General features: G+C 62.4%; 57 protein-coding genes (1 of these 57 only partly in view). 21 read left to right on the forward strand and 36 right to left on the reverse strand.

All coding sequences use genetic code 11. The features are described from left to right. Positions 1-125 precede the first annotated feature (125 nt). Positions 126-1,223, reverse strand: a complete 1,098-nt coding sequence (dusA, locus tag AC07UR_RS10110) for a tRNA dihydrouridine(20/20a) synthase DusA (protein ID WP_412728395.1) — start codon at positions 1,221-1,223, stop codon at positions 126-128. A 418-nt stretch (positions 1,224-1,641) separates the two neighbouring features. Here dusA and AC07UR_RS10115 point away from each other — a divergent pair, with 418 nt between their 5' ends. Together AC07UR_RS10115 and AC07UR_RS10120 are read left to right on the forward strand one after the other, a co-directional pair. Beyond that, the gene (locus AC07UR_RS10115; RefSeq protein WP_209791343.1) at positions 1,642-2,103 is read left to right on the forward strand and encodes a DUF3828 domain-containing protein; all 462 of its coding nucleotides are present in this window, start codon (positions 1,642-1,644) and stop codon (positions 2,101-2,103) included. Between the two features lie 146 nt (positions 2,104-2,249). Next, positions 2,250-2,633: a hypothetical protein gene (locus AC07UR_RS10120; protein ID WP_077503774.1), complete on the forward strand. Its 384-nt coding sequence runs from the start codon at positions 2,250-2,252 to the stop codon at positions 2,631-2,633. A 115-nt stretch (positions 2,634-2,748) separates the two neighbouring features. Here the strand turns inward: AC07UR_RS10120 and AC07UR_RS10125 are convergent, their stop codons facing one another. Then, on the reverse strand, positions 2,749-2,904 hold the full coding sequence (locus AC07UR_RS10125; RefSeq protein ID WP_234941943.1) for a hypothetical protein: 156 nt from the start codon (positions 2,902-2,904) through the stop codon (positions 2,749-2,751). Here AC07UR_RS10125 and AC07UR_RS10130 point away from each other — a divergent pair. The 6 genes from AC07UR_RS10130 (at position 2,851) to AC07UR_RS10155 (ending at position 6,349) form a co-directional block, all read left to right on the forward strand. Beyond that, on the forward strand, positions 2,851-3,150 hold the full coding sequence (locus AC07UR_RS10130) for a GNAT family N-acetyltransferase (protein WP_234941962.1): 300 nt from the start codon (positions 2,851-2,853) through the stop codon (positions 3,148-3,150). The two genes, AC07UR_RS10125 and AC07UR_RS10130, sit on opposite strands and share 54 nt — an antisense overlap. Before the next feature lie 513 nt (positions 3,151-3,663). Beyond that, complete coding sequence (locus tag AC07UR_RS10135) at positions 3,664-3,903, forward strand: hypothetical protein (protein ID WP_209791344.1); 240 nt, start codon at positions 3,664-3,666, stop codon at positions 3,901-3,903. A gap of 156 nt (positions 3,904-4,059) precedes the next feature. Beyond that, positions 4,060-4,299, forward strand: coding sequence for a DUF982 domain-containing protein (locus AC07UR_RS10140; RefSeq protein WP_173420219.1), 240 nt, complete (start codon positions 4,060-4,062; stop codon positions 4,297-4,299). A gap of 370 nt (positions 4,300-4,669) precedes the next feature. Then, a complete protein-coding gene (locus AC07UR_RS10145; protein WP_210264383.1) occupies positions 4,670-4,873 on the forward strand; it encodes a hypothetical protein in 204 nt (67 codons plus the stop codon). Positions 4,874-4,940: 67 nt separating this feature from the next. Beyond that, positions 4,941-5,627, forward strand: a complete 687-nt coding sequence (locus AC07UR_RS10150) for a fumarylacetoacetate hydrolase family protein (protein WP_209791345.1) — start codon at positions 4,941-4,943, stop codon at positions 5,625-5,627. Between the two features lie 191 nt (positions 5,628-5,818). Next, entirely contained in the window at positions 5,819-6,349 is a 531-nt protein-coding gene (locus tag AC07UR_RS10155; protein WP_494700037.1) for a gamma carbonic anhydrase family protein, read from the forward strand. Positions 6,350-6,385: 36 nt separating this feature from the next. On the opposite strand, the gene AC07UR_RS10160 is transcribed toward AC07UR_RS10155, so the two are convergent. The 3 genes from AC07UR_RS10160 to AC07UR_RS10170 are packed head-to-tail and all read right to left on the reverse strand — an operon-like array spanning position 6,386 to position 8,509. Next, on the reverse strand, positions 6,386-6,781 hold the full coding sequence (locus AC07UR_RS10160; protein WP_077503781.1) for a Fur family transcriptional regulator: 396 nt from the start codon (positions 6,779-6,781) through the stop codon (positions 6,386-6,388). Next, positions 6,781-7,611 carry a zinc ABC transporter permease subunit ZnuB gene (gene znuB / locus AC07UR_RS10165; RefSeq protein WP_025427319.1) on the reverse strand — a complete coding sequence of 277 codons (831 nt, stop codon included), beginning with the start codon at positions 7,609-7,611 and terminating at the stop codon, positions 6,781-6,783. Before znuB ends, AC07UR_RS10160 begins: the two co-directional genes overlap by 1 nt. Beyond that, a complete protein-coding gene (locus tag AC07UR_RS10170; RefSeq protein ID WP_173420222.1) occupies positions 7,604-8,509 on the reverse strand; it encodes an ATP-binding cassette domain-containing protein in 906 nt (301 codons plus the stop codon). Before AC07UR_RS10170 ends, znuB begins: the two co-directional genes overlap by 8 nt. Positions 8,510-8,711: 202 nt before the next feature. Between AC07UR_RS10170 and znuA the strand changes: the two genes are divergently transcribed. The 3 genes from znuA to AC07UR_RS10185 all read left to right on the forward strand — a co-directional run bounded on the left by znuA (position 8,712) and on the right by AC07UR_RS10185 (position 11,313). Continuing rightward, entirely contained in the window at positions 8,712-9,761 is a 1,050-nt protein-coding gene (gene znuA, locus AC07UR_RS10175) for a zinc ABC transporter substrate-binding protein ZnuA (protein ID WP_209791347.1), read from the forward strand. 131 nt (positions 9,762-9,892) lie between these two features. After that, positions 9,893-11,095 (forward strand): zinc metallochaperone GTPase ZigA, encoded by a 1,203-nt coding sequence (gene zigA / locus AC07UR_RS10180; RefSeq protein WP_494700036.1) that lies wholly within the window; start codon positions 9,893-9,895, stop codon positions 11,093-11,095. Next, positions 11,095-11,313: a hypothetical protein gene (locus AC07UR_RS10185; protein WP_173420224.1), complete on the forward strand. Its 219-nt coding sequence runs from the start codon at positions 11,095-11,097 to the stop codon at positions 11,311-11,313. The genes zigA and AC07UR_RS10185 overlap by 1 nt, the downstream gene beginning before the upstream one ends. A gap of 102 nt (positions 11,314-11,415) precedes the next feature. Here AC07UR_RS10185 and AC07UR_RS10190 read toward each other — a convergent pair whose 3' ends face one another. Both AC07UR_RS10190 and AC07UR_RS10195 read right to left on the reverse strand, forming a co-directional pair. Further along, positions 11,416-11,808: an RcnB family protein gene (locus AC07UR_RS10190; protein ID WP_209791348.1), complete on the reverse strand. Its 393-nt coding sequence runs from the start codon at positions 11,806-11,808 to the stop codon at positions 11,416-11,418. Between the two features lie 112 nt (positions 11,809-11,920). Continuing rightward, positions 11,921-13,552, reverse strand: a complete 1,632-nt coding sequence (locus tag AC07UR_RS10195; protein ID WP_459553710.1) for a glycoside hydrolase family 43 protein — start codon at positions 13,550-13,552, stop codon at positions 11,921-11,923. Between the two features lie 355 nt (positions 13,553-13,907). On the opposite strand from AC07UR_RS10195, the gene AC07UR_RS10200 reads away from it, so the two are divergent. Together AC07UR_RS10200 and AC07UR_RS10205 are read left to right on the forward strand one after the other, a co-directional pair. Further along, positions 13,908-14,483, forward strand: a complete 576-nt coding sequence (locus tag AC07UR_RS10200) for a TRAP transporter small permease subunit (RefSeq protein ID WP_173420227.1) — start codon at positions 13,908-13,910, stop codon at positions 14,481-14,483. Beyond that, positions 14,480-16,300, forward strand: coding sequence for a TRAP transporter large permease (locus AC07UR_RS10205; RefSeq protein WP_209791350.1), 1,821 nt, complete (start codon positions 14,480-14,482; stop codon positions 16,298-16,300). Before AC07UR_RS10200 ends, AC07UR_RS10205 begins: the two co-directional genes overlap by 4 nt. Positions 16,301-16,626: 326 nt before the next feature. On the opposite strand, the gene AC07UR_RS10210 is transcribed toward AC07UR_RS10205, so the two are convergent. From AC07UR_RS10210 to AC07UR_RS10260, 11 genes are all read right to left on the reverse strand, one after another. Beyond that, positions 16,627-17,040 carry a cupin domain-containing protein gene (locus AC07UR_RS10210; protein WP_173420229.1) on the reverse strand — a complete coding sequence of 138 codons (414 nt, stop codon included), beginning with the start codon at positions 17,038-17,040 and terminating at the stop codon, positions 16,627-16,629. A 137-nt stretch (positions 17,041-17,177) separates the two neighbouring features. Beyond that, positions 17,178-18,284 (reverse strand): TRAP transporter substrate-binding protein, encoded by a 1,107-nt coding sequence (locus AC07UR_RS10215; RefSeq protein ID WP_173420230.1) that lies wholly within the window; start codon positions 18,282-18,284, stop codon positions 17,178-17,180. 379 nt (positions 18,285-18,663) lie between these two features. After that, positions 18,664-19,692, reverse strand: coding sequence for an L-glyceraldehyde 3-phosphate reductase (gene mgrA, locus AC07UR_RS10220; protein ID WP_209791351.1), 1,029 nt, complete (start codon positions 19,690-19,692; stop codon positions 18,664-18,666). A 113-nt stretch (positions 19,693-19,805) separates the two neighbouring features. Then, complete coding sequence (locus tag AC07UR_RS10225; RefSeq protein WP_209791352.1) at positions 19,806-20,984, reverse strand: Gfo/Idh/MocA family protein; 1,179 nt, start codon at positions 20,982-20,984, stop codon at positions 19,806-19,808. A gap of 16 nt (positions 20,985-21,000) precedes the next feature. Continuing rightward, positions 21,001-21,762 carry a sugar phosphate isomerase/epimerase family protein gene (locus AC07UR_RS10230; protein ID WP_209791353.1) on the reverse strand — a complete coding sequence of 254 codons (762 nt, stop codon included), beginning with the start codon at positions 21,760-21,762 and terminating at the stop codon, positions 21,001-21,003. Positions 21,763-21,837: 75 nt separating this feature from the next. After that, positions 21,838-22,533, reverse strand: a complete 696-nt coding sequence (locus AC07UR_RS10235; RefSeq protein ID WP_173420234.1) for a D-lyxose/D-mannose family sugar isomerase — start codon at positions 22,531-22,533, stop codon at positions 21,838-21,840. A gap of 6 nt (positions 22,534-22,539) precedes the next feature. Next, on the reverse strand, positions 22,540-25,014 hold the full coding sequence (locus AC07UR_RS10240) for a beta-mannosidase (protein ID WP_209791354.1): 2,475 nt from the start codon (positions 25,012-25,014) through the stop codon (positions 22,540-22,542). 91 nt (positions 25,015-25,105) lie between these two features. Further along, on the reverse strand, positions 25,106-26,197 hold the full coding sequence (locus tag AC07UR_RS10245; RefSeq protein WP_209791355.1) for an ABC transporter ATP-binding protein: 1,092 nt from the start codon (positions 26,195-26,197) through the stop codon (positions 25,106-25,108). Between the two features lie 4 nt (positions 26,198-26,201). Beyond that, positions 26,202-27,029: a carbohydrate ABC transporter permease gene (locus AC07UR_RS10250; RefSeq protein ID WP_234941964.1), complete on the reverse strand. Its 828-nt coding sequence runs from the start codon at positions 27,027-27,029 to the stop codon at positions 26,202-26,204. Positions 27,030-27,153: 124 nt separating this feature from the next. Then, the gene (locus AC07UR_RS10255; protein WP_173420237.1) at positions 27,154-28,062 is read right to left on the reverse strand and encodes a carbohydrate ABC transporter permease; all 909 of its coding nucleotides are present in this window, start codon (positions 28,060-28,062) and stop codon (positions 27,154-27,156) included. 217 nt (positions 28,063-28,279) lie between these two features. After that, positions 28,280-29,515: an ABC transporter substrate-binding protein gene (locus AC07UR_RS10260; protein ID WP_173420238.1), complete on the reverse strand. Its 1,236-nt coding sequence runs from the start codon at positions 29,513-29,515 to the stop codon at positions 28,280-28,282. A gap of 517 nt (positions 29,516-30,032) precedes the next feature. On the opposite strand from AC07UR_RS10260, the gene AC07UR_RS10265 reads away from it, so the two are divergent. Both AC07UR_RS10265 and AC07UR_RS10270 read left to right on the forward strand, forming a co-directional pair. Then, entirely contained in the window at positions 30,033-31,088 is a 1,056-nt protein-coding gene (locus tag AC07UR_RS10265) for a LacI family transcriptional regulator (protein ID WP_209791356.1), read from the forward strand. Positions 31,089-31,224: 136 nt separating this feature from the next. Next, positions 31,225-31,674 (forward strand): GNAT family N-acetyltransferase, encoded by a 450-nt coding sequence (locus AC07UR_RS10270; RefSeq protein ID WP_209791357.1) that lies wholly within the window; start codon positions 31,225-31,227, stop codon positions 31,672-31,674. 10 nt (positions 31,675-31,684) lie between these two features. On the opposite strand, the gene AC07UR_RS10275 is transcribed toward AC07UR_RS10270, so the two are convergent. The 7 genes from AC07UR_RS10275 to ccoG all read right to left on the reverse strand — a co-directional run bounded on the left by AC07UR_RS10275 (position 31,685) and on the right by ccoG (position 40,905). Continuing rightward, a complete protein-coding gene (locus AC07UR_RS10275; protein ID WP_209791358.1) occupies positions 31,685-32,251 on the reverse strand; it encodes a dienelactone hydrolase family protein in 567 nt (188 codons plus the stop codon). A gap of 208 nt (positions 32,252-32,459) precedes the next feature. After that, on the reverse strand, positions 32,460-34,382 hold the full coding sequence (locus AC07UR_RS10280) for an autotransporter outer membrane beta-barrel domain-containing protein (protein ID WP_494700035.1): 1,923 nt from the start codon (positions 34,380-34,382) through the stop codon (positions 32,460-32,462). Positions 34,383-34,785: 403 nt separating this feature from the next. Further along, complete coding sequence (gnd, locus tag AC07UR_RS10285) at positions 34,786-36,216, reverse strand: NADP-dependent phosphogluconate dehydrogenase (RefSeq protein WP_209791360.1); 1,431 nt, start codon at positions 36,214-36,216, stop codon at positions 34,786-34,788. Between the two features lie 180 nt (positions 36,217-36,396). Further along, positions 36,397-36,555: a cbb3-type cytochrome oxidase assembly protein CcoS gene (gene ccoS, locus AC07UR_RS10290; RefSeq protein ID WP_077503804.1), complete on the reverse strand. Its 159-nt coding sequence runs from the start codon at positions 36,553-36,555 to the stop codon at positions 36,397-36,399. Further along, positions 36,552-38,840, reverse strand: coding sequence for a cation-translocating P-type ATPase (locus tag AC07UR_RS10295; protein WP_209791361.1), 2,289 nt, complete (start codon positions 38,838-38,840; stop codon positions 36,552-36,554). The genes ccoS and AC07UR_RS10295 overlap by 4 nt, the downstream gene beginning before the upstream one ends. Beyond that, positions 38,837-39,334, reverse strand: coding sequence for a FixH family protein (locus tag AC07UR_RS10300; protein ID WP_209791362.1), 498 nt, complete (start codon positions 39,332-39,334; stop codon positions 38,837-38,839). Before AC07UR_RS10300 ends, AC07UR_RS10295 begins: the two co-directional genes overlap by 4 nt. Next, positions 39,331-40,905: a cytochrome c oxidase accessory protein CcoG gene (ccoG, locus tag AC07UR_RS10305; protein WP_173420246.1), complete on the reverse strand. Its 1,575-nt coding sequence runs from the start codon at positions 40,903-40,905 to the stop codon at positions 39,331-39,333. Before ccoG ends, AC07UR_RS10300 begins: the two co-directional genes overlap by 4 nt. A 188-nt stretch (positions 40,906-41,093) precedes the next feature. Here ccoG and AC07UR_RS10310 point away from each other — a divergent pair, with 188 nt between their 5' ends. The 5 genes from AC07UR_RS10310 to AC07UR_RS10330 all read left to right on the forward strand — a co-directional run bounded on the left by AC07UR_RS10310 (position 41,094) and on the right by AC07UR_RS10330 (position 45,223). After that, positions 41,094-42,512: an alanine/glycine:cation symporter family protein gene (locus AC07UR_RS10310; protein WP_209791363.1), complete on the forward strand. Its 1,419-nt coding sequence runs from the start codon at positions 41,094-41,096 to the stop codon at positions 42,510-42,512. A gap of 49 nt (positions 42,513-42,561) precedes the next feature. Further along, positions 42,562-43,350, forward strand: a complete 789-nt coding sequence (locus AC07UR_RS10315; protein ID WP_209791364.1) for a helix-turn-helix domain-containing protein — start codon at positions 42,562-42,564, stop codon at positions 43,348-43,350. Between the two features lie 80 nt (positions 43,351-43,430). Then, positions 43,431-43,853 (forward strand): SRPBCC family protein, encoded by a 423-nt coding sequence (locus AC07UR_RS10320; RefSeq protein ID WP_209791365.1) that lies wholly within the window; start codon positions 43,431-43,433, stop codon positions 43,851-43,853. Next, positions 43,846-44,199: a VOC family protein gene (locus AC07UR_RS10325; protein ID WP_209791366.1), complete on the forward strand. Its 354-nt coding sequence runs from the start codon at positions 43,846-43,848 to the stop codon at positions 44,197-44,199. Before AC07UR_RS10320 ends, AC07UR_RS10325 begins: the two co-directional genes overlap by 8 nt. Positions 44,200-44,326: 127 nt before the next feature. Then, positions 44,327-45,223 carry a hypothetical protein gene (locus tag AC07UR_RS10330; RefSeq protein ID WP_209791367.1) on the forward strand — a complete coding sequence of 299 codons (897 nt, stop codon included), beginning with the start codon at positions 44,327-44,329 and terminating at the stop codon, positions 45,221-45,223. 244 nt (positions 45,224-45,467) lie between these two features. Here the strand turns inward: AC07UR_RS10330 and ccoP are convergent, their stop codons facing one another. Genes ccoP through ccoN form a run of 4 tightly spaced genes read right to left on the reverse strand, consistent with a single transcriptional unit; the run spans position 45,468 to position 48,868 of the window. Next, positions 45,468-46,331: a cytochrome-c oxidase, cbb3-type subunit III gene (gene ccoP / locus AC07UR_RS10335; RefSeq protein ID WP_209791368.1), complete on the reverse strand. Its 864-nt coding sequence runs from the start codon at positions 46,329-46,331 to the stop codon at positions 45,468-45,470. 3 nt (positions 46,332-46,334) lie between these two features. Next, positions 46,335-46,487 (reverse strand): cbb3-type cytochrome c oxidase subunit 3, encoded by a 153-nt coding sequence (locus AC07UR_RS10340; RefSeq protein WP_077503813.1) that lies wholly within the window; start codon positions 46,485-46,487, stop codon positions 46,335-46,337. 13 nt (positions 46,488-46,500) lie between these two features. After that, complete coding sequence (gene ccoO / locus AC07UR_RS10345; protein ID WP_209791369.1) at positions 46,501-47,232, reverse strand: cytochrome-c oxidase, cbb3-type subunit II; 732 nt, start codon at positions 47,230-47,232, stop codon at positions 46,501-46,503. Between the two features lie 13 nt (positions 47,233-47,245). Then, positions 47,246-48,868: a cytochrome-c oxidase, cbb3-type subunit I gene (gene ccoN / locus AC07UR_RS10350; protein ID WP_173420254.1), complete on the reverse strand. Its 1,623-nt coding sequence runs from the start codon at positions 48,866-48,868 to the stop codon at positions 47,246-47,248. Between the two features lie 189 nt (positions 48,869-49,057). Between ccoN and AC07UR_RS10355 the strand changes: the two genes are divergently transcribed. Next, on the forward strand, positions 49,058-49,582 hold the full coding sequence (locus AC07UR_RS10355) for a hemerythrin domain-containing protein (RefSeq protein ID WP_173420255.1): 525 nt from the start codon (positions 49,058-49,060) through the stop codon (positions 49,580-49,582). Between the two features lie 155 nt (positions 49,583-49,737). Here the strand turns inward: AC07UR_RS10355 and AC07UR_RS10360 are convergent, their stop codons facing one another. The 7 genes from AC07UR_RS10360 to AC07UR_RS10390 all read right to left on the reverse strand — a co-directional run. Beyond that, on the reverse strand, positions 49,738-50,445 hold the full coding sequence (locus AC07UR_RS10360) for a PAS domain-containing protein (RefSeq protein WP_173420256.1): 708 nt from the start codon (positions 50,443-50,445) through the stop codon (positions 49,738-49,740). A gap of 340 nt (positions 50,446-50,785) precedes the next feature. Continuing rightward, a complete protein-coding gene (locus AC07UR_RS10365) occupies positions 50,786-51,715 on the reverse strand; it encodes a lipid A biosynthesis lauroyl acyltransferase (RefSeq protein WP_173421031.1) in 930 nt (309 codons plus the stop codon). Positions 51,716-51,726: 11 nt separating this feature from the next. Further along, on the reverse strand, positions 51,727-52,755 hold the full coding sequence (locus AC07UR_RS10370; protein WP_173420257.1) for a zinc-binding dehydrogenase: 1,029 nt from the start codon (positions 52,753-52,755) through the stop codon (positions 51,727-51,729). Positions 52,756-52,913: 158 nt separating this feature from the next. After that, the gene (locus AC07UR_RS10375; RefSeq protein ID WP_173420258.1) at positions 52,914-54,197 is read right to left on the reverse strand and encodes a beta-ketoacyl-ACP synthase; all 1,284 of its coding nucleotides are present in this window, start codon (positions 54,195-54,197) and stop codon (positions 52,914-52,916) included. Between the two features lie 12 nt (positions 54,198-54,209). Beyond that, positions 54,210-55,412, reverse strand: a complete 1,203-nt coding sequence (locus AC07UR_RS10380) for a beta-ketoacyl-ACP synthase (RefSeq protein WP_209791370.1) — start codon at positions 55,410-55,412, stop codon at positions 54,210-54,212. Between the two features lie 2 nt (positions 55,413-55,414). Further along, positions 55,415-55,900: a 3-hydroxyacyl-ACP dehydratase FabZ family protein gene (locus tag AC07UR_RS10385; RefSeq protein WP_173420260.1), complete on the reverse strand. Its 486-nt coding sequence runs from the start codon at positions 55,898-55,900 to the stop codon at positions 55,415-55,417. A 116-nt stretch (positions 55,901-56,016) separates the two neighbouring features. Beyond that, positions 56,017-56,146 carry the final stretch of an acyl carrier protein gene (locus AC07UR_RS10390; RefSeq protein ID WP_115420040.1) on the reverse strand. 155 nt of this gene lie beyond the right edge of the window, so 130 of the gene's 285 nt are visible here — the last part of the coding sequence; its start codon lies beyond the right edge, outside the window — the gene reads right to left on this strand; the stop codon is at positions 56,017-56,019.

The raw sequence follows: 56,146 nt of genomic DNA on the forward strand, positions 1-56,146 counted from the left end.
TTTGGGCTGATCGTTTTCTGCTGCCGCTGCGCAGATATCACCGGCGACGCAAGCCTCGACGGCTCAACCGCTGCGACGCTCACGCCTGCAGTCGATCAAGCGGCGTGCAGCCTCGATCAAAAGGCCTACTCCGCCGCCTGCTTGGTTGCGGCCGCTTCGAACACCGCGTCGAAGGCCGCATGAATGACCTCAGGTCCAGCGCCTTGCCGCGTGGCGTCGGACGACAGGATCTGGCGATAGCGCCGCGCGCCCGGCCAGCCCTGGAACAGCCCGACCATATGCCGGGTGACATGCGCAAGCCGCCCGCCATTGGCAATGTGGCCGCTCGCATAGTCGGCCATGACATCGCGTATCTCTGCCCAGAACGACAGGTCCAGCCGATGGCCGCGCTCGGAGAAGTCCACGCCCTTGTGGTCGAGCGCCGCCGCGCCGGTGAGCGGATGCGGGAAGAAACCATCGACCGCCGTCAGCATGGCGCTGTCGTGATAGGCGGCGCGGCCAAGCATCACGCCATCAAGCCCTTTCATTTCCTCAAGCGACTGACTCAAAGTCTGAAGTCCGCCGTTGAGACCAATGAAAAGATTAGGATTTTCGAGTTTCAATTGATGAACGAGAGCGTAGTCGAGCGGTGGGATGTCGCGGTTCTCCTTGGGCGACAGTCCCTGCAGCCACGCCTTGCGCGCATGCACCCAGACAGCGTCGGTTCCCGCGTCCGCGACACGCGACACCAGATCGCGAAGGGCCACTTCCGGATCCTGCTCGTCGACGCCGATGCGGCACTTCACCGTCACCGGGACGCGAACCACCGCCTTCATCGCTGCCACGCATTCCGCCACCATGCCGGGCTCCTGCATCAGACAGGCGCCAAAGGTCCCGGATTGCACCCGGTCGGATGGGCAGCCGACATTCATGTTGATCTCGTCATAACCGAACTCTTCGGCAATGCGCGCAGCCTCGGCCATCTTGCGCGGATCGTTACCGCCAAGCTGCAGCACCAGCGGATGCTCCGAGGCATCGTAGCCGAGCAGCTTATCGCGATCCCCCCGCAGGATCGCATCCGCGACGATCATCTCGGTATAGAGCAGCGCATGCCGCGAAAGCCGGCGCGCGAAAAAGCGATAGTGCCGGTCGGTCCAATCCACCATGGGGGCCACGGCGAAAACCGGAGTGTTGAAATAGCGGCTGTTGCGCGACGTTTCGGCCATATCAGGCAAGTCTCTCATAAACGATCGGTGCGCGGCGGGCGCGCGACTTCGACCTTCGTGCGGCAGTCCCTGTCAAATAGGTGCAAGGCGGCCGGTTTTGTAGCAATCCAGGAGGACGACATTGAAACGAATGCGCCCAACTGGCGTCGGATCCGGCATCGCCCGGGAGCCCCATAGCACGAGATGGCCGCACTGGCCACCCGGAGCCGGCGGCCGACAGCATCCGGAACGCCGGCAACCGCAAACGTCCTTGTGCTGATTGGAGACCATCCTTCGATCGCCACCGAGAAGCGACGTCGGCGAACGGTAACCGCGCTGCAACCATCTGCCCCTGCCCCAACCTTTTCTTTCGATCACGGCAACACCAAAATTGGCGCAGTTGCGCAGCGCCATTCCTTGATAAGAAAGGCTCCTGGATTCGATGAAAGGCCTTTCCATGCCAAGATTCATAGTCGTTGCGGCACTCAGCCTTGCCGCCGTGAGCGCTTCAAATGCCGTCGCCCAGCCTTTTGAAACGCCGGCGGCGTTGATCGAGGCGCTCTATGCACCCTATCTCGGCAATGGCGACACATCCGAGCGCGACGCGTTTTTCTCCGACGGGCTGACCGGGCTTTATGCGGACGACGCACAGAAGAACCAGGGCGAGGTCGGTGCCATCGGCTTCGACCCCGTCATCAACGGTCAGGACTGGGACATTGCCGACCTGCATGTAGGCAAGGCAGAAATCAGCGGCCAGGCTGCTGTTGTCACCGTCCGTTTCGAAAACTTCTCCACCCCCATGACCCTGCGATACAGCCTGATCGATGAAGGCGGCAACTGGCAGGTCGACGACATCGAAAGCATCGAGGGCGACACCCGCTGGAGATTGAGCGAGATTTTCGCCAACGCGCAGGACTGAAACCACGCAGCGCGGAGGCGAATTCGCGCTCGGCCGGGTCGCGCAGAAAGATGGACGCAACTATCATCGGCTTGACAGGCAGTGTCACAGGCGATTAGGGCAGCGTCCCTGTATCGATACAGACGCCAGGAACAAGGGAAGACGGCATGAAACGTGCGATCGTGGCACTCCTCACTCTCCAGCTCGCAGCTTGCCAGTCGATGGCGCTTGAAGACCAGGAGATCGCAACGCCGAAGCCCCCATCCGTGCCGACGCTTTCCGGCGCCGATCTTCAGGCCCTCATCGTTGGCAAGTCGTTGCGCTACACGATCAACGGCGTTGTCTCTTCCTACTTTGCCGACGGCCGATATGGCTACCGCGACTACGAAGTACGCGACGGCGGAACCTACACGATCGCCGGCGACGAGGTCTGCATCACGTTCGAGGATGGCGGCCGACGCTGCGACCAGTTCGCCCGGATTGGTCCTGATTACGTCAGGATCGAAGAAGGCGGCCGCCAGACCAAGGTGGCAGGTGTCGGGCCGGCCTGAACCGGCAACAACCTCGTGGGCGCGAACAATCCGACAGCAATTGCCGGGGGCCAGCCTTGAGCGCGCATGAAATCCGCCCGGCCCGGCCGGACGAACGTCTGGCGCTGATCGAGATTCAGCGGCGGCCTCGCTCACGCATGAAGCCTATCGCGCGCTTCTTCTTCAAAATCCCGATGCCATCGATCTTCCGATCGAGCACATCTCCCAGGGCGGCACGCTGGTCGCGACCGTCGAAGCAGTCCTTGCAGGCTTTGCGGTCGTCATCACCCACCCGGATGGCACCGTCGAGCTCGACGGCCTGTTCGTCGAACCCCGATGGTCACGCATGGGGATCGGCCGCCACCTCGTTCGCGAAGCCTGCAGCAAGGCACGCCAATGGGGTGCTGAGACGCTGATCGTCGTCGCGTCGCCCGAAACCCAAGGCTTTTACGCCGGCTGCGGCTTTGTCGTCGTCGGCGAAGCGAATACACGCTTCGGCACGGCCGTCACCATGCGTCGGCACATCGCCGAAGAATAAGGGCGCCCGGCACGGGTGCCGCTCGCACCGTCAGCCATTGGGCGCGTCCGGCAACAGGCCGTTTCTGCCAGGCTCCACTTCCTAACAATTTGTTAAGAAGAATCGCCGATCGTCCCAAAATGGCATGATTGTCATCGGAGCGAAAACATGAGCTACGATTGGAGTGGCGCAAGACGGCGCCGAACATTAGCGGTCACGGTCAGTGCCGCTCTTATGCTTGCCGCACTGGCGGCAACCATAGCGGTATCCGTTGCGGGCACGATCTTCTAGCCGCGCAACGCGATCCTGACGGACGCGAAGGTCGCCTCTGGGCAACGTGATCTGAGTTGTCGGCGGTCCAACTGGCGCGAGCAACACGCTACCGTCGTCCTCTGCTGCCTCGCAGTACGTGAAGTACGGCGAACTCCGGCAGATCAACCTCGAGAACCCCTTATTCCCGAGGGGTTCAATTATCACGGGTTGTGGCATAGTTCGCCGGGCACTGCGGCTTTAGTGCCCCCGGGGGAGAATGCTGTGAACCCTTTGCGCTCGACACAATGTATCGCGCTGTCGCAGCCTGATATCGACACGCTGCAGCGGGTCTTCGATGACATCTGCGCCGAACATTGCTGGCCGCGCGACAGCGCCCGCGCCCGCCGGCATGCACGCATGCTGATCGACGAATATCTGGCGGGCACGACAAACGAGCAATTGCTGCTCGTCGTTGGCCGCTGGTTCGCCTCCCGCCTGGCGGAGACATCGACCTCGGCTTAGAGGTTGCATGGCGGCGAAACGCACCCGGAAAGGCTGCTTACAAAAGCGTTATCCTGCGCTACATTAGAGCGATTGACTGTTTGCCGCGTGGGAGGAGCCCTGCCGCAAGCCGTCCCGATGCCGACATTCATTGAGATGATCTCGAGGAGGAGACGCATGTATCAAATCATCTGGAACCAGCCGATCGAACTCGACCTCGTGACGGGCGATGTCCGCACCGTCAAGGGCCCATCAGACGCGCTTGCCTGCCTTGCCGACCATTGGCCGCGCCGCGGACCGAGCTACGTCGCCGCCCGCAGCGCCTGCCGCGCCGCCATCGACGGCCGTCGGACTGTCGAGGAAGCGCGATCGCTGTTTATTTCGGCCGCGCGAGAAGCTGAATTGAAAGCGCACTGAGAGGCGTTTTCCGCTTGCCTTGAGTGCCCTGCACTCACCCTTTGTCGTTGGCATGCGAAGAGCATGCGGAATAACGATTTGTTTGGCGCCTGACGCCGTTTCTGAGAAATGACACGTGGCGGCGCGACCGCGCCCCGGAACCGAGCCTGCGCATGGGATGAGGTGATTGCGGTTGCGTGCCGGTTTGGCGCACCATCTTCAAAACGCACACAAATATCCCGGAAATGGCCCGATTTCTGTCGTGAAGCGTTCATTTCTCTCCGGTATATCATGAGGTGCCTCATAAAAACCAATTTCGAAGCGCCTCAGTCCCATTCAAGGGAAAAGCATAATGTCCCGGCAAAGGGACAACGAAAACGGGAGAGATATCATGACTGAACAGAATCTCTATCGCATCGTTGAAGTCACGGTAACACGCGGCGGTGACCGTCGCGATGTTGGCATCATGACCGTGCGCCAGGCCCTGGAACTGCAAGTCCCGAGCCTTGAATACAGCCATCCGGAGCTGAACTCTCGCTCCGACGGCCGGTTTCTCACACGCGACCAGTTGCAGGCTTACGCCGGCTGCGCCTGAGATAAACCCTTGCAGCACCCGGAGAGGGTGCTAACGTCCGGCTGGGATTCTAAACAGCCGGACAATCATGCAAACAGTCATTCCACTTTCGCCACCCGTCCTGTTGCCGATCACCGGCAGCCTCGTGGGTTTTCCGGTGCGCCGGGTCTATTGCGTCGGTCGCAACTATGCGGCCCACGCGATCGAGATGGGGCACGACCCGGATCGCGAGCCGCCGTTCTTCTTCCAGAAAAACCCGGACAATCTGCTGGTGGCTGACAAAGCCTTCCCCTACCCGCAGCGCACGAGCGATGTGCACCATGAGGTCGAACTGGTTGTCGCCCTGAAAAGCGGTGGTGCCGACATCCCGGTCGAACAGGCGCTCGACTGTGTCTATGGCTATGGCGTCGGCATCGACTTTACCCGCCGCGACCTGCAGGCGGAGGCCAAGAAGGCCGGCAAGCCCTGGGCCGCGGCGAAGGCCTTCGAGCATTCTGCGCCGGTTTCCGAAATCGTACCGGTCGAGGCGATCGGCCACCCCGCCAACGGCAATATCTGGCTGAAGGTCAATGGCGAGCTGCGCCAGCAAGGCGATCTCGACCAGATGATCTGGAAAATTCCCGAGGTCATCTCGGAACTTTCGCGGCTCTTCACGCTGGCGCCTGGCGACATCATCATGACCGGGACACCTTCGGGCGTCGGTCCCGTGGTGCGCGGCGACACGGTAACCTGTGGCGTCGACGGCGTGGCCGCCCTCGCCGTCACCGTTCGCTAGGATCAGGGCGCTTCCGCAATCGCTCTGCTCGGAGCCACGGAAGCGCTCGATCGTCTTATCCTGAGGCATATCCCAACGGAAAACCGCGACAGACTTTTCGTAGAAATGCCGTAACCACCTTTGAGCCATTTCCCGACGGAAAACCGCTACGCACTTTTCCTGGAAATGCTCCTGACCGCAAGGATCACGCGATGCCGCTCTACGCCCTTGGACCGCTGCGCCCGCAAACGCCTGCGCAAGGCAGCTACTGGGTGGCGCCGGACGCCAACATCATCGGCCAGGTGGAAATTGGCGAGGATGTCGGGATCTGGTTCGGCGCGACGCTACGCGCCGACAACGAACCGATCCGTCTCGGCGCCGGCACCAACATCCAGGAAAACACCGTCATCCATGTCGACCCCGGCTTTCCCGTGACCATCGGCGAAGGCTGCACCATCGGCCACGGCGCGATCATCCACGGCTGCACCATCGGCGACAATTCGTTGATCGGCATGGGCGCGGCGGTGCTGAACGGCGCCAAGATCGGCCGCAACTGCCTGGTGGGCGCCAATGCGCTGGTCACCGAAGGCAAGGAGTTTCCGGACAATTCGCTGATCGTCGGATCACCGGCCAAGGCGATCCGCGTGCTGGACGATGAGGCAGTCGAGGGGCTGAAGCGCTCGGCGAGCCACTATGTCAAGAACTGGCAACGCTACGCAATACAGCTGACGAAGCTCGACTGAAAGCAGTGAGTTCCAGACATGCCTGGCCACGCTCCGTCAGGCGCAGCTCTGGCAATGGCCGCGGATTTCGATCGTGGTCTTTTCCGTCTTGAAGTTCTGCGCCCGCGTCAGCGCCGACAGCCGCTGCTCGATCGCGATGTCGTGGAACTCAGTTACCTGCCCGCATCCCTCGCAGATCGTGAACGCCGTTACGCCATGGTCGTGCTCATGCTCGTGCGGGCATGTGCAGGCAACAAAGGCATTGAGGCTTTCGAGCCGATGCACGAGGCCATATTCGAGCAGTTTGTCGAGCGCACGATAGACCTGCAGCGGCGCACGAAAACCCTGATCGCGCAGCTTGTCGAGAATGGTATAGGCGCTCAAGGGGCCTTCGGAATGGCTGAGCGCATCCATCACCATTGTCTGGTTCTTGGTCAGTTGCGGGGTCGCCATCAATGATGCCCTCCAGGCGTGGAATGAGACGCTGTCTCCAACCGGCGCCGCCCGATCGGCAGCAGACTCAGTACGAAAAGCGCAAGTGCGGCAACGACGATAGACGGTCCCGACGGTGTATCCCAGTGCAGCGAGCCGAAAAGCCCGCCGGTCACGGCAAGCGCGCCGATGACCGAGGCGAGAACAGCCATGATTTCAGGCGATGTCGCAAAGCGTCGTGCCGTCGCCGCCGGGATGATCAGCAGCGACGTGATCAGGAGGATGCCGACGATCTTCATGGCGATGGCGATCACCAACGCCATCAGCAGCATGAAGAACAGCCGCGCCCGTTCAGGCTTCATGCCTTCCGCTTCCGCGAGTTCGGGATTGACGGTGGAGGCCAGCAGCGGCCGCCAGAGATAGACGATGGCAAAGATCACCAGGATGCCGCCGCCCCAGATGATGTCGATGTCGGATTCCGACACCGCCAGGATGTCGCCGAAGAGAAAGCCGACGAGATCGATCCTGACCCAGGTCATGAAGGCGACGATGACAAGGCCGATCGACAGCGCCGAATGCGAGAGGATGCCGAGCAGCGCATCGGTCGACAGCGCCCCGCGCCGCTGCAGGAAGAGCAACAGTATGGAGACGGCCGCCGCGACGATGAACACCGCAACCATCAAGTTGAGATCGAGAAGCAGCGACAGCGCCACGCCCAGCAGCGCCGAATGCGCCATGGTGTCGCCGAAATAGGCCATGCGCCGCCAGATGACGAAGCAGCCGAGCGGGCCTGCCATGACGGCGATGCCGATGCCGGCGATCAGCGCCCGGACGAAGAAATCGTCAAGCATCGCGCTTCTCCTTCAATTCGAAGCCATGCAGGCGGCTATGATGGCCGCAGCCGCAATCGTCGCCATGGTCATGCACGTTGTCGTCCTCGTCATGGTGATGGCCATCGCCGGGGTAACAGTGCTCGGTGATCGAGCCGTCCGCATGCAGCACGCGCCCGTCGGGCAGATGGGTGTGGTCGTGGTTGTGGCTGTAAACCGCAAGCGTGCTGGCCGCACGGCGGCCGAAGAGCTTCTGGTATTCAGGACTCTGGCTGACGGCCTGCGGCGTGCCTGTGCAGCAGACATGGCCGTTGAGGCAGACGACCGTGTCGGTTTCGGCCATGACGATATGCAGGTCGTGCGAGATCAGGAGGATGCCGCAGCCGGTGCGGTTGCGGATCTGCTTGATCAGTTCATAGAGCGCAATCTCGCCGCTGAAATCGACCCCCTGCACCGGTTCGTCAAGCACCAGCAGGTCCGGTTTGCGGGCAATCGCGCGCGCGAGCAGCGCCCGCTGGAATTCGCCGCCTGACAAATGTTGCACCTCGGCCTTCGCCAGGTGAAGAACTCCGGTCGCCGACAGCGCCTCCTCGATTTCCCGGCCTTTCAGCGGCCCGGTCAAGGTCATCAGCCGCTCGACCGTCAAGGGCAGCGTCCAGTCGACGGAAAGCTTCTGCGGGACATAGCCCACCTTCAGACCCGGCTTGCGCTCGACGTAGCCTTCGTCGGCCTTCAGCACGCCGATCGCGGTCTTTGCCGTCGTCGACTTGCCGGAGCCATTGGGCCCGATCAAGGTGACGATCTCACCGGGGCTGATCGAAAACTCGACGCCGCGCACGAGCCAGCGGCCGTTGCGGCGAACACCGGCATTGTTCAACCGCACCAGCGGTGTCGTTTCTGGGGATCGGAAATTCAGCATCAAAAAATTCCGGATTGGCGGTTGCCACTGGCTATCGCACACGTTATAGCATAACGCAATTGATGTAATAACATTACATTGAAACATCGACACGTTCAACCTGATGTGTGCGTGGTGTTTCAAGTGTCCGAACTGCGCCTGCCTCTGACAGAAAACTGAACAAGTTCAGGGACTTGCGTGACATTCAAGCCCGGAGAAACCGATGAAATCGTCTTCCGCCCTGCTGTTTGCCTCCACCATCCTGTTGTCGTCGCCCGTTGCGGCTGCGGGACCTAATGTGGTGGCTTCGATCAAGCCTGTCCACTCGCTCGTCGCATCGATCATGCAGGGCGTTGGTGAACCCGCGCTGATCGTCGAGGGTGCCGCCTCTCCCCACACCTACAACATGAAGCCATCGAACGCTGCGGCACTTCAGGCGGCCAAGGTGGTGTTCTGGGTCGGACCCGGCCTTGAGGCCTTTCTCGACAAGCCGCTCGATGCCTTGAGCGGCGGCGCCAAGGTGGTGGAACTCAGCGAGGTGCCCGGGCTTGAGAAGCTGAAATTCCGCGAAGGCGGCGCCTTCGAGGCACATGATCATGGCCATGAGGGCCACGAAGGCGAAGCCGGTCACGGCGAAGAAGGCCATAAACACACCGAGGGTGAGGCGGAACACGACCACGCCGCAGCGCCCGAAGCTGCTGCAGCCCATGATCACGACCACGCGCATGAGGGTCATGATCACGATCACGATGGTTTCGACATGCACCTGTGGCTCGACCCGCAGAACGCCAAGGCGATGGCGGCGGCGATCGAAAAGACCCTCGCCGAAGCCGATCCGGACAATGCGGCCGCCTACAAGGCCAACCTCGAAAAGCTCAACCTTCGCCTCGACGCGCTCGACAAGAGCCTGGTTGAAACGGTAGCACCGGTAAAGGACAAGCCCTTCATCGTCTTCCATGATGCCTACCAGTATTTCGAGCACCGCTACCAGGTGCGGGTGGCCGGCTCGATCACCGTGAGCCCCGAGGTTCTGCCGGGCGCCGAGCGGCTGTCGCAGATCCATGCCAAGATCAAGGAACTGGGCGCGACCTGCGTTTTCGCCGAACCGCAGTTCGAGCCGAAGCTGATCAATGTGGTGATCGAGGGCACGCCGGCGAAATCCGGAACGCTAGACCCGGAAGCCGCCACGCTTGATGCCGGCCCGGATCTCTATTTCCAGCTGATGGAAGGTATCGGCACCTCGCTCAAGACCTGCCTCACGTCGGCAAGCTGAACCGTCCTCCCAAGGCGGCAAGCCCGTCTGTCAAGGCGGAGAAATCCGCCTTTGAGGCGGCAGGGGTGGGCGTCCGCGCCCGCCCTTTTCTTTCCTCAATTTACGTAATGGTATAACATATAGGAATTGATATGGAAAAGCTTCCTGTGACCGTGCTGTCCGGCTTTCTCGGCGCCGGCAAGACGACGTTGCTCAACCATGTGCTGACCAACCGCGACGGCTTGCGTGTTGCCGTGATCGTCAACGACATGAGCGAGATCAACATCGACGCCGCACTGATCCGCGAAGGCGGCGCCAACCTGTCGCGCACCGAGGAGCAACTGGTCGAAATGACCAATGGCTGCATCTGTTGCACGTTGCGCGACGATCTCCTGCGTGAGGTCCGCCAGCTCGCCGAACAGAACCGGTTCGACTACCTGCTGATCGAATCGAGCGGCATTTCGGAGCCCCTGCCCGTCGCCACAACCTTCGACTTTCGTGATGAGAACGGCGAGAGCCTTGCCGACGTCGCCCGCCTCGACACGATGGTGACCGTCGTCGACGCCGCCAATCTGCTGGCGGATTATTCCTCGCTCGATTTCCTCGCCGATCGCGGCGAGACCGCAGGCGAAGGCGATACCCGCACCCTGGTCGATCTGCTGGTGGAGCAGATCGAATTTGCCGATGTCGTCGTGCTCAACAAGATCGGCACAGCGACATCAGAGCAAAGGGACGCCGCCCGAAAGATCATCGTCGGTCTGACCCCGGACGCGCGGCTGGTCGAAGTGGATTTCGGCAAGGTGGAACTGCGCGACGTGCTCGGCACCGGCCGCTTCGACCTTGCCAAGGCCGAGCAGCACCCGCTCTGGTACAAGGAATTGCACGGCTTCAAGGATCATATCCCAGAAACCGAGGAATACGGTATCCGCTCCTTCGTCTACAAGGCGCGCCGTCCGTTCGATCCCACGCGCTTTCAGGCGTTTCTCGACCGCTCCTGGCCGGGCGTGGTGCGCGCCAAGGGCTTCTTCTGGCTGGCAACGCGGCCCTATCATGTCGGCGAGTTGAGCCAGGCTGGCGCGCTGGTCAGAACGTCGAAGATGGGCCTGTGGTGGGCAGCCGTGCCGAGGGAGCAATGGCCGCGCGACCCCGGCTTCCTCAGGGCTGTCGACCCCTATATCGACCCCGTCTGGGGAGACCGTCGCCAGGAGATCGTCTTTATCGGCGCCGACCCGATGGACCAGGCCGCGCTGAGCGCCGAACTCGATGCGTGCCTCGTCAAAGACAGCAGCTTTCAGCCGGACCGCTGGCGGGATCTGCCGGATCCCTTCGCAAGCTGGTCGCAGCGGGCGGCCTGATGCAGGCAACGGGACAGAGGCCGCGCCGGCTGCGCTTCACCTGCATGGGGCTCAATGCCGCCGGCAGGCCGGTGCCGATGTTCGATCCGTTCTTCGACGGGCGAGATGAGGTAGAGGAAGGTCCTGTGCCGGTGGGACCGCTGGAGCTTCTGCTGTTCGGAAAGCGGGAACGGACCGAGCCTGAAGATCTCCCGCCGATGCGTCGAACGACAACGTAGCCCCCGGGAGGAGGAGGAAGGGGTCGGCGTTTCGTCAGACAGGCAGTTGGGGATCTGCCAAAAGTCGAAGGGGCAGCCCGAAGGCTGCCCCGATCGCTTGGCTTAACGCGTCGATGCCAGGCCGACGATGACGCCGGTCGCCAGGCTGATCAGCAGGAAGTCGTTGTCGACGCGCACCCACTGCTGGCCACGCGGCGGCTGGCGCAGCTTGTAGCGGCGGTAGTCACGCACCTGCGCCATATGGCGGCGCTCGGCCGGGCTCAGGCGATGGCCGCGGGACCAGCGTTCCCTCTTTTCGATGGTGACCCGCTTTTCGATGGTCACGTGCCTGTCACCACGGCGCTCCACGTTGCGGTCCATGTGGCGATCAACCTGATGGCGCTGGTAGCGGTCATGGTTCTGGGCGACTTCGAAGGAACCTGCCGGCTGCGCAAAGGCGGCGACCGGCGTGATCAGGAAGGAGCTGGCGACCAGGGCAGTCAGGAAACGTTTCATCGGGGTATTCCTTTCGTTATTTGCACCCCGAAAATAGGCCCGACTTCCTGAACCGAATATGAAACACTACATTACAAATACGTAATGATATTGAGCACTTATAAGCATTTCCTTACAAGCGTGCACCCCCTTCTGACAGGCTGACGTAACGGAACCGACCGAAATCCGCCGGTAGTCCCCCGCCCGACGTGTCGAAGGCGAACATGCCGGCAAAGGCTCCGGTGAAGGATCCGTGTTCGCCGCGGCCGCCCTCGTCCGACACCACACCGGCATCGAGAACCGGGCCGATCGCCTGCCACTCCATCTCGCCGTCGGCGCGCCAGAAGAACTGCAGGTCGTTGTCACGCACCTCCATGGCAAGCTCGATCGGTCCCGTCGGAACGGCGATGCCGCTTCCGATGGGAAACTGCAGCCGGCCATGCGGGAAGTCGCCCGGACAGGACAGGATCGTCAACGCCCGCCCGAGTGTCTCATGCCAGGTCAGGCTGAGCGCATGGAACTTGTGGCGGTTGTAGTAGTGCGCGAGCCCGGCCACCTGCTGGTAGGTCCCGGGCGCGAATTCGACCGAGGTTTCGGCGCGGAAGGAGTGATGCTCCTGCCGGCGAGCGACGAGGGCCTGCTCGAACCAGCTGCCGATGCTCTCGCGGCCAAAGAGCCGCAAATGCCCTGCCCGTCTTTCCAGCGAAAAGATCCGCTCGGGCAGCGGCGTTCGCAGCCATTGGAATTCGGACGGCAGCGCCGTTTCATCGAAATCGGTCTCGACCACACGCGGCGACGACAGGGCCCGGGCGGCACCCGGGGCTGCGACTGTGATCTCGGGAACCGGCCCACCGTTTTCCAGATAGAGCCAGCCATCGTCGCGCCAGACGCATTTCTGCAGCGCCGTCTCGCGGCCAAGCGTGCAGCGGCGCTGGGGCGGCAGCGGCCGGCCGCAGAGATGCGTGTGATAGGCCTGCCCATCCGGCGTCTCGACATATTGCCCGTGCCCGGCGCGCTGCAGCGGCGCGTCGGGGTGGTCCTTCGAGGTGATCAGGTAAGTATCCGGGTGCATCTCGTAAGGACCGTCGATCGTGCGCGACCGCGCCATGGTCACGGCATGATCATATCCGGTGCCGCCCTCCGCCGTCGTCAGATAGTACCAGCCGTTCCGCTTGAAGAGATGCGGTCCCTCGACCAGACCGAGTGGCGACCCGGCAAAGATATTCTTCACCGGCCCGGTAAGCCTGCGCTTTCGCTCGTCCCATTGCTGCAGCAGAATGCCGTCGAAGGCCGGATGTTTGGGCGAGCCGCCAAAGCTCTCGCTGCGGTGGTTCCACTGCATGTTGAGAAACCACTTGCGGCCGTCATCGTCATGGAACAGCGACGGGTCGAAGCCGGAGGAATTCACGTAAACCGGATCGGACCAGACCGCCTCGATCGCCTCCGCCGTGACGATGTAATTGTGCGCGTCCTTGAAGTTGCCGTCGAAGCGCTTGACGTCGGTATAGACGAGAAAGAACAGCCCATCGTCATAGGAGAGGCACGGCGCCCAGACGCCGCAGCTATCGGGATTGCCGCGCATGTCGAGCTGGCTTGCCCGCTCCAGCGGCCGGCGCACCAGCCGCCAATTTACCAGATCGCGCGAATGATGGATCTGGACACCCGGATACCACTCGAACGTGGACGTGGCGATGTAGTAGTCCTCGCCGACGCGGCAGATCGACGGATCCGGGTTGAAGCCGGGCAGGATCGGGTTGCGAATCAGGGCAGTCATACCGGGCACTTCCTCCGTTTATCGACCACATCCAGCCCCAAACCATCACGATTTTCAAGACTGCAACGTTGCAGTTAGCTATGCGACATAGGGCGACGCCTACGGGAATCCGGCAGTATCGTCATTCCCCGCCTTCAGGTTTCCAAGTGGAACCCCCTGACGATACTGGGTCATGCCCTGTTGTGCCCAATGATTGGGCAATCGCCTGATAGCTCTATTCGACTTTAGTCTGGGGCGGCGGAACTAACAGGGAAAATCGAGCCTCGGACTTGAACGCGGGCTTGAAATCGGCACTCTGCCTGTGCTTGGCACAAAAACCAAAACAGCCACTGCGGGGAGGAAATCGATGAAAGCGTTACTCGGCTTCAGCCGACTCATAGACACGATTACCGAGTTCATCGGCAAATCGGTCTCCTGGCTCATTCTGGTTGCTGTGCTCGTCAGCGCCGGCAATGCCGTCATCCGGAAAATCTTCAACATGTCGTCGAACGCCTGGCTCGAGGCGCAGTGGTATCTGTTCGGTGCCGCCTTCATGTTTGCAGCCGCCTACACGCTGAGCCAGAACGAGCATATCCGCATCGACGTGGTCTACGGCCAGTTCTCGCGCCGCGTACAGCACTGGATCGACCTGTTCGGCCATGTCTTCTTCCTGATGCCTTTCGTGCTCCTGGTGCTCTATTACCTCTTTCCCTATGTGAAGATGTCCTTCGTCTCGGGCGAAGTGTCGTCCAGTGCGGGCGGCCTGATCATCTGGCCGGCAAAGGCTATCCTGCTCTTCGGCTTCCTTTTGCTCGCCTTCCAGGGCGTGTCGGAAATCATCAAGAAGGTCGCGATCATGACCGGCAACATGGACGACCCGACACCTTACGTGCCGACCCATGCGCCGCTTGACGACGTCGTCGCCCCGGAGGCCCGTCCATGATCGAATTCATTGCTGAAAACCTGGCACCGATCATGTTCGTTTCGCTGATCGTGTTCCTGCTGCTGGGCTATCCTGTCGCCTTCTCGCTTGCCGCCAACGGTCTTCTGTTCTTCATCATCGGCGTGGAGCTCGCTCCAATGTCGGATTCGATCAACCTCTCCTGGCCATTGCTCAACGCTTTGCCCGACCGGTTCTGGGGGGTGATGTCGAACGATACATTGCTCGCCATCCCCTTCTTTACCTTCATGGGGATCGTGCTCGAGAAATCGGGCATGGCGGAAGACCTGCTTGATACCATTGGCCAGCTCTTCGGCCCGATCCGCGGCGGTCTTGCCTATGCGGTCATCTTCGTCGGCGCGCTGCTTGCAGCCACCACCGGCGTGGTTGCCGCGTCCGTCATCGCGATGGGCCTGATCTCGCTGCCGATCATGCTGCGCTACGGCTATGACCGGAAGGTTGCCTCGGGCGTCATTGCCGCTTCAGGCACGCTCGCGCAGATCATTCCGCCGTCGTTGGTGCTGATCGTCCTTGCCGACCAGCTCGGCCGCTCGGTCGGTGACATGTATGCCGGCGCCCTCATTCCGGGCCTGGTTCTGACCGGCCTCTACATGGTCTACATCCTGATCATGACCTTCGTCCGGCGCGACTCGATGCCGGCACTGCCACTGGCAGCCCGCACCCTCGGCTCCGGCGTCACGTCGCTGATCATCGCCCTCCTCGTCGCCGGCGCCTTTGCCTATGCGGCCCATATCTATCTCTATCCGACCCATGGCGAAAACGCCGACATTCTCGGCGCAACCGTCGGCGTCGGCTTCATCTACGTCGTCGCACTGCTCGATCGCGGCCTCAAGATCAACGCGATGTCGCGGCTTGCCCAGCAGGTCATCATCGTGCTGATCCCGCCGCTGGCGCTGATCTTCCTGGTGCTCGGCACCATTTTCCTCGGCATCGCCACGCCGACCGAAGGTGGCGCCATGGGTGCCGTCGGTGCCCTGATCATGGCCGCGGCCAAGGGGCGCCTCACCATGGACGTGGTGCGCGGCGCGTTGACGGCAACGACAAGGCTTTCGGCCTTCGTGCTGTTCATCCTGATCGGTGCCCGCGTGTTCTCGCTGACCTTCTACGGGGTCAACGGGCACATCTGGGTCGAACATCTGCTGACGGCAATGCCGGGTGGCGAAACGGGCTTCCTGATCGCGGTCAACCTGCTCGTCTTCTTCCTGGCGTTCTTCCTCGACTTCTTCGAGCTTGCCTTCATCATCGTGCCGCTCCTGGCTCCGGCTGCCGACAAGCTCGGCATCGACCTGATCTGGTTCGGCGTGCTGCTCGGCATCAACATGCAGACCAGCTTCATGCATCCACCCTTCGGCTTCGCGCTCTTCTATCTGCGCTCGGTCGCGGCCAAGGTGCCCTATCTCGACAAGATCACCGGCAAGACGATCCAGCCGGTGACGACAGGCCAGATCTACTGGGGTGCAGTGCCCTTTGTCGGCATCCAGCTCTTGATGGTGGCGCTGACGATCATGTTCCCGCAGATGGTCATGCACTACAAGGGAGCAGGGACTGTCGTCGATCCGAACACGATCAAGATCGAGGTGCCTGGTTTCGGCGCCGGCGGTGGCGGCCTCGGTCTTCCCGGCGGCCTGCAGCTTCCAGGCGGCAGCCCGCTCGACCAGAAGCCGGCCGACCAGGGCGGCGCCCAGCCGCAGACAGCACCATCGAACGACCTCAGCCAGCCGCCGTCGTTCGGCAGCCCAGGTGCTCAGCCGCAGACGGCACCGTCAAACGACCTCAGCCAGCCGCCGTCGTTCAAGTAGAGCGGACTGGCAGATGGAAATACGAAGGGCGGCCCATCGGCCGCCCTTTTCATTTCGGCAAGGATTTATCCAGTCACTGGAAGCTTGCAGCAAGGCGTTTGCGCCGACCACCCCACCCTCATTCCTGTGCTCGTCACAGGAATCCAGTCAGCCCAAGTTATTGGGCTAAAACAGTCTTTTGACCCCACGGACGTGGGGTCGCTGGATCTCCGCCACAAGGGCGAAGATGAGGGGAAGAGGCATACGCCTCTCGCCAGGAGACCATCTTCCGGCCTTGACCTCAGCCAATGGGCAGGACGATTGCGGCATGCGGCGAGCGACCCCGCTCAGTCCAGTCGTTTTGCCGGATTGTCGCGGTACCAGTCGACGATCATGGGCATCATCTCCTCGAACGGCCCACCCACAAACACGTTGAGAAGCCCCATGCGCGCGGTGCTCTCGTTGCGGAAGTCGTGCAGGGTGCCGCGTGGGATGACGCAGATCGATCCCTTCTCCATCCGGTACCAGGTGTCGCCGACGAGGATGCTGGCCGTTCCCTCGATCACGTAGAAGATTTCGTCATTGTCGTCATGGCTGTGCGCGCCCGGCCCTTCGTGCCGCGCCTCCACCCACCATTCGGAAATTGAGAACCGGCCTTGCGTTTCCGGGCCGTCGGCTTTGAACACCGCCTGTATCGCGCCCATGTCGTAGCGCCGGCCGCCATCCGGTCCGTGCACGATCGATTGGCTTTCGCTCGGCATGACATCCTCCTCGTCAGGAATTGACGCCGCAACCCTACCACGAAATCAGGCGGCGATGCCGATCGTGAGAAGGAATGAAAAAGCCACCCGCAACCGAAGTTGCGGGTGGCCTCTGGCAATCGGGTGCAGGGGAAAGCTTAGAGCTTGCCGCCGCGCTGCTGGATCATCATGAAGGTGTCGTAGTTGTATTCGGCGATCTGGGCATTCAGGTAGTATTCGCCGCGGAATGCCTTGATCGAGTCCCAGATCTTCTTGAAGGTCGGGTTCGTGGCTTCCATTTCGGCATAGACTTCGTTTGCCTTGTCGAAGCAGGCCGACAGGATTTCCGCGCTGAACGGGCTGAGCTTGGCGCCGGCGGCAACCAGGCGCTTGATCGCCGAAGGGTTCAGGTAGTCGTACTTCTGCAGCATGTTCGCGTCGGTTGCCTGGCAAGCGGTGCGAAGCAGCGACTGGTAGTTCTTCGGCAGGCCGTCGAAGGCCGCCTTGTTGAACATGGCGTGAACCGTCGGGCCACCTTCCCACCAGCCGGGATAGTAGTAGTAAGGCGCGACCTTGTAGAAGCCGAGCTTCTCGTCGTCATAGGGGCCGACCCATTCGGCAGCGTCGATGGTGCCCTTTTCGAGCGCGGGATAGATGTCGCCGCCGGCGATCTGCTGCGGCACGACGCCGAGCTTTTCGACCACCTTGCCGGCAAAGCCGCCGATGCGCATCTTCAAGCCTTGCATGTCGGCAACGGTCTTGATTTCCTTGCGGAACCAGCCGCCCATCTGCACGCCGGTGTTGCCGCCGGGGTAACCGACGAGGCCTTGGGTCGCCAGGAATTCGTTGAAGAGGTCGATACCGCCGCCATGGTAGTGCCAGGCGTTCATGCCGCGCGCGTTGAGAGCGAAAGGAACGGCCGCGCCGAGCGCCCAGGTCGGGTCCTTGCCCCAGTAATAGTATGCGACCGTGTGGCAGGCTTCGACCGTACCGGCAGCAGCCGCGTCAGCCGCCTGCAGACCGGGCACGATTTCACCGGCTGCGAACACCTGGATCTGGAAATTGCCGTCAGTGGCTTCGGAAACGTATTTGGACAGGACTTCGCCGCCGCCGTAAATCGTGTCCAGCGACTTGGGGAACGACGAGGCAAGGCGCCAGTTGATCTTGGGGTTTGCCTGCGCGATGGCCGGCGATGCGAGCGCAGATGCGCCGGCCGCGGCCAAGCCACCGAGGCTTGCGTTTTTAATGAATGAACGGCGATCCATGGTTCCTCCCTATTTCCGCCAAGGCAGAATCCGGCGCAACCGTGGCCGCGCCTCCGCCCAATGGAACCTCACCGCCCTTGCGGCACGTGCGAGGCCCCGCTCCTCCTCCTCAAGCGCATCGCAATCTCTGACGATCGCTCCCTGCGCTTTCCCTTTTTTATTGCTGCGCATGCCGTCATCACAAAACCGCTTCGCACTCTCGTGCGACATGCCTCAGAGCCATCCGTATCGCAACGCGAACCGGCGGCATCGACGCACCTTACACGCTCACTTATGCATGTCCAGCGGACGCTTTCCGGCGCATATTCGACTTTTGTCTAATGCGCCGGAAGGCAGCGTTCATTGCCCAAAATCGAGGCAAATCAATATTTTCGGCTAACTAGAGCTCCGCCGAAGTCGCCCAGAGATTGACGTCCGCTTCGCGGGCGTAAAGATCGATCTCGGCCAGTTCTTCCGCCGTGAACGTGTCGTTTTCGAGCGCCTTGACGCAATCGACGATCTGCTCGGAACGGCTGGCGCCGATCAGCGCCGAGGTGATGCGTCCGCCGCGCAGCACCCAGGCAAGCGCCATCTGCGCCAGCGTCTGCCCGCGCTTTTCGGCAATGCCGTTGAGCTTGCGGATGTTGTCGATGATCTCGGGCCGGATGAAGTCCTTCTTGAGGAAGTGGTTCTGTGCGGCACGGCTGTCCTGCGGAATGCCGCCGAGATACTTCGTCGTCAGCATGCCCTGGGCGAGCGGCGAAAAGACGATCGAGCCGATGCCGAGATCTTCCAACGTCTGCACGAGACCGTCATCCTCGATCCAGCGGTTGAGCATGGAATAGCTCGGCTGGTGGATCAGGCAGGGCGTACCAAGCTCCTTCAGGATCGCGGCCGCCTCGCGGGTACGCTGCGAGTTGTAGGAGGAGATGCCGACGTAGAGCGCACGGCCCGAGCGCACAATGTGGTCGAGCGCGCCGCAGGTTTCTTCCAGCGGCGTGTCCGGATCGAAGCGGTGCGAATAGAAGATGTCGACATAGTCGAGACCCATGCGCTTCAGGCTCTGGTCGCAAGACGCGATCAGATACTTGCGGCTGCCCCACTCGCCATAGGGACCCGCCCACATGTCGTAGCCGGCCTTGGACGAGATGATCAGCTCGTCGCGCAGATGCGCGAAATCGGTGCGCATGATTTCGCCGAAGGCAGTTTCAGCCGAGCCCGGAGGCGGGCCATAATTGTTGGCGAGGTCGAAATGGGTGATGCCGAGGTCGAAGGCGGTGCGGCACATGTCGACCTTGCGATCGTGCGGGGTGTCGCCGCCGAAATTGTGCCAGAGCCCCAGCGAGATCGCCGGCAGCTTCAGGCCGGAGCGGCCGACGCGGTTGTACTTCATGGTGTCGTAGCGGTTTTCCGCCGGTAGCCAGGTCATCGCAATTCCTCCGCGATATCGATGGCGGCAAACACCCGCCATCCTGCAAACGAGAAGGGTTTCCGCGATTGCGGAAACCCCTGTTCAGCAACGTCTAGACTGGTCCGGTGCGGCTATGAAGCGGCAGCGGCACGATTTCCCGATATTTCTTCTTCCGGCTCGATCAGCAGCGCCTGCGCCTCCTCGATCCCAAGTGCGGCCGGCTGGGTGCAGGTGGTCGTCAGTTCGATGAACCGCCCTTCCTCGCCGGATTTCAGGATCGACACCATCACATCGACGCCGTGCAGCGCGCGCTCGAGCGAGCAGCGGGCATCACGACCCTCGAGAATGGCGATCGCCATGTCGGCGAGACCGGCGGTGCGGTAGTTCGCCATCGGCCCCTGCGGATGCTCCTGGTTTTCGACCGCAAAGGGATGATCCCACATTTCGAGCGGCTGGATGTTCTTGTCGCGGCCGCTTGCTTCCACCTTGCCGCCGAAGAAATTGGGATCGGGCACGAAGATGGAGCCTTCCGTGCCGTAGAGTTCCATATTGGCGTGGCGGTGCGACCAGACATCCCAGCTCGCCGACAGCGTGATCGTCGCGCCGTTCACAAATTCCAGCAGCGCATGGATGTTGGTCGGCGTCTTCACCGGGATTTCTTCGCCGTTGCGCGGTTCGCTGGTGATCGTGCGCGTCGGATTGGCCATCGACGACAGGGCCGCCACGCGCTTCACCGGACCGATCAGGTTGATCAGGTTGGCAATGTAGTAAGGCCCGAGATCGAGGATCGGCCCGCCGCCTGGCAGGAAGAAGAAATCCGGGTTCGGATGCCACATCTCCATGCCCGGGCTGAGCACGTGGCACGTGCCCGACGTGACGCGACCGATCTTGCCGGCGTCGATAAAGCTGCGGGCAAGTTGATGCGCACCGCCGAGGAAGGTATCGGGCGCGCAGCCGACCGTCAGGCCCTTCGCCTTGGCAAGAGCGCGCAGTTCCTCGCCCTGCTCCAGCGACAGCACCAGCGGCTTTTCCGAGTAGACGTGCTTGCCGGCTTCCAGAATGCTCTTCGACACCGGGAAATGCGCGTCAGGGATCGTCAGGTTGACGACGATGTCGACATCCGGGTTGGCAAGCAGCGCCTCGATGCTCTCAGCCTTGACGCCGTATTCGGCGGCGCGCGCTTCGGCTGCCGCCGGGTTGATATCCGCGCAGGCAACGACCTTGATGCCCCTGAAAAGCGGCGCAAGCTTGAAATAGGTGGTGGAGATGTTGCCGCATCCGATGATGCCGACGCCAAGTTCCTTGGTCATGGAATGAACCTGTTTCTCAATAGGATTGGATGGAGGCGAGCGAGCGCTTGGCAAAACGCTGGAAGTCGCTCGGATTGTCGTGCTCGGCGATGAAGTAGCGCGCCTTGGTGCCGGAAAGCGCCTGGAACAGACCCTTCCAGTCGACCGTACCTTCGCCGACGTCGGCCCAACCGTCCTCGTCCTTCTTCTCACCCGTCGGCGCGATGTCCTTCACGTGCACGGCCGTGATCCGGTCGGCGTATTTCTTGATCCAGGCGATCGGATCGGCACCGCCGCGGATGATCCAGGCGATGTCGGCTTCCCAGGAGAGATCCGGCCCGCCCGCAAAGATCAGGTCCTGCGGAATGCTGCCATCGGGCAAGGCGAAGAATTCGAAGTCATGGTTGTGCCAACCGAAGATCAGGCCGGCGTCGCGGTAAGGCTTGCCGGCCGCCTGCAGGCGCTCGCCGAATGCGCGCCAGCCGCCGGCATCCGTCGGGCGGTGTTCCGGCAGGAGATAGGGGCAGTAGATTGCGCAGATCCCGAGTGCCTTTGCGATTTCGAGCACCCGCGCCGGGTCGCTCTCCAGCATGTCCAGGCCGAAATGCGCGGTCGGCATTTCAAGGCCATTCTCGTCGAGACCGTCCTTGAAGCTGGCGATCTCGGCATCGCTGAGCGCCGCATAAAGCGCACCGTAGCCTTCGACCTGGCTGTAGCCTGCTTCGCCAATCGCCTTCAGCACATTGGCAAAGGGCGGAAAGTTGCGGGCGCTATAGAGCTGGAAACTGACATCTTTCATCAAAGATCCTCCTCGGGAAATCATCGTGATCGGTCTGATCGGTGGGAGCGGGACAGGGACTTCCCGCCCTTGTTGTCATCTCGCCCTGAGCCAGGCGTCATAGTCAGACACCAGCAGATGGACGGGGGATGCGTCTTCCTCGATCGCCGAGAAGCGACCGACGGGTTCGCGGAAGTAATTGTCCGTGAGGTCGTCGTTGACGGTCGAAACCTCGCCCATCAACACGTCTCCGTCCTCCGCCCAGAAGGCGTGCCAGTTGCCGGGCAGAAGCGTCACACTCTCGCCGGGAAGCAGCTTCAGGAGATCGCCGGCTTTCAGCCGCCGCAGCCGCGCATCGGTCGCGACCTCGACATCGCTTTCCTCGTCGACGGTGCCGTCAGGGCGCGAATTGTACATCTGCAGCACCAGCGTGCCGCCGCCGCGGTTGATGATGTCCTCGGTCTTGATGGCGTGGCGATGCAGCGGATTGACCTGGCCGTTCAGGGTGATCATCAGCTTTTCGGCATAGACCATGCCCTGCCCCGTTCTCAGGTTCGAGGCATCGCCATTGCGCAGTGTGAAGAGCACGAGGCCGAACTCGTCGAAACGGCCCTTGCCGTAATCGGTAATGTCCCACCCGAGACGGGCATCGTAGATGGCAGGGCAATCGGACGCGACGCGCGCCTTCAGCTCCTCCGGCTTCCAGTAGGCAAAGGGTGGAAGCGTGAAGCCGAAGCTGCGCATGAAGGCATCGCTGCGGGCGATAATGTCATTGACGTGGCTGCGTTTCATGGCGGCTCACCCCTTTCCCTGGCAGGATTCGAGATCGAAGACGGCAAAGCGCGGCAGAGTGCCGGCGCCAAGCGATGTCTTCGGCGTGAAGCGGATGACCTTCGTCTCGCCGGCGAGGAGATCGAAGGCATTGTCGGCATAGCGCCCGGCGACATCGGCCTCGATCATCACGTGCAGGGCCAAGCCGCTTGCCGTGACTGAAACGTCGAAGGCACCGCCATCCGCCGGCGCAACGGCAAGCGTCAGCCCGGAAGGCTGAAGATCGAGCGCCTTGTAGGTTCCGTTCACGTGATGCCCCTCGCCGCGCATACCGTTCGACGCCTCGAAGGACCAGAACAACAGTGCGTTTGCGGGAATGTCGCGCGCCGCAATGCTCACCAGGGTCGCCGCCCGGTCCGGTGGGCAGGTGCCGGCCGCCGCCATCAGCGGCTCGCGCTTGCCGTCAAGCGTGACGACGAAGGCCTGCAGTTCCACAGTCACCGGCTCGGCCGTATCGTTGACCATCGAGAAGGCGATTTCCTTGCCGTCCTTGGAAGGAATGGCGGCGACGGCTACCGGCTGGAAGAAGCGGCGCACCATATAGTGCATCGCCTTCCAGCTGCCGCCGTAGTCGAGGCTTGACCAGGAGGCGACCGGCCAGGTGTCGTTGAGCTGCCAGTAAAGCGTGCCCATGCAATGGGGCTTCAGCGAGCGCCAGTAATCGACGGCCGTGCGGATCGCCAGGCCCTGCTGGATCTGGCTCAAATAGACGAAAGCCGGGAAATCCTTGGGGAAGCGAAAATAGCGGAACATCGTGCCGGCGATGCGTTCGTTGCCGCCCACATTCTTCTGGTGGCTTTCGATGACCGGCGACGCGATGTTGAGATCCTTCTCGGCCGCGAACTGGCGAATGACCGGCATCGACGTATAGGACTGGAATCCGAACTCCGAGCAGAAGCGCGGCCGCACCGAGCGGTAATTGTCGAACGACTTGTTCTCGTGCCAGACCGACCAGTAGTGCATGTCGCCGGAGCCGTCCGAGTGCCAGGCATCGCCGAAATCGAGATAGCCGGATGCTGGGCTTGAGGGCCACCAGATCGCCTCCGGCAGCGCCGCCTTCAGCGCCACCTCCACCGTGCGGTTCAGCCGGTCATAGGAAACGAGATAACGGTCGCGATCCTTTCGCGGCTCGTCGAACCAGGTGAGCGCGCCGACCAGCTCGTTGTCGCCGCACCAGAGCGCGATCGACGGATGGGACGACAGGCGCTTGACCTGGTAGTCGACTTCGGCGGCGACATTGTCGAGAAAGTCCGGCGTCGAGGGATAGAGGTTGCAGGCGAACATGAAGTCCTGCCAGACCATCAGGCCCAGCCGGTCGCAGAGATCATAGAACCAATCCGGCTCGTAGAAGCCGCCGCCCCAGACGCGGATCATGTTCATGTTGGCTTCGACCGCCGAGGTCAAAAGGCCCTCGACACCTCCTGGCGTGACGCGCGACATCAGCGCATCGGCGGGAATCCAGTTGGCGCCACGGCAAAAGATCTCGCGGCCGTTGACGCGGAAGGCAAAGCGACTGCCCGCCTCGTCCTTGTCGGTCAGGAGCTCGATGGTGCGGAAACCGATCTGACGGCTCACCTGCTCCTGCGGCACCTCGACAGTCAGCAGCGAAAGGGCCTGCTCGCCGCTGCCGGCCGGCCACCAGCGCTTCGGCTCCGTGACGGTGAAGACATGGGTGACGCGCGTCTCACCAGTGCCGACGGCACAGTCGAGCCGCTCCCTCTGGTCGTCGAGCGAGAAATGAACGGGCAGGATTCCCGGGCCGTCGGCAAAAAGCGTGACGGTCACGAGCAGATCGACCGAACCGTCGTCGAGCCAGATCTGTTTTGTCGTCACATGTTCGATGCGCGCGATCTCCAGACGCCGCAGCGCCAGCGTGCCGTAGATGCCAAGCGGCGCGATCGCGATATTCCAGTCCCAGCCGAAGTGGCACTGGGGCTTGCGCAGCATGTTGCCGTTGGCGATCGGCGAATTGCCAGGGTGGTAGGGCACGTAGAAGGGCTGGGCCGCCTGCCGTCTCGCCCCCTCAGCTATCGAGGACGGAAGCACGATGCGGATGCGGTTTTCGCCCGGTACAAGCGCGCGCGACACATCCGGTCGATGGCGGCGGAAGCAATTGTCGGCTTCGAGCACCATCAGGTCGTTGACGAAGACGGAGGCAACAGTGTCGATGCAGTCGAGGTCGAGATACCAGTAGCCGCCGAGATCGCCGGCATCGATCGACACCGATCGCTCGATCACCCAGTCCTCGTGCGCCACCCACTGCACGTCGTCTTCGTTGCGGCCGACATAGGGGTCATTGATGATGCCGGCCTTCTGCAGCGCCGTGTGCACGTCGCCCGGCAGCACCATCGGGACGACATGGCTTTGGTCGCTGGCAGTGAGCTGCCAGTCGCCTGAAAGGTCGAGGTGGACGGCGGTTCGGTTCAGGTCCTCTGAGAGCATTTCCATATTCCGTTGATCCCCGGCGACGGTGCCGGCATGCCAGTGTGTCGAAACGCGCCGGGTGATGGAAGCCGGCGCGCTTCCTCGTTGTTTACAAACGGTTTTCGTTGCCCGCGTCGAAGAGCGAGGCGACCGCCATGTCAAAGGACAGCGTGACCGCCGTTCCCGGCTTGTAGCGCCGCTGGCCGGCAATGCGCACCGACATCGACTGGCCGGCAAGCTTCAGCCAGAGCAGATTGTCGGCGCCCATGGGCTCCTCGATATCGACGACAGCCTGATGCGACGGCACACCGCTCGATGCCTCGTCGACGCGCACATGCTCGGGCCTGACGCCGAGAACGACCTTCTGCCCTGCCTTGAGGGGCCCACGCGACGGATAGGCAGAGACGTCGAAATCAACGCCATTGGCATGCACGAATGCCCGCCCATCCCTCAACTGAAGTTCGCCGCGGAAGAAGTTCATCGAAGGCGAACCGATGAAGCCGGCGACGAACAGGTTTTCCGGCGCGTTGTAGATCGTCATCGGATCTGCGAGCTGCTGGATGACACCGCTTTTCATGACGGCGATGCGGTCGGCAAGCGTCAGCGCCTCGATCTGGTCGTGGGTGACGTAGATCATCGTGTTCTTCAGCGACTGGTGCAGCCGCTTGATTTCCACACGCAGTTCCGAACGCAGCTTGGCGTCGAGGTTGGAGAGCGGCTCGTCGAACAGGAACACGTCGACATCGCGCACCAGCGCCCGGCCGATCGCCACGCGCTGGCGCTGGCCGCCGGAAAGTTCCGCGGGCTTGCGCTTCAACAGCGGCTGGATCTGCAGGATCTCCGCGGCGCGGCTGATGCGCCGGTCGATCTCGGTCTTTTCCACCTTGGCGACCTGGAGGCCGAAGGAGAGGTTCTTCTCCACCGACATCTGCGGATAGAGCGCATAGGACTGGAACACCATGCCGATGCCGCGGTCCTTCGGCTCCTCCCAGGTGACGTTCTTGTTTTTGATGAAGATCTGGCCGTCGCTGACATCGAGCAGGCCGGCGATGCAGTTGAGCAAGGTCGACTTGCCGCAGCCGGACGAGCCGAGCAGCACCAGGAATTCGCCGTCCTTAATGTCGAGGTTGAGCGTGTCGAGCACAGTGACGGCACCGAAGCTCAACGACAGATCCTTGACCGATACGCTGACGTTTTCCATGCCCTTACCCTTTCACTGCGCCGGCGGCGATGCCGCGGACAAAAAGCCGCCCGGAGACGAAGTAGACGAAAAGCGGAACGGCGCCGGTCAGGATCGTTGCCGCCATGTTGACGTTGTATTCCTTCACGCCCTGCACCGAGTTGACGATGTTGTTGAGCTGCACGGTCATCGGGTAGTATTCCGGCCGCGTGAACACGACGCCGAACAGAAAGTCGTTCCAGATACCGGTCACTTGCAGGATCATGGCGACGACGAAGATCGGCATCGACATCGGCAGCATGATGCGGAAATAGATGGTCCAGAAGCCCGCACCGTCGACGCGCGCCGCCTTGAACAGTTCCTCGGGCAGCCCGGCGAAATAGTTGCGGAACAGAAGCGTCAGGATCGGCATGCCGAAGATCGTGTGCACGATGATCAGCCCAGTCAGCGAACCATAAACGCCAAGCTCGCGCAGAACGATGACGATCGGGTAGATCATCACCTGATAGGGGATGAAGGCGCCGACGATCAGGATGGTGAAGAACAGGTCGGCACCCTTGAAGCGCCAGTTCGCCAGCGCGTAACCGTTGATCGAGGCGATCGCGATCGACACGATGGTCGAGGGAACGGTGATGCGGACGGAATTCCAGAAGCCGCGCGAGAGCCCGTCGCAGTTAAGCCCGGTGCAGGCGCTTGACCAGGCTTTGACCCAGGGCTCGAAGGTGATCTCGAGCGGCGGGGCAAAGATGTTGCCAAGGCGGATTTCCGGCATGCCCTTAAGCGACGTCATGACCATGACGTAGAGCGGCAGCAGATAGTAGAGCGCCACGACGATCAGGGTGCCGTAGATCATGATGTTGCGGCCCGAAAGCGCCCGGCGCGGCTTTTTGCCCCGAGGACCGGCCTGGGTCGCACGTGCCTGGACTTTTTCCGCTTCGGGCTCGATGCCCGCGTCGATGGTGTTGAAAGCGACGATCTCAGGCACGCTTGCGCCCTCCCCCAAATTCGAGATAGGCCCAGGGCACGATGATGATGGCGACAGTCACGAGCATCATGGTCGAGGCGGCAAAGCCCTGGCCGAGATTCTGCGCCTGGAACATGTAGTCGTAGACGTATTTGGCCGGCACTTCCGAGGCGATGCCCGGGCCGCCGCTCGTCTGCGCCACCACGAGATCGTAGACCTTGACGATCCCGCTCGCGATGATCACCAGCGTGGTGATGAAGACGCCGCGCATCATCGGGATGATCACCAGCAGATAGGTCTTCCACATCGGGATTCCGTCGACGCGGGTCGCCTTCCAGATATCCTCGTCGATACCACGCAAGCCGGCGAGCATCAGGCACATGACGAGCCCGGTACCCTGCCAGAGTGCAGCAATCAGGATGCCGTAGATGACGATGTTGGAATTGTAGAGCGGATCGAAGGCAAAGCTCGTCCAGCCGAGCGAACGCACCACCGACTGGATGCCGAATTCCGGGTTGAGCAGCCACTGCCACACGAGGCCCGTCACGATGAAGGACAGCGCGAAGGGATAGAGCATGATCGTGCGGAAGGTGTTTTCGAAACGGATCTTCTGATCCATCAGCGCCGCAAGCACGAAGCCAATGACGAGGCTGAAAACCAGCGAGAAGAACCCGTAGATAACCAGGTTCTGGACCGACATGAGCCAGCGCGGTGCCGCCCAGAGCCGCTCGTACTGATCGAGGCCGACGAACGAGAGCCGCGGCAAGAGCTTGGAATTGGTGAAGGAATAGACGACCGTCCAGATCGTGCCGCCGAGGAAGATGACCACGGCCGTCAGGATCATGGGGACGGAGGCAAATTTCGCATTCAGGTTCCGCAACCACTGGTTCGGTCGCCCCGAACCGCGTGTGTGACCCGCCATGTTTCGTTCCTCCGGAACTGCAATCTGCATCGGATGACGGGCAGCCGGTAGCGCGAGGGCAAAGCCCCCTCGGATAGCCGCCTCATCACGTTGACAGCCCTTCCCGGTCCGTGTCGAAAACGGTCGACACGGACCGACGGCACGGCTTGCGCCACGCCGAACGGGAGACCTCCGCCGGCCCGCATCTGCGCGGGACCGGGAGGTCAGGGCTGATCCGTCACTCCGCCGAGGCGATGATGTCGGTGAAGCGCTTCTGCGCGTCTTCCGGCGTCATCGACGCATTGGCGAAGAACTCCGAGAACAGGTCTTCCTTCTGTTTCTGGCTGTCGGCCGACAGAAGCTGGTCCGTGCCCTGGATCACGTTGCCCTTGGCAAGAATGTCCAGGCCCTTCTTCATGCAGTCGTTGGCAGCAGTGAGGTCGACGTCGCCGCGCACCGGCAACGAGCCCTTCTTCAGGTTGAACGCAACCTGCGTCGCCGGGTTCAGAAGCGTCGATGCCAGCACTTCCTGGGCCTTCGACTTTTCCTCGTCCTTCAGGAGCGGGAAGTAGAAGGCATCGCCACCGGTCGAGATGACTTCGTTGACGCCGAGACCCGGCAGGCAGGTGTAGTCCGTCCCGGCCTTCTGGCCGGCAAGCTGGAATTCGCCCTGCGCCCAGTCGCCCATGATCTGGCCGCCGGCCTTGCCGGTGATGACCATGTTCGTCGCCTGGTTCCAATCCTGGACATTGGTGCCCTTCGACATCCGGCGCGCATCGTCAGCAGCCTTGAAGACCTTGGCGATTTCGGGACCGGCGGCCACTTCCTCGTCCTTGTCGCCAAAGACCTTCTGGAACGTATCCTTGCCGGCGATCGCCACCATCAGCACGTCGAAGGCACCGGCTGCCTGCCACGCCTGTCCGCCAACGGCGAGTGGCACGATGCCGGCCTTTTCGAGTGCCGGTGCTGCTGCGACGAACTCGTCCCAGTTCTTCGGCACATCGACACCAGCCTGCTTGAATGCGGCGTTCGACAACCAGAGCCACTGCCAGGAGTGGATGTTGACCGGAGCGCAATAGATCTTGCCATCGATGGTGCAGGAATCGAGCAGGCTTGCCGGCTTGATGATGTCCTTCCATTTCTCCCTGGTCGCGACATCGGTAAGGTCGCGCATCAGCCCGGCCTCGACAAGCTCCTCGGCCTGGCGACCATGGTTGAACTGCGTGGCTGCCATCGGGTCGCCACCGGTAATGCGGCTGACCATGATCGGCCGCGCCGTGCTGCCGGCGCCGGCAATCGCACCATCAACCCAATGATTGCCGGTCGCGTCGAAAGCCTTTGCGAGCTCGGCCACCGCAGCTGCCTCGCCGCCCGATGTCCACCAATGGGTTACTTCAAGATCGGCAGCACTTGCCGCACCGAGCGGCAGCGCCACCGTCACCGCCAAAGCGGCCGCGAAAGAACGTAAATTCATGAGTCTCCTCCCTCACTGTAACGTTACCGTAAAAAACTTAGAGGAAACGTTCCCGGTCCGCAACTCCCACCCCAATGAATTTAAACAGAAACTTTATATGCAACCCAAAGAGGCAATTCGAGAGGCCCGACGATAGCGAGATTCGGCACTCACGCGAGCGAATAACCGATAGAATCGACCGCTATCCGGCTGATATTCATGATATTTGCGTTCATCTTCAGTCATCATGCTGCAAGCAGCGTCTCGCAAGCGCGAAATGCTCGATCTCGCAGACGCAACTCAACCAGAGTGTTTCATCTGCCGCAGCGCAGCAACAAAATTGCTCGACAGATCTACTGTATCGTTACAGATTTATGAGAAGGTCGCCTTCCCGAAGCAGGATAGCTCCGCGTCACAATTCGTATATAAGGCGATGAAGTGACGCGGAACGGGACGGCGGGAGCAAACTGGCCGGACGGGTTTCGCACCGGCTGGGTGGAAGCCGACGGCAACGGCAAGGGCGGGCGTGGGTACGGCGATGGACAGCAAGACGAAGAACAGACCGCTGACGCCGCCGGATGGCAGCAGGCCGACGTTGAAGACGATCGCCTTCATGACCGGGCTCGGCATCACCACCGTTTCTCGCGCCCTGAAGGATGCACCCGATATCGGCGCGGAAACCAAGGAGCGTGTACGCCTCGTCGCCAAGCAGATCGGCTACCAGCCGAACCGCGCCGGCGTGAGGCTCAGAACCGGCAAGACGAATGTCATCAGCCTGGTGCTGACACTGGAAGAAGAGATCATGGGCATTACCAGCCCCATGGTAGTCGGCATCACCGAGGTGCTTGCCGGCACGCCCTATCATCTCGTCGTGACGCCCTATAGCGCCACCAAGGATGCGCTGGCGCCAATCCGCTATATCCTCGACACCGGGGCTGCCGATGGCGTCATCATCTCGCGCACGGAACCGCACGATCCGCGCGTCGCCCTTCTGACGGAACGCGGCCTGCCCTTCGTCACCCATGGCCGCACCGAGATGGGCGTCGTCCACCCCTATCACGACTTTGACAATGAGCGTTTTGCCTATGAGGCGGTGCGTGAGCTGGTAGAGCGCGGCAGAAAGCGCCTGGTGCTGCTGGAGCCGCCGCCGCACCTGACCTTCTATTCCCATATGCGTGCCGGCTTCGAGCGCGGACTTCGCGACTTCCATGCGGATGCGGTCAGTTTCCACCACATCAACATCGACCACACGCTGGTCGAGATCCGCGACGCCTTCGAAACGCTGATGCGCTCGGACGATGCGCCCGACGGCATCGTGTCGGGCAGTGGCTCGGGCGCGATCGCGCTGATCGCCGGGCTGGAAGCCGCCCAAAAGGTGCTCGGCAAGGATGCCGACATGGTCTCCAAGGTGCCGAGCGACTTTCTGCGCTGGCTCCGGCCGGAAGTGGTGACCATGTACGAGGACATCCGCGTTGCCGGGCGCGAACTCGCCAAGGCGGTGATCGGCCATATCGACGGCCAGCCCTCCGAAACACTGCAGAGCCTCAGCCAGCCGGAGGTCCAATCCGCCGTTCCGGTATCGATCAAGCGCTAGCAGCTCGGTACCGGGCTTCGCGCCTGTGACATTTGCGGTACCATCGCCGGGCGGCTTTCGTCCGCACACGGCAACCTGTAGACGCACCGACTTCCGGGCGCTAGACGACCCCTTGCTTGAAAATGAGGGTCCGCAAATGAACATCGTCGTGAGAAAAGCCAGAGCCGAGGACGTGGAGCCGATCTTCGACATCCGCACCAGCGTCGTCCAGAACCACCTCTCGCGCGAACAACTGTCCGACATGGGCATCACGCCCGAGACACTGATCGAGATGCTGGCGGCCGATGCCGGCATCTGGATCGCCGAGGTTGACGGCATCCCCGCCGCATTCTCCTCGATCGACGACGAGGACGGCTCCGTCTTCGCGCTCTTCGTCAGCCCGGACTTCGAAGGGCTTGGACTTGGACGGTTGCTGTTGCAGGAGGCGGAAACCGCTCTCTTCCGCACTCATGAGACAATCTGGCTCGAGACCGACGGCCACGACGGTATCCGCGCCAACGGGTTCTACCAGAAGCACGGCTGGATCCACGTCGACACGATGGCGAACGGCGACGTGCGATACGAGAAGCGGCGCCCGGCCGAATAGGGTCTCGGCCCTACAGGTCGGCCAAAAACCGCTCGACACGGCCCCAGGTAAGGCGGGTCGCCTCGGCATCGTAATCCGGCAGCGAGGCATCCGTATAGAGATGGCCGACGCCGGGATAGGTGAAATCTTCCAGCGCAATCGGCGAACGCGCGGCCAGCGCCCGCCATTCGGCGACATCCTCGGCCGGCTCGTAGATATCCGGATCGGCCAGGTGCAACTGCACCGGCACACCGTCACGGGCGTTCTCGGGGATCCCGACGATGCTGTGCAGCAGCAGAACGCCCGATGTTTGCGGCCGCCTTTCCCAGAGATGCGAGGCAATGGCAGCGCCGAAGGAGAAACCGCCAAGCACCGCCGATACCGGCTGCCCGGCGACCGCCGCTTCTGCCCGCTCGCATAGTCCGCGCCAACCGATCGCATCCTTGAGCGCGAAGCCCTCGTCGACCGAGCCGACCACCTGGCCGCCGAAGAGATCGGGCGTGATGACAGAGTGGCCCAAGGCCCTTAGCCGCGCGGCAGCATCGCGCTCGAGCGCACGCAGCCCGCGGATGGAATGAAACAGGATCACTGTGGCCATCGATATGCTCCTCGTGCCCGTAGGGCTGCATGTAAACCGGCACCCCGCACTTCGGCGCTGTGGGTAGCACCAGCCGAGCTTCACCACGGGCCCCTGCCCCCGCCTGGAGTATTTCCTGACGGAAAAGTGCGAAGCGGTTTTCCGTCAGGAAATGTGTAAAAGCAAGCCGCTGGAGCGTTTCTGCGTCTAAGTCCAAAGCGGCAACGCTCTAGAAGCTGACTGACAGATCGAGCTTGCAATCCCACACGTCGAGATTGGCCTGGCCAAAGCTCAGGTAACCGGCGCTCGCTTCCAGTTGCAGCGCATTGGTAATCAACATTCGAACGCCCGACCGCAGAGAGAAGGACCAGGGCGATGGCGTGGCAAGCGACAGGTCGCCGGTGAGAATCTGCCCATCATTCGGTCGCTCGTACTCGTATTTTGCGCCGACTTCGGCAAACGCCAGAAATGGCGTGCCGCCCGGCGCTTCGAAGAAACGACTGACCTCGGTCGTTGCTTCGATATAGCCGTAGTTGAAGCTTTCGCCCGGCAGCGCGACGTCGATCGGCAGGCTGAAGATATCGCCGGTCAGGCTATAGGCGTCATTGGCGATATGCGAGAAGGAAGCCGTCACCTTCGGGCGTACGAAGTATTCGTCCCATTTGTACTGACCGTGAAGGTTCAACTCGGCGGAATAACGTTCCGACGTGAAACTGCCATCCAGTATGCTCAACTCCAGTTCATTGTCGTAGCGGCCATAGGTGAGAGAGCTGTCCAGGGCCCACTGTGGCGAAAGCCGTGTCGCTATATATGGCCCGACGCTGAAGCCGTTCGTATTTACCTGCAGGTCATCGCCAAAGCCGTCGCTTTCGCTTGCCTCGATTGTGAACGTCATACCGACCACGACATCGTCATTCAGGCGCCGATCGAGTGCGAACGTCGCATTGCGAAGGGTCGTATCGATATCGAGGCCGAAACGCTCGTCGGAAATGCCCATGACACGGCCGCCCATACGGAAATTCCACAGCGTCTGCTGGCCAAAATCGCGACCTTCGGTCAACGGCACCTGATTGAGGCGGGCCTCCTGTTGGCGCGCGGCTTCCGCCAGGACCTCCCGTGAGCAGATTGGCAATTGCATCCGCTCGTCGTCTCTCGTTCGTGGCTGAGATCGCGGATCAATGCAGTAATAGGCCGATTGCTGGGCCGACACCCGCGTGTCGGTCGCAATCTTCAGATTTCCGCCGTCGGACCGGACGATCACGATGGGCGGCTGCACGCCGCCAGGCAGCGTGCCACCGGGTGGCGCCACGCCGCCCGGCAGGGTTCCGATAGGGGGCTGGACACCGCCAGGGACCGAACCGATCGGTGGGCTGACTCCGCCCGGAAGCGATCCTATCGGCGGCGTCGCACCACCTGGGAGCGAACCAATCGGCGGTGCTACGCCGCCGGGCACCCTGCCGATCGGTGGCGTCACGCCACCGGGAAGTGAGCCGATCGGAGGCGCAACCACCCCCGGAAGCGACGCGATGGGTGGCGCCACCCCACCGGGAAGCGAGCCTATGGGCGGCGTCACTCCGCCTGGGAGTGAACCGATAGGCGGCGTCACCCCACCGGGGAGCGAGCCGATAGGTGGCGTCACCCCACCGGGAAGCGAGCCGATCGGTGGCGTTACGCCACCGGGGAGCGAGCCGATCGGTGGCGTCACCCCACCGGGAAGCGAGCCGATCGGCGGCGTTACGCCACCGGGGAGCGAGCCGATGGGCGGCGTTACCCCGCTGGGCAGATTGCCGATCGGTGGCGTGATGCTCGCCGGCGGTGCGAAATCAGGAAAGATGTTGCCGATTGGTGGCACGACGCGCCCAGGCATGACGATGGACGGCATGTTGATATTCGGCGGGAGGGTAAAATCGCGCTTCTGGTTCTGGGTGTCGATGAGACAGGGCTTGCCATCGCTGACATCATAAAGCTTGTGTGTACCGCCGTTTCCCTGGGAAACGAAGGGCGAGACGGAAAGGTGAAGACCACGCCGGGACTTTGACCACGTATCAACCGTCTGGTTGCCCTGAGCAGACTCCAGGCTGAACGAACCCGCCGGCGTACCCGAGAGCCATACCGAGTTCGACCCGTCCCGAATATTGCCGAGATAACTCAAACCGCCGCCGTTGCAGTTCTGTGCGGCCGCCGATAACGGACTGCCAAGGACGCATAACAGGGTGAAAGCACCGCATTTCAACCTGGACAGCAGATGCATAGCGGTCGCTCCCCCGCACATGACAATCGCCGCAGAGTGCCCGCGCGTTTTAGCTTATGTCAATCTTCAAAAATACCGGGTTAATTCTGACATAGACGACAAAATGACCGTAAATCCCAATGCGATACGCCGGGATGTACTGAAATGAGGCGACAAATACGGGAGCAGGCACGACCAGCCTCGGGAAAAGACTAACCAACCTCTTAGGACGATGCGTGCTGCAAGGCCGCTCTGCGGATCAAAACGAAACGGGGCGGCCAAGGCCGCCCCGTTCGAAACGCAGGATCAAGACCTCGCTCGCCGATCAGGCGTTGAGGCCGCTGCCCCACGGACCATGATGGGCGTCGGCACCGTCGACGCGGTCGAAGCCGTGGGCGCCGAAGAAGTCGCGCTGGGCCTGGATCACGTTGGCCGTGCCGCGGCCGCGGCGGTAGCTGTCGAAATAGCCGAGAGCCGAAGCGAGCGCTGGTGCCGGCAGGCCGCCAAGCGCGGCAGCCGAAACGACGCGGCGAAGTGCTGCGTCGGTTTCCTTGACCATGGCGGCAAAGGCCGGGGTGACGATCAGGTTTGCCGCATCCGGCGCCTTGGTGAAGGCGGTGGTGATTTCATCCAGGAACTGCGAGCGGATGATGCAGCCAGCGCGCCAGATCTTGGCAATCGTTGGCATCGGCAGCGACCAGTTGAACTCCTTCGAGGCGGCGGACATGACGGCGAAGCCCTGCGCATAAGCGCCGATCTTGGCGGCCAGCAGCGCGTTCTCCAGGTCCTTGATGAAGGCGGCCTTGTCGGCAACCTTGAACTCGCCGACCGGAGGCAGGCCGAGGATCTTCTCGGCGGCTTCGCGCTCTTCCTTGGCGGACGAGATGCTGCGCGCGGCAACGGCCGCTTCGATCGCGGTCGCCGGAACGCCCATGTTCTGCGCCTCGATCACCGACCACTTGCCGGTGCCCTTCTGGCCGGCCTTGTCGAGGATCAGGTCGACGATCGGCTTTCCGGTCAAGGGATCAGCTGCCTTCAGCACCTTCTCGGTGATTTCGATCAGGTAGGAATTCAGCCGGCCCTTGTTCCAGGTACCGAAGACGTCGCCGATTTCGCCGGCCGTCATCTTCAGGCCGTCGCGCAGGATGCCGTAGATTTCGGCGATCATCTGCATGTCGGCATATTCGATGCCGTTGTGGATGGTCTTGACGAAGTGGCCGGCGCCGTTTTCGCCGAGCCAGGCAACGCACGGGTCGTTGTCATACTTGGCGGCAATCGAGGTCAGCACGGTCTCGACACGCTTCCAGGAGTCTTCCGTGCCGCCGACCATGATCGACGGACCGTGACGCGCACCTTCTTCGCCACCGGAAACGCCCATGCCGATGAAGGTCAGTCCCGAATCCTTCAACGCGTCGAAGCGGCGCATCGTGTCGCGGAAGTTGGCGTTGCCGGCATCGATCATGATGTCGCCCTTGGCCAGGTACGGCTCGAGGATCTTCATCTGCTGGTCGACCGGCTCGCCGGCCTTGATCATGATGATGATCGGACGCGGCGGGCGGATGGCAGCGACAAAATCTTCGATGGTGTCGCACGGCACGATCTGGCCCTGAAGTTCGCCGGCTTCCGCGTAGAATTTATGCGTCGCCTCGACGGTGCGGTTGAAGACCGCGATCTTGTTGCCTTTTTCAGCGATGTTGAGCGCCAGGTTCGAACCCATGACGCCGAGACCGATAAGGCCGATTTCCGCCTGTGACACGTGATTGCCTCCATTGGACAGCAGAGCCGGACGCGATCGGGATAAACGCGTGGGAGCCGGCCCCTCGAATTGAACTTCGCGCGCTCGCATTGCCCCTCGGGAAAGGGGCGGACGCGAGATGCGACGGCGGAGGCTGTTTTGGCATTCAAATCGATTAACGACAAGCGATTCTTGAGAAAATCACTCCTTTTCGGGCTTTCCGTCGCCATCGTCGAGCACGCGCCAGGAGGCGCCTTCAAGGTCTTCGTACTGGCCGCTCTTCAACGCCCAAAGGAAGGCGACGAGACCGAGCCCCCCTAAGAACAATGCGATCGGAATGAGATAGATCAGCGTGTTCATGAGGCGGTCCCAATCGCGTCCAGCGGTGTCGGCGCCGACCTTTCGGCGGCCTCGGTCTTCTTGACGCTGGCTGCACGCAGCCGCAGCGCATTGGCAACCACGATCACCGACGAGGTCGACATGGCAACGGCGGCAATCAGCGGCGTCGCATAACCCATGATGGCGATCGGAACGGCGATGATGTTGTAACCGATCGCCAGCGCGAAGTTCTGGCGGATCAGTCGGCCGGCGCGGCGCGACGTGTCGATCGCCATCGGCACGGCGTCGAGACCCTGGTGCAGGAAGACGAAATCCGCGGCCTGACGGCCGACATCGGCAGCCGTTGCCGGCGCCATCGACACATGCGCAGCGCGCAGCGCCGGTGCATCGTTGATGCCGTCGCCGACCATCAGCACCCGGTGGCCGCCCTCGGCTGCAGCCGCGCATTCCTCGACCTTGCCGCGCGGCGACAGTTCCGAACGCCAGCTGATAATACCCAGCCTGCGGGCAAGTGCCGCGACAACAGGTTCACGGTCACCGGAGAGAACGCCGGTCGCAAACCCCAGGCGGGTCAGCTTGTCGACGCTTTCACGCGCCAGTGGCCGCAGCCGGTCTTCGAAGCGGAAGCAGGCAAGCTCGCGTCCGTCGAGCGACAGGATCACCTCCGACTGGCCGCTCGCCTCGCCGGCGTCGCCGCAGGCAAAGGCGCGACTGCCGAGGCGATAGAGGCCTTCGGCCGTCTGCGCCTCGATGCCTGCACCCGGGATCTCGCGGATATCGCCGGAAAGAACCGGCGCGATCGGCGCCGCGTCATGGATGGCCATGGCCAGCGGGTGGCGCGAATGCACGGCAAGGCCGGCGGCAGTCGCAAGCACCGTCGGCTTGATCTCGGCGCCATTGGTCAGGCGCGGTTCGCCCGCCGTCAGCGTACCGGTCTTGTCGAACAGTACCGTGTCGATCTCCGCAAGCCGCTCCATGGCGGAGCCATCCTTGACCATGACGCCGTTCTGGAAGAGCCGGCCTGCGGCAATCACCTGCACCACCGGCACCGCCAGCCCGAGGGCGCAGGGGCAGGTGATGATCAGGACGGCGACGGCCACCAGCATGGCATGATGGAAATCGCCATCGATGAACATCCAGCCGGTAAAACTTAGGAACGCCAGCAGATGCACCGCCGGCGAATAGTATTGCGCAGCGCGATCGGCGATACGGCGGTAACGCGCCCTTCCCCCTTCGGCGGCCTCCATCAACCCCATGATCTCGGCCAGCAGCGAGTCGCGCGCAGCGGCCGTGGCCTCGATCGTCAGTGGCCCGGTCAGGTTGAGCGTACCGGCCTCGACGGTGTCGCCGATATGGACAGGCGCCGGTGCGCTTTCGCCGTTGACGATCGACCGGTCGAGGTCGCTCGAGCCGACGAGGATCCTTCCATCAACAGGGATGCGTTCGCCGGCCGCAATCGCCAGCCGTTCGCCCGGCTTGATCTCGTCGACCGGCCGATACTCGCGAGAGCCATCGGCATCGACAACCATCGCGCCACGGGGCGACAGGCGCGCCAGGCTGCTGATCGCCGAGCGGGCGCGGCCACGCATCATGTGGTCGAGCGTGCGGCCGATGAGCAGGAAGAACAGGAGCATCACCGTGCCGTCGAACCAGGCATGGGTACCGTGGGTGATCGTCTCGTAGAGCGAGATGCCGTAGGACAGCGTGATCGCCAGCGCGATCGGCACGTCCATGTTGGTGCGGCCGTGCTTCAGCGCGTTCCAGGCGGAGGAATAGAAGAACCGGCCGGCATAGATCAGGGTCGGCGCGGCGATCAGCGCCGAAATCCAATGAAAGAGATCGCGTGTTGCAGCCTCGGCACCGGACCAGACCGAGACCGAGAGCAGCATGATGTTGGTCGAGGCGAAACCGGCGACGGCCACGGCCCGCACCAGCTGTTTCAGATGCGTGTCGCCGTCTTCCTCACCGGGGGCAAACAGATGCGTCTCGTAACCGCGCTCGCGGATCGCGCGCGCCAGTTCGCGCGGATCGGTACGCGTGCCGGCAACGTCTTCCTTCCAGACGACCGATACCCGGCGCGAGGAAAGGTTGACGCGAGCGCGCTCAACCTCCGGCCGGATCTTCAGCGCGGATTCGATCGTGGTGATGCAGGCGCCGCAGTGGATACCGGGCACGCTGAGGTCCGTCTGGCGCAGGCCACCGCCAAGCGCCCGGCTGGTCAGCCAAAGCTCTTCGGAGCTGGGCAGTCCCTGCCCTGATCTGTCGATCTCCAGCGCGGTTTCGGCGCCGGCAGCACAGCAGCTCATGGGCGCTCTCCCGGCGCGATGAAGCGAATGGCCTGGCGGTAGACGACTTTGTCGCCTGACGTCGCGGTGATGTCGGCGATCCACTGGCCGCGTTTCAGATCGGTCGCGGCGACGAAGACGCCCTCGCCTTGATGCGCCATCTCGACCCGCACGTCCTCGTGCTCCTCGACCGGACGCTTGAACACGGCGACCACTTTGTCAGCCGAGGTTTCGGCCTTGCCCTGGCGCGTCAGCGTGTAACGCACGGCGCCCGGCTCAAGGCTCAGCTTGCCGTCCAGGCCGCTTGCCGCAAAGGCGCGCGCCTCCTTGACCTTGCTGTTGAACTGCTGGCTGGCGACATAGGTGTTCTGAACGACCAGCCCGCTCCAGCTATGGCTGGCATTCCAGGCCATGATCAGGTTGACGGTGATGATGGTGCCGAAGAACAGCACCATCACGCCGAGCATGTGCCATCCGGTGAAGACGCGGGGTTGCCTGCCTTGGTCAGCGGTCATTTCGCGGCTCCCGGTGTGTTGAAGTTGGCCTTGTAGACGTCGCGTTCATGGCTCGACGGATCCTCCACGATCAGGCTGAAGCCGTCTTCCGCTTCGCCGAGTTTTTCTTTCGGCACAGTTACGAACACCTTCAGCGCCGTCACCTTGTCCGGATCGACGCCGACGGCAAAGCTGCGGCCGTCGCCCGGAGCGTGGCCGGCGATGCGCATCATCGCCGAAGGCATGCCGTCGATGGTGAGCGTGATCGTGCGCTGTTCGGGGATCATGTTCAAGAGCTTGACCATGTAGCCATTGCGAACCGATCCATCCGATTCGAGCACGAATTGCGGGTTGCGATCGTGCAGGACGTTGAGTTCGAGTCGGTCACGCGCAAGCAGCGCATAGAGCAGGCCGATGCCGACAAGCGTCCACACACCGAGATAGACCAGCACGCGTGGCCGGAAGACGATCTTCCAGTTGAAATGCTTGACCTTGTCGACGAACGTGCCGTCGGCATCGCGCACCCGGGCAGGCTCGATTGCCGTCGTGCCACCATTGGTGGCAAGCGCCATGTTGGAGGCATAGTCGCTGAGCGTCGCATAAGCGATCAGCCCGCGCTCGCGACCGAGCTTGTCCATGACGTTGTCGCAGGCGTCGATGCAGAGCGCGCAGGTGATGCATTCGAGCTGCTGGCCGTCGCGGATGTCGATGCCCATCGGACAGACGACCACACAGGCATTGCAATCGACGCAATCGCCGACGCTCTCGCCTGCGGCTGCCGCCTTCTTCTGGTGGCGCGAGCGCGGTTCGCCGCGCCAGTCGTTATAGGTGACGACGAGCGAGTTTTCATCGAGCATGGCCGCCTGGATACGCGGCCACGGGCACATATAGGTGCAGACCTGCTCGCGCATCAGCCCGCCGAAGACATAGGTCGTGGCCGTCAGGATAGCGACGGTCATATAGGCGACGGCAGGCGCTTCCAGCGAGACGAAGCTCTTCAGCAATGCAGGCGCATCGGCAAAGTAGAAGATCCACGCGCCGCCGGTGGCGATACCGATCAGGATCCAGATCGAATGTTTCGTCACCCGCTTGGTGATCTTGGCCATTGTCCACGGCCCGGCGTCGAGCTTCATGCGGGCGTTGCGGTCGCCCTCGATATAGCGCTCGACAACGAGGAACAGATCGACCCAGACCGTTTGCGGACAGGTATAGCCGCACCAGGCGCGCCCGACGGCCGATGTCACCAGGAAGAGGCCGAAGCCCGCCATGACAAGAAGTCCGGCGACGAAGAAGAATTCCTGCGGCCAGATCTCGATGAAGAAGAAGTAGAACCGGCGGGCAGCGATATCGACGAGCACCGCCTGGTCGGGGGCATGTTCGCCGCGGTCCCAGCGGATCCAGGGCGTCAGATAGTAGATACCGAGCGTCACCAGCATCACCAGCCATTTGAACTGGCGGAATCGTCCCTCGGCGCGCTTCGGGAAGATCTTCTTGCGCTTTTCGTAGAGTGGCTTGCGCACATGCGCCGCGTTGACCGCCTCGGCCTCGTGGCGTTCGACGATGGGGGCGTTTGTGGCGGATTGAGGCTGCATGGTGTGGGAAATCCCCGAATATATCGCGTATTGAACGCTGTTTTGCCCGATTTGCCCGCCCGAAACGTTGATCTGTGTCAAGTTTGCGGGCTAAAGCGACCGCATGCGTCGAAACGTCCGGCCCCGATGCCGCACGACCTAATGGCACTTGCCACACCACGACATCTAGCCAAACCAACGAGGACCGCATGGACACGATCATCGGCTTTCTGAACACGATCTTTTGGGGCTATGTCCTGATTTATGGCCTTCTCGCCGTCGGTATCTATTTCACCATCCGGCTCGGCTTTCCCCAGATCGTGCATTTCGGCGAGATGTTCCGTGTGCTCAGCAGCGGCGGCTCGAAGGATGCGGCCGGCATCAGTCCGTTCCAGGCGCTGACCGTCAGCCTCGCTTCGCGCGTCGGTACCGGCAATCTCGCCGGCGTTGCCGTCGCGCTCTATCTCGGCGGACCGGGCGCCACGTTCTGGATGTGGATGGTCGCCCTCGTCGGCATGGCGACCGCCTATGCGGAAAGCGCGCTTGCCCAACTCTACAAGGTCAAGAACGAAAACGGCCAGTATCGCGGTGGTCCTGCCTTCTATATCGCCCGTGGTCTCAATGCGCCGTGGGCTGCGACGATCTTCTCCGTCTGCCTCATCCTGTCCTTCGGTCTCGTCTTCAATGCGGTCCAGGCCAATTCGATCGCCGATGCGGTCCAGGGCGCCTTCGGCGTTCCGAAGATCGTGGTCGGCATCGCCGTTGCCGCACTCTCGGGCATCGTCATCTTCGGCGGCATCCGCCAGATTGCCCGCGTCGCCGAAATCGTCGTGCCGTTCATGGCCGGCGCCTATCTGCTGACGGCGGTCTACGTGCTGATCGTCAACGCCTCGCTGGTCCCGACAGTGCTGTGGACGATCGTCTCCAGCGCCTTCGGCCTGCAGGAAGCGGCAGGCGGCGTCGCCGGCGGGGTGACCGCCGCGATGATGAACGGCGTCAAGCGTGGCCTTTTCTCCAACGAAGCCGGCATGGGCTCGGCGCCTAACATCGCAGCCGTCGCCACGCCGGTTCCGCATCACCCCGCCTCGCAAGGCTTCGTGCAGTCGCTCGGCGTCTTTATCGACACCATCCTGATCTGCACCGCGACATCGGTGATGATCCTGCTCTCCGGCACGCTTGAGCCCGGCTCCGGCGTCACCGGTACGCAACTCACCCAGGCGGCGATGAACGCCCATATCGGCTGGGCGGGCAGCTATTTCATTGCAATCGCGATCTTCTTCTTCGCCTTCACCTCGATCATCGGCAACTATTCCTACGCGGAGAACGCGCTGACCTATCTCGGTGCCGCCAACCGGCTCGGCGTGACCCTCATGCGCTGCGCCGTTCTCGCCATGGTCGTCTGGGGCGCCTATGAGAGCATCGCCACAGTGTTCGACGCTGCCGACGCCTCCATGGGCCTGATGGCAACGATCAACCTCATTGCCATTCTGCTCCTGTCCGGTACCATTGCCAAGCTGACGAAGGACTATTTCGCCCAGCGCAGACAGGGTGTCGAACCGGTGTTCCACGCCGCAGACTACCCGGAACTGCAGGGGCAGATCGACGGCGAGATCTGGTCGCGCGACTAGGGCGGAACGAGACCGGCAACGGGACTTCGACGCTGACGGAGAGCAAGGCATGCACGGTACGCTTCAGCCCATGACGCTTGCCAAGCGCTGCGGCGTCTACCGCGAGCGCGCCGCACCTGCCTCGCTTGCCATCCATGTAGAATGCCTCTGGAGCCACGCCATACCGGAGGGGCCGCGCCAACCCATGGCTGTCGTTCCCGACGGTTGCGCCGATATCATCTGGTCGAGCCGGGGTCTCGTCGTCGCCGGGCCAGACCGGGTTGCGGCCTTTCCGGCCATCGACCCCGGCGAGACCGTGGTGGGCTTGCGCTTTCGCACCGGCATTGCAGCCGCCTTTCTGCGTGCGCCGCTCTCCGGGCTGACCGGCACTGTCGTACCGCTAGAAGCCTTCTGGGGTGCCGCGGCCCGCGAACTCCATCTGCAAATGGTCGAAGCCGAAAGCGTGGCAGCGCGGACCATCATCCTTGCACAAGCGGCAGAACAAAGGCTGCCGATGATTGCTGCCCCGCCTGGTGACATCGCCGCCTGCCTCGCGCACCTGCGAAAGGGGCACCCTACGTCGTCGGATAACCCGATCCGGTTGCTGGCGCAGGCAACGGGAACCAGCGAGCGCACGCTGCGTCGCCGTTGTCACGAACACTTCGGCTACGGCGCCAAGACGCTCGACCGCATCCTCCGCCTTCAACGCTTTCTCTCGGCGTGCCGAAGCAATACGCAGGCGAGCCTGTCCACACTTGCTCTTGATACCGGCTATGCCGACCAGGCCCACCTGACCCGCGAGAGCCGGGAGCTGACCTCGCTGTCGCCGCGAGAAATCCGGCATCAACTCTCAAGCTGACTGGCCGTTTCGTTCAAGACGGCAACGCCGTGCAGTGCTATCCCCTTGATTGCAGCAGCAAACGCAAGGCGAGCGAGCGCATGACGACACTGGCAGCGAACATCATCCACATCTCCATCGAGCGCGACTGGCTCGACGTCTACGCTTTCATGGCAAAGCCGGAGAAGATGCCTCTCTGGGCATCGGGCCTGTCGTCCGGCCTCATACGCGACGGTGACGACTGGATCGCTCCGGGACCGCTCGGCAATGCGCGCGTGCGCTTTGCACCAGACAACGCCTTCGGCGTCGTCGACCATCTGGTGACGCTTGAAAACGGCCTGAAGGTGCAGAACGCCCTGCGCGTCGTGCCGAACGGCGATGGTGCCGAGGTGATGTTCACGCTGCTGCGGCAGGCCGATATGAGCGATGAACAATTCGCCGGCGATGCCGAATGGGTGGCAAAGGATCTGGCCGCGCTGAAGTCAATTCTGGAATCTGAAAACGACAGGACACATCATGGGTAACAAGGGCAATGACCGCCGCATCGACTATGTCGAGTTCAACGTCTCCGACATCGCCGCCAGCAAGGCGTTCTATGGCGGCGCCTTCGGCTGGACCTTTACCGATTACGGCCCGCAATATTGCGAGTTCCAGGACGGCCGGTTGACCGGCGGTTTTACCACGACAGGCCCGGTCAGATCAGGCGGGCCGCTGATCATCATCTATGCCGACAAGTTGGAAGATGCCTTGACGAACATCGAGGCTGCCGGCGGAAAAATCCTGCAGCCGATCTTCCCCTTCCCCGGTGGCCGGCGCTTCCACTTCGCCGACCCTGACGGCTACGAGCTGGCGGTCTGGTCGGCGCAATAGCGGGCAAAGGCGCCGGCTTCATTCCACTGTGGACAGCCGGCGCTCACGTCTTGAGATTTTACGCCGACTTAATCTTTGCAGCCCAAGATTGCGCGCGAAAGCAAAAAGCGGCAAAGGGCGCTGGGCAATGTCAGACGAGCACGAGTTTCTGCGCAATTCCGTCATCATCGGCGCCCATCCCGACGACGAGCTTTTGTGGTTCACCTCGATCCTGAAGAAGGTCGACGAGGTCATCATCCTCTACCGCGACATCTGGTCCGAGCCGCAGATGGGCGACGCGCGCGTTGCCGCGATCAAGGCCTATCCGCGCGGCAATATCCGTTTCCTCGAGATGGAAGAGACCGGCTCGTTCGACTGCGCCGACTGGACGAACCCGAAGCCCGGCCCCTATGGCATGGAATTCGGCACTGAAGGGACACGCCGCGAGGCCAAGCGGGTGGTCAAAAAGTCGCTGTCGCAATTCATGCCCGGCAGCTTCCGCCACTCGACGCGACCGATCGCCCAGGCCTATCGCGACAACTACGAAACGCTCTACCGCACGCTGCTGCCGCTGCTGAAGCCCGATATGAACGTCTTCACCCACAATCCCTGGGGCGAATATGGCCACGAGGATCATGTGCAGGTGTTTCGCGTGCTCGACCGGCTGCGCGACGAGATCGGCTTCAAGCTGTGGATGTCGAACTATTGCACCGAGCGGTCGATGCCGATGGCGATGCAGTATTTCAGCCGCAAGCCGGTCAACTATATCAGGCTGCCGGCCGACAAGGCCTTTGCCGAGGAGGTCGCTGCCGTCTATCGCGACAACGGCTGCTGGACCTGGCGCGACGACTGGATCTGGTTCGATGATGAATGCTTCATGGAAGCGCCGCGCAGCAAGCCCGAGGGCAACGGCTTCCACCTGCTGCCGATGAACCTGTTCAATTTCGGCACCGTCGTGCGCCGGCCGGTCAGCGCGCCGCTCATTCTGGGTGCTGCCCTTTCCAGCGTCGTCGTCGGCGCCACCATCGCTGCAGCGCTGGAATGACAAAGGCCGCGTCTTTCGACGCGGCCACTTCCTGTAACTCAAAGATGGGCGCCGCCCCTCATCCGCCTGCCGGCACCTTCTCCCCGCACGCGGGGCGAAGGCAGCCAGCCTCACCGGCCGCGCCAATCATCAACGTTGAGGTTGGGCGAGAGTATCGCTTCCAGCGGCTCTCTCCCCGCTGGCGGGGAGAGATGTCCGGCAGGACAGTGAGGGGCAAAACCTCACGCCAACCGCCGGCGTTCCCTTACTCGCCCCCACCCAGCGAATGCACGAACACCGCAAGCTGCTTGACCGTGGTGTCGCCGAGGCGCGGCAGCCAGGCGGGCATGACGCCGTGCTTGGGTGCCTTCATCTGCGCGACGATTGCCTGCTCGCTCGAACCGTTGAGCCAGAGCGCATCGGCAAGATCGGGCGCGCCGAACTCGCGGTTGCCCTTAGCGTCGGCGCCGTGGCAGGAGGCGCAATTGGCCTCGAACAACGCCTTGCCCTGCTCAACCATTGCCGCATCCGAAGGCGTACCCGTAAGGCTGACGACATAGGCTGCCGTCTGCTTGATTTCCTCCGGCTTGAGGATCTCGGTAAAGGACGGCATTTCGGAGACGCGCGTGTCGTCGTCGCCTGTATAGCGAATGCCATGCGCCACCGTCTGGTAGATCTCCTCCGGCTTGCCGCCCCACAACCAATCGTCATCGTTGAGGTTGGGGAACCCGGCCGAACCGGCAGCACCCGAACCGTGGCACTGCGCGCAATTGACCTTGAAGGCCGAGGCGCCGGCTGCCACCGCGAACTGGTGAAGCTGCGGGTCGGCGATGATCTGATCGAGCGAACTTGCCGCGATCTTTTCCAGGTTGCCGGCCTGAGCCGCCTTGGCATCAGAAAGCTCGACGCTGAGCTCCGCGCGGCTGGAGTAGCCGATGACGCCCTTGGTCGCATCGGTCAGAAGCGGCACCGCCGGATAGACGACCATATAGCCGATTGCCCAGACGATGGTGGCGTAGAAGGTGTAGACCCACCAGCGCGGCATCGGGTTGTTGAGTTCGCGGATACCGTCCCATTCGTGGCCGGTTGTTTCGACGCCGCTGATCTCGTCGACATGTTTGTCCGCCATGGATCAATCCTCCTTCAGAGGTATGGCTGCGGCCCGTTCGGCGGCCTGCTTGGCGCCTGGCCGGAAGATGAAGGCGACGACGCCCAGGAAGAAGATCACCATGCCGAGCAGTGCCCAACTGTCGGCGAATTGGCGCATGGCCGTGTAGGTTTCCATGTGCGTATCTCCCTTAGCGATAGCCGGTGGTGTCGTCATAGGTCGAGAAGTCGACGAGCGTGCCGAGCATCTGGAGATAGGCGACAAGCGCATCCATCTCCGTCAGCCTCTGCGGATCGCCGTCGAAATCCCCGAGCTTGGCCTTGGGGTAGCGCGCCTCGATGCCTGACGTATCCGCATTCGGGTCGGCCTGCGCCTTGATGTCGGCGGCGGCGTTCTCCACCATTTCGTCCGAATACGGCACGCCGACGGCCCTGTTGGCCTTCAGCTGGCCGGCGACGTTGCGCACATCGAGCGGCGTCGCCTTGAGGAAGGCGTAGCTCGGCATCACCGATTCCGGTACCACCGAGCGCGGCTCGATCAAGTGCTGCACGTGCCACTCGTTGGAGTAGCGGTCGCCGACGCGGGCCAGATCCGGCCCTGTGCGCTTCGATCCCCACTGGAACGGATGGTCGTACATGGATTCCGCCGCCAGCGAATAGTGGCCGTAGCGCTCCACCTCGTCGCGGAACGGACGAATCATCTGGCTGTGACAGACGTAGCAGCCTTCGCGAATGTAGATGTCGCGTCCTGCGAGCTCCAGCGGCGAATAGGGCCGCATGCCTTCGACCTTCTCGATGGTGTTTTCGAGATAGAACAGCGGCGCGATTTCAACGATGCCGCCGATCGAGACGACGAGCAGCGAACCAACGAGCAACAGCGTTCCGTTGCGTTCCAGGGTGGCGTGTTTGTCGAGAATGGACATGGTCTATGCCCTCCTATTCCGCAGCCTTGAGCACGGGCGTCGAACCGAAGATCGGAGCTTCGTCGCGCACGCGGCCGAGGATGGTCATTGTTACGTTGAAGGCCATGAGCAGAGCGCCGGCGAGGAACAGGGCACCGCCCAGTGCACGCAGCACGTAGTAGGGCAGCATGGCCGCGACCGATTCCGCGAAGGAATAGACGAGGAAGCCCTGGTCGTCGTATTCGCGCCACATCAGGCCCTGCTGGATACCGGCAACCCACATGACGGCGGCGTAGACGACGATGCCGAGCGTGGCGAGCCAGAAGTGCCAGTTGACCATGCGCACGCTATAAAGGCGCTCGCGGTTCCACAGCTTCGGTGTGAGATAGTAGATCGCGCCGAAGGTGATCAGTCCGTTCCAGCCGAGCGCGCCCGAATGCACGTGGCCGATGGTCCAGTCGGTATAGTGGCTGAGCGAGTTGACCGTCTTGATCGACATCATCGGACCTTCGAAGGTCGCCATGCCGTAGAACGCGACGGCCATGACCATCATGCGGATGATCGGGTCGGTGCGGATCTTGTCCCAGGCGCCCGAAAGCGTCATCAGGCCGTTGATCATGCCGCCCCAGGAGGGCATCCACAGCATGATGGAGAACACCATGCCCAGCGTCTGCGCCCAGTCCGGCAGAGCCGTATAGTGCAGGTGGTGCGGGCCGGCCCAGATGTACATGAAGATCAGCGACCAGAAGTGGATGATCGACAGGCGGTAGGAATAGACGGGGCGATTGGCCTGCTTCGGGATGAAGTAATACATCATGCCGAGGAAGCCGGCCGTCAGGAAGAAGCCGACGGCGTTATGGCCGTACCACCATTGCGTCAGCGCGTCCTGCACGCCGGCAAAGGCCGAGTAGCTCTTGGAGCCGAGGAACGACACCGGGACCGCCAGGTTATTGACGATGTGCAGCATCGCGATGGTGACGATGAAGGCGAGGTAGAACCAGTTCGCCACGTAGATATGTGGCTCCTTGCGCCTGAGCAGCGTGCCCATGAACACCGCGAGATAGGCAACCCAGACGATCGTCAGCCACAGGTCGACATACCATTCCGGCTCGGCATATTCCTTCGACTGGGTGATGCCCAGCAGATAGCCGGTGGCAGCCATGACGATGAACAGCTGATAGCCCCAGAACACGAACCAGGCGAGATTGCCGCCGAACAGGCGGGCGCGGCTGGTGCGCTGGACAATGTAGAACGAGGTCGCGATCAGCGCGTTGCCGCCGAAGGCGAAGATCACCGCCGAGGTGTGCAGCGGCCGCATGCGGCCGAAGTTGAACCACGGCTCGATGTTGAGGTCCGGAAAGGCCAGTTGGAGCGCAACCACAACGCCCACGAGGAAGCCGACGACGCCCCAGAAGACGGTGGCGATGACGCCATACTTCACCACGTCGTCGGAATATTCCGACAGCGGCGCGGCCGCCTTGCCTGCGGATGCCGTGCTGAAATCGAGGCGTCGCAGCATGACAATGGTGCCACCGAGCAGCACGAAGAACAGCACCCACATATGGGCTTCAAACTGCCGGTCCTGGGCAAACCCGGCGCCTAGCAGCGCCAGGAATGCACCGATCCCGAGCAGGATCGTCTCGAAAGTGTATTTCATGGTTGGGTCCCCAACTTTATCCGATGCAGACGCGTGGGCACACCGAGAGATGGCATGGCAGCGCAGCTTGCCGGAACCTGTCAGAATCGGGGCGCCTGCACCTTGATTCAGATCAAGGCCAGCCACGCCGACTTGCATCACCCTCACGAAACAATGAGGGAGCGCCATAGGAGTTGGCGTCAGAACAGCATGAAGAGAACGAATGACAACGGCCGGATCAGGCCATGGACCGGTTTGCCGCCACGCCCTGCCCTTTCGGGCGAACCGCGGGCGTGGCTGGCGCGCGCGCATCAGGAGCAGCTCGCGCTCTGCAACAGCCTGGAGGAAATCGCCGACAGCCTGCCGGCCGAAATCGACCGGCAAAAATGCGCCTACGCCGCCAAGATGCTGGAGCCGCTGATCCGCGAACTGCATTCCGGCGAAGAAAGTGCAGTATTCCGCTGGGTCGAGCAGAACTGCGGCGACGACCCTTCGATATCAGCCACGCTCGCGCGGCTGAAATACGAGCACTGCGAGGATGAGTGCTTTGCCGAGGAACTGACGGAGATGCTGGTGAAGCTCGGCGCAGCCGATGACAGCGTGAATGCGGAGACTGCAGGCTACATGCTGCGTGGTTTCTTCACAAATCTGCGCAGGCACATCGGTTTCGAGCAGGAATGTCTTCGCACGCTGCTTCCGGCCAGTTCGGACGTCGTCCACGCCGACATCAACTGAAGGCGCCGCAGCCCCGCTGCCTGATTCCCTGGGTCGGACACGATCCGGGGATGAATTGATTCTGCCCGTTCAAGGCGTCGCACTGGCCGTGCGCCAAGTTCGGTGCGGGGCGCCTGGGGCGGCGCCGCGGTTTCGCAACCGAGCCGACGATGTCCTCAGGCGGCGATCGCGCGGCGGCGGTCCGCATGTTCCTGGATCACCAGGATCGCGCCGATGAGCCTGCCGGTGCTCGACATGCATGGCGTCAGCTTGCATCGCACGACGACCGTTCGCGCATCGACGGTCTTGGCGAAGGTGTAGTCGACCACCTCGCCGGCAAAACAGCGATCCAGATAGTTCTTGACCCGCAACTCGAAGCGCTGGATGCCGATGAACTCGACGATGTGCCGGCCGATGAGATCCATCGGGCGGCTCTCGAGATGGTTGGCATTGAGCGGATTGGTATAGAGATACCGATAGTCCGGCGTGATGACCGCAATGCGGTCCGGAAAGCTGTCGAGGATCGCTTCGTTGAGGAGCCCCTCGTCGGCCCGCCCCTTGTGCGGCGCAGGGGCGCGCTCCAGGCGCAACTCGGCGGCGTTGACCGCGCCGGTAGCCGCGAAATAGCGATTGATCAGCGATTGCAGCAGTTGCGAATGGCGCAGCACGCAAGAAATGTCGTCGGCCTCGACACGCAGGATATCGATCAGAAACTGGAACTGAAGACGGGCATCCTCGACGCTCACTGCCTTCTCATCATAGACCGACTTCAAAATCGGATCGAGTTCGCGATCCAGAAGTCCGATCAGATGCTCGTCTGCCGTACGTACGGCATACTGCAGCTGTGAATACTTGAACCAGAACAGCTCAATCAGTGCGTTCAATTCGAAACCCCAATTCCCCCACGGCCGAGGCCGCGCCGATGCACTAAAACGACAGGCTTTGATGGTGTAGACGCTGATCCGGGTTTTGACGCCTCCCTCACACCTGTCGCGAAAACCGCGCGTCTTTGGCTACCCAAAGCGCTTGCAGTCTGTCCCCCGCGACACAACGGTGAGTTTACACTCATTGCTGCGCCGTTCAACATCTGAAAGGAAAGCTTGCCGCCTGCAAACGTTTTCACAACCGCAAAGGCGCCGTTTTCCGGCGTCAGAGGTAAAAAGCCGACTTGGAATCCAGCGTTGCAACCGCGCGAGCGCAACACTTCTTCGCCTTCAAGGAGAATCAGTCCTTGAGATGGCGCTTGATGTGCCACCGATCGTGGTACCAGAGCCACTGGCCGGGATATTCCCGAACCCAGCTCTCGACCTTGTCGTTGAGCACCTGCGCGGTGGCGTTGACGTCGACGGCGCCATCGGCCTTGCGCGGGATGTCGATCGCCGGTTCCAGCTCCAGCCGGAAACGGTTGCCGGGCAGCCGGATGCAGCGGGCGGGATAGACCTCGCAGTTGAACTGGCGCACGAGCTTGGCCAGCAGCGGGTTGGTCTGCACATCCTGCCCGAAGAACTTGGTCTTCAGGCCCTTGCGGAACTTCTGGTCGACGAGCACGCCGACGCCGTTGCCCCGCTCAAGCTGACGCGCCAGCGCAAAGGATGAGCCCGCATGCGACGGCACGAGATTGCCCATGCGCTGCTTGCGGAACTCGAAGACCTTTTCGGCGACGTAAGGGTTGTTTGGCGGGCGGAAAAGAACCGTCACTTCAAGCCCGAAGGCGGAGCCCGCGACGGGCAGCATCTCGAAGTTGCCGCTGTGAGCGGTAAAGACGATAAAGGGGCGTGGATTGTCGCGCAGTTCAAGGAACAGCGGAACGCCCGACACTTCGACACGGCCGGGCGTGGTCGCCTCGGGGTCGAAATCGAACAGCCGGTCGAGGAAGACATATTCGGCCGCCATGCGGCCCATATTGCCCCAGCTCTCCATGGCGATCGCTTCGATCTCGGCTTCGCTCTTTTCGGGAAAGGCGTTGCGCAGATTGGTCAGCGTCAGTTTGTGCCGGCCGGTCTTCGGGCCGATGAAGCGCGCGACGCGATCCATGAAGCGGATCGCGCCGTCGGCCGGAAACAATTTCAGGATCGTCAGAAGCAGAAAGACGAATTGCGCAATCAGCCACTGCCGGAAATGATCCGCCGCCAGAACCAGCCGTGTGATCAGCATGCGCACGTGGATCAATCCATCTTCAGGATGATCTTGCCGAAGATCTGGCGCGATTCCATGCGCTCCAGAGCCCGGTCGATCTCGTCGAAGCCGACCTCGGTGTCGATGACCGGATGCACCAGCCCACGCGCCATCTTCTGCATGGCGTTGGCCATGTTTTCCATGCGGCAGCCGAAGGAGCCGAGCAGCTTCAACTGCTGCTGGAACAGCATCATCAGGTTCATGTCGGTCGACACGCCGGACGTCGAGCCGCAGGTGACCAGGCGGCCTCCCCGCTTCATGCAGAGCATGGAGCCGGCCCAGGTGTCCTTGCCGACGTGTTCGAACACGACGTCGACGCCCTTCTTCTTGGTGAGCTTGCGCACCACACCTTCGAAGCGGTCGGTGCGGTAGTTGATGACGTGATCGGCGCCGAGCGCCTTGGCCTTCTCGATCTTGTCGTCGGAGCCGACGGTGGTGATGACGGTGCAGCCGATCTTCTTGGCAAGCTGGATCGCCGCCGAGCCGATGCCGGAGCCACCGGCATGGACGAGAATGGTTTCGCCCGGCTCAAGCTTGGCATTGTCGAACAACATGTGCTCGACCGTGCCGAAGGTCACCGGTGCAAGTGCTGCCGCAACGGCGTCGATACCCGGAGGTGCCGGCACCAGCAGGCGGGCAGGAAGATTGATCTTCTCCTGCGCGAAGCCGTCGAGGTGGAAGCCGTGCACGCCGCCGACATGTTCGCAGAGGTTGTCGCGGCCTTCGCGGCACGGGCGGCAGAGGCCGCAGGTGCGCGCGCCATAGATTGACACCAGCTGGCCGGGAAGCACGCTCGAAACACCCGGGCCGATGGCGTCGACGACACCGGCTGCCTCGGCGCCGATGACGAGCGGCATCTTGCGCTTGGCAAACGCCATGCCGCGCCAGCCCCACACGTCGATGTGGTTGAGCGCAACGGCCTTGACCCGGAGCGTGACTTCGCCAGGGCCTGGCGCTTCCGGCTCGGGAACGTCGGTGATTTCGAGCTTGCGGTCATCGAGCAGTTGCAGGGCGCGCATGATCTTTCCTCTGCCTTGGCGGCATCATTTCGTCGTGAAGGTTCCGCTGCCTGTTCCCTCAAACCGGGTCCGGTTGAAGGGAAAACCGTGCAGCAGGTCTAATGCATTACAGCGTCCGCTGCGCACCATACCCGGCACGCAACGCTGTCGCCGTCGGCTTAGGCCGGCTCGGCGGTCATGACAAGGCTGGCGTTCTGTCCGCCAAAGCCGAACGAGTTCGACAGCACGGCAGAAACCTGCTGGCTGCGCTTCACGTTCGGCACGACGTCGAGCACGATGGCCGGGTCGGGGTTCTGGTAGTTGATCGTCGGCGGCAAGGTGCCGGTCAGCATCGTCTGGATCGAGAACACCGCCTCGACAGCACCTGCGGCCGTCAGCGTGTGGCCGATCATCGACTTGTTCGACGAGACCGGGATCGACGGCAGATGTTCGCCGAAGACGGCCGACATCGACAGATATTCCATCTTGTCGTTTTCCGGCGTCGAGGTGCCGTGGGCGTTGATGTAGCCGATGCCGCCTTCGTCGATGCCGGCGTCGGCAAGAGCCGCGCGGATCGTCGCGATCGCCGGGCCACCATCGGGCGAGGAGCGCGTGCGGTGGAAGAGATCGGCCTTTTCGCCGCAGCCCTTCAGGATGCCGTAAACGCGGGCGCCGCGGGCGACGGCCGCTTCCAGCGATTCCAGCACCAGGGTTGCAGCACCCTCGGCAATGACGAAGCCGTCACGATCCTTGGTGAAGGGCTTGGACGCCTTTTCCGGCGGGTCGTTCTGGGTCGACAGCGCCGACAGAAGAGCAAAGCGGATGAGCGCCTCGGCGCTGACGGATCCGTCGGTCGCGACCGTCAGCGCGCGATCGGTGCGGCCCTGGCGAATGGCTTCGACGCCGAGCTGGATCGCCGTTGCACCAGAAGCACAGGCCGTCGACAGCGTCACCGGCAGGCCGCGGGTGCCGAACCGATCGGCAAGACGCTCCGAAATCGCGCCGAACAGCACGGCTTCATGGAACGCGGGATCGGCCTTTTCGCGCATCGCCGTCAGGAAACGGTTATAGGCATCGCCCGGCTGGGTCGACGGCGGCGAACGGTCGGCGAGTTCGAAACGCGCGCTCCATTCCGGCTCGATTGGCGGAGCGGCGAGAAACAGCGGGCCGTTGAAATCGCCGGACAGGCCGGCCTGCGCCAGCGCCTCGAGCGTGGTCTCGCGGGCCATGGCATAGGAGCGCTCGACCGAATTGGCCACCGGCACCTCGATGAAGTCGACCATGCCGGAGATGCGGGTGTTGAGACCCTCCGTCGGGAAACGGGTGATCTTGCGGATGCCGGAGGCGCCGCCGGTCAGCGCCGCCCAGTTGTCCTCGAGCCCCTGGCCGAGCGAGGTGATGACGCCCATGCCGGTGACGGCGACGATCGGACGACCGAGATGATCCTTGTAAGCATTGCTCATCAATCGTTCCTCTTATTCGGCCGAAAGGACCGCGACGCCTTCGCCGCGGGAGTGACCGATGGTGGTCACGACCGCCGACCGGGCGGCAGCCGTCATCGGCTTTTCGAAGCTTGCGTCGAAGGCCGGAACCTTGGCGCCGTGGCCGAGCGTGAGTGCCGCAAGCGCAAGGCCTGCCGGAAACTGTGCTTCGATGCTGTGGCCGACAAGACCGCCATAGGCGCGCACCGGCGCGTCGGCGAACTTGCCTTCCAGAAACGCCTTTTCGCTGGCGACGAGGTCATGGAAACCGGATGTGCCGGAGAAGACGACCGTCTGCGCCGGATCGAGCTTTTCGACCGGCTTTGCAAGGTCCGCAAGGCGCGCTTCCAGCTTGCCGTCGACGCGGCTGCCGCGGTCGCTGCCGATCGCGTCGATCGTCGCATAGATGCGCGCGCCGCGCGCTTCGGCGTATTCGCGGGATTCCAGCACCAGGAAGGCGCCGACCGATCCGGGGATCATGCCGCCGCCGTTTTCACGGCTGCGTGACCAGATCGGGTGCCAGTCGCCCGTTGCCTGCCCCTGGATAGCTTCGATCATCAGCATGATGTCGAGACGCTCGGCCGAAAACGCACCGCCGACCAGCGTATGTGTCGACTGTCCCGCCTTGATGCGGAAGAAGGCCGTCTCGATCGCCGAAATGCCGGCTGCCTCTTCGCCCATGAAGGTGCGCGACGATCCCGTCACCTTGTGCACGATGGAGATGTTGCCGGCGAGAAGGTTGGAAAGTTGGGCCAGGAACAGCGTCGGGCGCAGTTCGGTCGTCAGCTTCTCGTTCAAGAGCTGTTCGCGGTCGTTGCGCTTCAGCGCCTCGTCGACAATCAGCGAATCGACGTTGATGTCGCGCTCGCCGCCACCGGCAGCCACGATCATGTCCATGCTGCCGCAAGCGTCGAGATTGTCCTTGAGACCGGCATCGTCAAGCGCCAGACCGGCGGCAAAGACGCCGAGGCGCTGCCAGTTTTCCATCTGTCGCTGGTCGCCGCGCTTGGCGATCTGCTGGGACCAGTCGATCTCCGGCAGCGGATGCACCGGATAGGGCTTGAACTTTTCCGTCTCGACGCGTGCAGCCGGCGTCTCGGTTGCGCTCAAAAGCGCAATATGCGGCTCGACGCCGACACCCAGGCTCGTGACGATACCGACACCGGTGATCACCACGTCGTTTGCGGATTTGCTCATCTTCACTTCTCCGAAGCGGCGTCTGCCGCAATCGCCGCCATCAGGCCCACCTCGACGGCGCGCTTGCGCACGATATCGCCGAGCGGCACCTGATCGAACGGCATCGTTCTGAGTTTCAACTGTGCGTCACAGACCTTCTTGCCCGCCGACGTGATCTTCGCCTTGGTGACGGCAAAGCCGGAGCCGTCGTGCTCGAGAAAGGCTTCGATATCGAGTTCGGCCGAAGGCTCGACGAAGGTCCGCATCTTGGCGCCGTCGACCGACATCAGAAACGGCATTGCCGCGAAATTGGTCGAGGCCAGAACGAGAAATCCCGAAGCCTGCGCCATCGTCTCGATCAGAAGCACACCCGGCACCAGCGGATAGCCTGGGAAGTGGCCTTCGAATACCGGGCTCTTTTCGGGAACGACGGATCGCGCCGTCAGCCGGCCAGCCGAAAGATCGACCGTTTCGACACGATCGATCATCTGGAAGTATTCAAGGAGCATGGAGGCTCACCCCGCTTGGTTTCGGGCTCAAGTAAAAACGCCAATGCCGCCTGTCAAGCGCGAGGCGCGACCGGCGGCATTGGAAATCGAGTGGAAAGGCTTGAACCTTGGCCCAATCAGGCCTTGGCAGCCCGCAGCTCGTCGATCTTGGAGCAGAGGTTCTTGAGAACGAAGTATTCTTCGGTCGAAACCTTGCCTTCGTTGACTTCCTGCGTCCACTGTTCCAGCGGAATCTTGATGCCGAAT

Source organism: Ensifer sp. GW821-FHT05G01 (assembly GCF_059419585.1).

Coding starts and splice junctions, on each gene's coding strand:
- dusA (WP_412728395.1), bottom strand. CDS start 1,223: ATGAGAGACTTGCCTGATATGGCCGAAACGTCGCGCAACAGCCGCTAT.
- AC07UR_RS10115 (WP_209791343.1), top strand. CDS start 1,642: ATGCCAAGATTCATAGTCGTTGCGGCACTCAGCCTTGCCGCCGTGAGC.
- AC07UR_RS10120 (WP_077503774.1), top strand. CDS start 2,250: ATGAAACGTGCGATCGTGGCACTCCTCACTCTCCAGCTCGCAGCTTGC.
- AC07UR_RS10140 (WP_173420219.1), top strand. CDS start 4,060: ATGTATCAAATCATCTGGAACCAGCCGATCGAACTCGACCTCGTGACG.
- AC07UR_RS10145 (WP_210264383.1), top strand. CDS start 4,670: ATGACTGAACAGAATCTCTATCGCATCGTTGAAGTCACGGTAACACGC.
- AC07UR_RS10150 (WP_209791345.1), top strand. CDS start 4,941: ATGCAAACAGTCATTCCACTTTCGCCACCCGTCCTGTTGCCGATCACC.
- AC07UR_RS10155 (WP_494700037.1), top strand. CDS start 5,819: ATGCCGCTCTACGCCCTTGGACCGCTGCGCCCGCAAACGCCTGCGCAA.
- AC07UR_RS10160 (WP_077503781.1), bottom strand. CDS start 6,781: ATGGCGACCCCGCAACTGACCAAGAACCAGACAATGGTGATGGATGCG.
- znuB (WP_025427319.1), bottom strand. CDS start 7,611: ATGCTTGACGATTTCTTCGTCCGGGCGCTGATCGCCGGCATCGGCATC.
- AC07UR_RS10170 (WP_173420222.1), bottom strand. CDS start 8,509: ATGCTGAATTTCCGATCCCCAGAAACGACACCGCTGGTGCGGTTGAAC.
- znuA (WP_209791347.1), top strand. CDS start 8,712: ATGAAATCGTCTTCCGCCCTGCTGTTTGCCTCCACCATCCTGTTGTCG.
- zigA (WP_494700036.1), top strand. CDS start 9,893: ATGGAAAAGCTTCCTGTGACCGTGCTGTCCGGCTTTCTCGGCGCCGGC.
- AC07UR_RS10185 (WP_173420224.1), top strand. CDS start 11,095: ATGCAGGCAACGGGACAGAGGCCGCGCCGGCTGCGCTTCACCTGCATG.
- AC07UR_RS10190 (WP_209791348.1), bottom strand. CDS start 11,808: ATGAAACGTTTCCTGACTGCCCTGGTCGCCAGCTCCTTCCTGATCACG.
- AC07UR_RS10200 (WP_173420227.1), top strand. CDS start 13,908: ATGAAAGCGTTACTCGGCTTCAGCCGACTCATAGACACGATTACCGAG.
- AC07UR_RS10205 (WP_209791350.1), top strand. CDS start 14,480: ATGATCGAATTCATTGCTGAAAACCTGGCACCGATCATGTTCGTTTCG.
- AC07UR_RS10210 (WP_173420229.1), bottom strand. CDS start 17,040: ATGCCGAGCGAAAGCCAATCGATCGTGCACGGACCGGATGGCGGCCGG.
- AC07UR_RS10215 (WP_173420230.1), bottom strand. CDS start 18,284: ATGGATCGCCGTTCATTCATTAAAAACGCAAGCCTCGGTGGCTTGGCC.
- mgrA (WP_209791351.1), bottom strand. CDS start 19,692: ATGACCTGGCTACCGGCGGAAAACCGCTACGACACCATGAAGTACAAC.
- AC07UR_RS10225 (WP_209791352.1), bottom strand. CDS start 20,984: ATGACCAAGGAACTTGGCGTCGGCATCATCGGATGCGGCAACATCTCC.
- AC07UR_RS10230 (WP_209791353.1), bottom strand. CDS start 21,762: ATGAAAGATGTCAGTTTCCAGCTCTATAGCGCCCGCAACTTTCCGCCC.
- AC07UR_RS10235 (WP_173420234.1), bottom strand. CDS start 22,533: ATGAAACGCAGCCACGTCAATGACATTATCGCCCGCAGCGATGCCTTC.
- AC07UR_RS10240 (WP_209791354.1), bottom strand. CDS start 25,014: ATGCTCTCAGAGGACCTGAACCGAACCGCCGTCCACCTCGACCTTTCA.
- AC07UR_RS10245 (WP_209791355.1), bottom strand. CDS start 26,197: ATGGAAAACGTCAGCGTATCGGTCAAGGATCTGTCGTTGAGCTTCGGT.
- AC07UR_RS10250 (WP_234941964.1), bottom strand. CDS start 27,029: ATGATCTACGGCACCCTGATCGTCGTGGCGCTCTACTATCTGCTGCCG.
- AC07UR_RS10255 (WP_173420237.1), bottom strand. CDS start 28,062: ATGGCGGGTCACACACGCGGTTCGGGGCGACCGAACCAGTGGTTGCGG.
- AC07UR_RS10260 (WP_173420238.1), bottom strand. CDS start 29,515: ATGAATTTACGTTCTTTCGCGGCCGCTTTGGCGGTGACGGTGGCGCTG.
- AC07UR_RS10265 (WP_209791356.1), top strand. CDS start 30,033: ATGGACAGCAAGACGAAGAACAGACCGCTGACGCCGCCGGATGGCAGC.
- AC07UR_RS10270 (WP_209791357.1), top strand. CDS start 31,225: ATGAACATCGTCGTGAGAAAAGCCAGAGCCGAGGACGTGGAGCCGATC.
- AC07UR_RS10275 (WP_209791358.1), bottom strand. CDS start 32,251: ATGGCCACAGTGATCCTGTTTCATTCCATCCGCGGGCTGCGTGCGCTC.
- ccoS (WP_077503804.1), bottom strand. CDS start 36,555: ATGAACACGCTGATCTATCTCATTCCGATCGCATTGTTCTTAGGGGGG.
- AC07UR_RS10295 (WP_209791361.1), bottom strand. CDS start 38,840: ATGAGCTGCTGTGCTGCCGGCGCCGAAACCGCGCTGGAGATCGACAGA.
- AC07UR_RS10300 (WP_209791362.1), bottom strand. CDS start 39,334: ATGACCGCTGACCAAGGCAGGCAACCCCGCGTCTTCACCGGATGGCAC.
- ccoG (WP_173420246.1), bottom strand. CDS start 40,905: ATGCAGCCTCAATCCGCCACAAACGCCCCCATCGTCGAACGCCACGAG.
- AC07UR_RS10310 (WP_209791363.1), top strand. CDS start 41,094: ATGGACACGATCATCGGCTTTCTGAACACGATCTTTTGGGGCTATGTC.
- AC07UR_RS10315 (WP_209791364.1), top strand. CDS start 42,562: ATGCACGGTACGCTTCAGCCCATGACGCTTGCCAAGCGCTGCGGCGTC.
- AC07UR_RS10320 (WP_209791365.1), top strand. CDS start 43,431: ATGACGACACTGGCAGCGAACATCATCCACATCTCCATCGAGCGCGAC.
- AC07UR_RS10325 (WP_209791366.1), top strand. CDS start 43,846: ATGGGTAACAAGGGCAATGACCGCCGCATCGACTATGTCGAGTTCAAC.
- AC07UR_RS10330 (WP_209791367.1), top strand. CDS start 44,327: ATGTCAGACGAGCACGAGTTTCTGCGCAATTCCGTCATCATCGGCGCC.
- ccoP (WP_209791368.1), bottom strand. CDS start 46,331: ATGGCGGACAAACATGTCGACGAGATCAGCGGCGTCGAAACAACCGGC.
- AC07UR_RS10340 (WP_077503813.1), bottom strand. CDS start 46,487: ATGGAAACCTACACGGCCATGCGCCAATTCGCCGACAGTTGGGCACTG.
- ccoO (WP_209791369.1), bottom strand. CDS start 47,232: ATGTCCATTCTCGACAAACACGCCACCCTGGAACGCAACGGAACGCTG.
- ccoN (WP_173420254.1), bottom strand. CDS start 48,868: ATGAAATACACTTTCGAGACGATCCTGCTCGGGATCGGTGCATTCCTG.
- AC07UR_RS10355 (WP_173420255.1), top strand. CDS start 49,058: ATGAAGAGAACGAATGACAACGGCCGGATCAGGCCATGGACCGGTTTG.
- AC07UR_RS10365 (WP_173421031.1), bottom strand. CDS start 51,715: ATGCTGATCACACGGCTGGTTCTGGCGGCGGATCATTTCCGGCAGTGG.
- AC07UR_RS10370 (WP_173420257.1), bottom strand. CDS start 52,755: ATGCGCGCCCTGCAACTGCTCGATGACCGCAAGCTCGAAATCACCGAC.
- AC07UR_RS10375 (WP_173420258.1), bottom strand. CDS start 54,197: ATGAGCAATGCTTACAAGGATCATCTCGGTCGTCCGATCGTCGCCGTC.
- AC07UR_RS10380 (WP_209791370.1), bottom strand. CDS start 55,412: ATGAGCAAATCCGCAAACGACGTGGTGATCACCGGTGTCGGTATCGTC.
- AC07UR_RS10385 (WP_173420260.1), bottom strand. CDS start 55,900: ATGCTCCTTGAATACTTCCAGATGATCGATCGTGTCGAAACGGTCGAT.